This is a genomic window from Arthrobacter sp. NPDC057009, from assembly GCF_042673905.1.
In the GTDB taxonomy this organism is placed as follows: domain Bacteria; phylum Actinomycetota; class Actinomycetes; order Actinomycetales; family Micrococcaceae; genus Arthrobacter.
Map to the genome: position 1 here is coordinate 55979 of NZ_JBHUSB010000003.1, position 57671 is coordinate 113649.

A 57671-nucleotide genomic window follows, 5' to 3' on the forward strand; every position below is an offset into this window, starting at 1 on the left:
GGACTTCCTCCGCCGGAATCTGCCACCCGGACCTACCTATTGCTCTTGGTCCCGCTTTGGTTGTTGGCCTTGTCGGGTTTGGGCTTGTCGACAGCGCCGGGGCCCGGAACGGGCCGCTTGGACTGACCTTCGGCCATGACCTTGTTCTCTTGCTGCTGGACAGGATCCTCAGTCCCGGTCTGGGTGTCGGGCGGCGGGTTTACGACGACGACCGGAGCAGGTTCCAGGTTTCCTGCAGGAATGCCGTTCCGCGTGGGCGCGGGCTGGGGAGCGGCGGGAAGTGCTTCAACGGGTAACTTTGTGGAGGCTGTGATGAGTGTCTGCAGGTCGTTGCGGACCAGGCGGATGGCTGCGGTGATGTTCCGGTATTGTTCGAACGTCAAGCCGTTACGTGCGGCTTCGTCGGTCGCGTCTTTTTCGAGGCGGTCCAAGTGCGCAAGGGCGCTTTGCAGGTCCCCGTCGCTTATGGCTTGGCGCACCTGGTCAAGAAGGGACCGGAGCGCGGTTGAGGGCTCCAGGGCTGCCTGGAGCTGATCCAGATGGAAATCCAGAGGATTGTTTTGCACGGGCACTGCCTGTGGGGTGGGCGCTGCGGACCGATCCGGGCCAGCAGGCCCGAAGGTGGCGGACGTGGTTCCGGCCAGAATAACGGCCGCAATGGATGCGACGATCACCGTCCGCATATGCCTGCCAGGTTTGCGGCCCGCCCGCGAAGCAACATTTGGCGGACGTGAAGGAATGGGAGGACATGGCCTGCTCCGGACCTCCGGCAAGGGCGTGACGCTGACGGACGTCTGAGGAGCGACGGGAGTCTTACTGCCCGGTGCCAGCGCCAGTCGCTGCAGGGCAGTCGCGGCCTCGGCCGCAGAGGGGCGGTCGGTCGGGTATCTGGCGGTCATCGCGGTCAGCAGGGTCTTCCACTCCGGGCTGACACTGTCCGGTACGACGGGGTTCCTGTGGATTCTTGCCACGCCGGACTCGATCTGGCTTCCGGGAAACTCGACCGTACGGGTGAAGCACTCCAGCAGTACCAAACCCAGGGAGTAGATGTCGCTGGCGCCGTTCAATGGCTCACCGAGGGCCTGTTCCGGACTGAGGTACGCGGCAGTGCCGACGGTGCAGCCTGTCCTGGTCAGGTGCTCTTCGTCCATGACCCGCGCGATGCCAAAATCCGTGAGTTTGGCGCGCCACTGCTGTCCCGGCTCACCCGGGCGGGGGTTGTAGAGCAGCACGTTGCCGGGCTTGATGTCTCGGTGAATCACGCCGCGGCTGTGAACATAGTCCAAGGCGGAAGCCAGATCTGCTCCCAAAGCTGCGATGTCGGCCGGTGCCAGGCTGTCGGTCCGCAAGTTGCGGCGGAGGTCCGGGCCGGCCACGTACTCCATGGCCACGAAGCTGCGTTCCATCGCGGGGTCCGTGCCGGCATCGAACAACGTCACCAGGGACGGATGGACCATGGAGGCGAGAATCCGAATTTCGGCCTCCTGACGGGCCAGCAACTCCGGCTCGCCGCCTTCCTTGGAAAAGACCTTCAGGGCCACTTCACGGCCTAATGCTTCGTCGACCGCCCTGTACACCGCTGCCGCGGCGCCACGGCCGACCAGTTCCTGGAGACGGTAACGCTGGCACATAAGCTGCCCGGTCACGACCGGCCGCTGTCCCTCAGTCATGCGAACTCCCACAATGCGTCTCATTTGTCGTATCCGGCCTGCTGTCAGGTCGCGGAGTATTCGCTGGTCTTTACACCCCGCCCGGTAGAACGCGACGGGTAGTAAGACTGCTTAGTATTACATGCGCGGAGCTTCGTACGCCATGAATCAGCCCCGCTGATCTCGGATCGGAATTCGCCCTTTCCTGTTCCAGGAAATGGCGTCGGTTACACTTCGTAAGTGGACTTAGCATTTGAACTGACACCGGACCTTGCCGTTGCTTTCGTTACGCTTTTCGTGCTGGAAATAGTTCTGGGCGTGGACAACGTCATTTTCATCTCGATCCTGGCCAGCAAGCTGCCCTTGGAGCAGCAGGCTAAAGCCCGCAACCTCGGTCTGACCTTGGGGATGCTGATGCGGATCGTGCTGCTGTTCGCCGCATCCTGGATCATCAGCCTGACGAACGATCTGTTCGAACTGTTCGGGAAGGGCTTTTCAGGCAGGGACCTGATCCTGATTTTTGGCGGCCTGTTCCTGGTCTACAAGGCAGTCACCGAGATCCACGAAAAACTCGAAGGACGCGAGTCCCACGGCCCGGGCCGGCTCACCAGCGTGACGTTCGGTGCGGTGCTGACCCAGATCATCCTGCTGGACATGGTGTTTTCGTTCGACTCGGTGATCACCGCCGTCGGCATGGTCGATAACCTCCTGGTCATTGTCACCGCGGTCCTGCTCTCGTTCACCATCATGCTCTTCTCCTCGAAGTTCATCTTCTCCTTCGTGAACCGGCACCCCACCGTAAAGATGCTGGCCCTGGCCTTCCTGGTGCTGATCGGAACCTTCCTCATCGCCGACGGCTTCGAGGTCAAGATCGACAAAGCCCTGATCTACGGCCCCATGGCCTTCGCCATCATCGTCGAAGCCCTGAACCTGACCTACAAACGACGCCAGGAAAAACTTTCAGGCGAACCGATCGAACCGGTCCACCTCCGCCACGCCTACTCCAAAGCCGATGACCACGACGCCATCGCCGCCGCCACATCGACCGGGCCAGAAGCCGGGGAAGTCTGCCTCTCCCGCAAGCCCGTGAGCGGCCGGATTGTCGACGGCGACGGCCACCAGGAACCCGCCGGCCTGGGATAGGCCGAACCTGAGGGTCCCCTCTCCCTGCCGGCAGACCTCACAGGGCGCGGCACGAGCTGGCCCCCGGGGGCGTGGAGTCACGCCCAGGGGCGTCGGGAGCCGGAGCTGCAGCAAGCAATAATGAAGACGTCAGAAACTGTTGAGCGTGCGATGAGCTACCTAAGCTGCGCGGGGACCCTGCCGTCGTCCTCTGGCTCCAGGCTGCGGCGGGAAAACGCTTACTCCATTTGATGAGAGCTTTCTCTTCTCCTAGTAATGCATGAACTCCTGGCCCATGGGTACGTTTGCTGCAGCAACGTGTATTTGTGTTCCTCTGGTCCGGCGGTAGGAGTGACGCGTGCTCACCGACGTGTATTTCCAAGTGCAACCTGTTGATCTTCTGGCGGCGCGCCTTCAGATGGCGCTGTCGCTGGGATGGCACATCATCGTCGCTTGCTTCGGAGTCGGAATGCCGGCAATCACGTTGTCGGCCGAGTGGCGTGGTTACAAGACCGGCGACCTGAACTACCGGCTGCTGGCAAGGCGCTGGGCCAGGGTGATGGGTGTCCTCTTCGCGGTAGGAGCCGTATCGGGAACGATTCTTTCGTTTGAGATGGGCCTGCTCTGGCCGGGGCTGATGGGCGTTTACGGTGAGGTCATTGGTCTGCCGTTCACGCTTGAGGGCATAGCGTTCTTCATTGAGGCTATTTTTCTCGGCATTTACCTCTATGCGTGGGACCGCCTCCCGCCGCGTGTCCATATGCTTACCGGTATCCCGGTGATCGTGGCAGGGGTGGCCAGTGCTTTCTTTGTGGTCACAGCGAATGCGTGGATGCAGCAACCCACCGGCTTTGATGAGGAAAACGGGCGGATCATCGCGGTGGACCCGGTGGCGGCCATGTTCAGCCCGGCCACTCCGCCGCAGACCGTCCACATGATCCTGGCTGCCTTCATGGTTGCCGGGTTCGGAATGGCTTCGGTCTATGCCGTTGCCATGCTGCGCGGTCGGCGGGACAGGTACCACCGGCTGGGTTTTGCGGTGCCCTTTGCTGTGGCTGCGGCCATCACTCCTGTCCAGATCGGTGTTGGGGACTGGGCCGCCCACTTCGTGGCAAGCTACCAGCCAGTCAAGCTCGCCGCCATGGAGGGCATTTTCGAGACCCAGCGCAACGCCCCGCTCCACATCGGCGGGGTCGTCATCGACGGCGAGATGCAGTACGCCATTGAGATCCCCAGCGGCCTGTCGCTTTTGGCGCACTTTGATCCGAATGCCGAGGTAATGGGCCTGAACGAGGTACCCGAAGACGCCAGGCCGCCGGTGAACGTTGTCCACCTCGCTTTCCAGGCCATGGTGGGCGGCGGATTTGCCCTGTTGGCACTGTCCGTTTGGATGGCGGTCGCCTGGAAACGCCGGAAGGACCTCCCCCGGTCCAAGTGGTTCCTGCGGGCAGCGTCGGTCTCCGGATTGATCGCCGTCGTCTGCCTGGAGGCCGGCTGGGTAGTCACCGAAGTCGGCCGGCAGCCCTGGATCGTCTTTGGAGTTTTACGCACCTCCGAGGCGGTCAACCCGGCGCCGGGACTGTTCTACGGTTTCATTCTGGTCTCTGTGGTGTATCTCTTCCTCACGATCGCCACGGTCTATGTGCTGCGGCGGCTCGCCAAGGACAAGCCGGTCCCCCTGGCGCCACAGGAGTCAGACGTGACCGGCTACAAGATCATCTAGGAGGCCTGCCGTGCCGCTTGCTGAACTGCTGATGGCAGCGATGTGGATCTGTTTGACAGCGTATGCCCTGTTTGGAGGGGCGGACTTCGGCGGTGGCTTCTGGGACCTGGTCGCAGGCCGGGCGGAGAAGGGGCGTCCGCAGCGAAACCTGATCGAGCACTCGATCGGGCCGATCTGGGAGGCCAACCATGTCTGGCTGATTTTTGTGATCATCCTAACCTGGACCGTTGTACCGTCAGTGTTCGCTGCCGTCTCCTCCACCCTCTACATTCCCCTCACCCTCGTCGCGCTGGGCATCATCAGCCGCGGAGCCGCCTTTGCCTTCCGCAAAGTGAGCCAGGAGCTGTGGCAGCAGCGCCTGTTCGGCGGAGCCTTTGCATTGTCGTCGGTGCTGACACCCTTCTTCCTTGGAACGGTGGGCGGCGCCCTCGCCGCTGAGCGCGTGCCGCCGGGCATAGCGGCCGGTGACCCCGTGACAAGCTGGATAAACCCGACCTCGATCACCAGCGGCTTCCTGGCTGTGGCCACCACCGCCTACCTGGCTGCCGTGTACCTGACCCATGATGCTAGAAGGGAAGGGAACCCGGAGCTAACCGAGGCCTTCCGGCGGAAAGCCCTGACCGCAGGCGTCGTCACAGGCGCCCTGGCGGTGGTGGAGCTTGTAGTACTCGCAGCGGATGCACCCGGGCTGTTCCGGCAGCTGCTGACGCTGCCCGCACTGCCCTTTGCAACCCTGTCAGTAGCCGCCGGGTTCGCTTCACTAGTGTTGATGTGGCGTCGCAGGTTCCTGACCGTGCGCGTCTCAGCTGCCCTCGCCGTCACCGCCTTGCTATGGAGCTGGGGAATTGGACAATATCCCTTCGTACTTCCGGGCCTCACGCTGGCCGAGGCCGCAGCCACCGAAAATGTCCTTGCTGCCAACACAATTGCAGTGCTGCTCGCCGGAATTCTGGTGCTTCCATCACTTTGGTGGCTCTACGCCATCTTCCAACGCGACCAGTTTCCCCGGGCCAACGAACCCCACCAGTAGGGCCAGCGGTACTGAAGCCGGAAGCCGCTACTTCTCGCTGCTTTCGGAACGCCGGTAATGGCGGTTCCGTCAACCTGCCGGACACGAGCGGTAGCCCATCGCATATGTGCCACAGCCTGTGGCACATATGCCGGTCGGTAGGGGTGAGGCATGGTGTCCTGAGAAATCGATCTGCCAGCGGACGACGCGGACCTGCTGGAGGAGCTGAAGGCCCGGATCTCTGGTGCCAGGATCCAAGCCCAGAGGACTGGCAACATGCTGGTCATCGAGTTGTATTGGTCGCTGGACAGGGACATCATGCTGAGGTGATTTCCAGCTGAAGGGACCCTGCCGGCAATAGCTGGCAGCGTGCCGTCCGATATGGCCGGCCTCGGGTGCGCGGTGTCCGTGACGCCGTTCTGGTTCGGACGAAGGGGCGTTCGCCAACGTAGTCTGGATCAATAGGGAAGCTGTCCCCGAGGGCCATGGGCTTCGGTATGTAGTCGTCAATCGCCACGCCGATAGCCTTCCAGCCCGTTTAGGGGTCCGTCTGTTCCAGGAACATCTCGATCGCCGGGTGCTGGCGGACGATGGTCCGCAGCCCTGTCGCCATGTCGGTGTGCACCTTCGATCCCCGCGTCCCCGCGCACGGCGTCCAGAGTGCACTGGCTCGCTGGGGCGCCGGGGCCGGGTCGCTTATGTGTTTGTCGCTGTGCTGTTACGGCTGGTTGAGTTCCTCGCGCCAGCCGGCTTCCTTTTGGAGGAACTCGTTGTCGGAGAAGTCTTCAAAGTCGCTCATATCGGTCACACGCCGGACTTCGAGCTTGTTGCCCGGGCCCAGGGGGCAGCGGCTGGCCCAGTGGACAGCTTCTTCCTTGCTGGCGGTTTGGATGATCCAGAATCCGTTGAACAGTTCATGGGTTTCCCCGTACGGGCCGTCAGTAACAACGGGGTTGTCGCCCGAAAAATCGACAACAAAAGCTTCGCTCATGTCATCGGCGAGTCCTTCACCGGCGAGCAGCACCCCGGCGTTCATGAGCGATTCGTTGTAGGCGCCCATTGCATTGATGATCTGTTCGATGTCGGCCGTTTCGTAACCCTTTTTAGCCTCGTCCGTGGCGCGCATGATCAGCATGAACTTCACTGTTCTACTCCTTTGTACCGAGAACGCCTGATGCGTCCTTCTACTGTTGCGTCGAATGGGCAAGCACCGGACCGACAGGCCCAGGGAAATTCTTATTCACAGATGCCTGATCGCAAAGAAGCAACCCGCTTCTCAGTCGTTCGACTCGTCCGTAGGGGCGTTGCGGTCGGGCTGGTCTTCGTCTTCTGCAACCTGGTCGCGGTGGACACGCTGCGGGGCGCCCACCAAGTCGGCGGGTACAGGAGGATCCTTCTCATCACCAGCTGTCATGAGGCTCATCCTATGGGTAACGAAGGGCTTCGGTAGCCATCCACCAAGGCGCGCCCCTCCAAGCCTATGTGGAGAACTCGAGCAGTCGGGCGTGTTCTGTCGTTCATGCTCGAGTTCCCGCAGGCGGGGGATGTCGTTATCGGGCAAAATTTCAGCGGTTTACGCCGCGTCCAGCCGGACGACTGGCTTCCTGATGAGATCAGCCGTTTCGGAAACCAGTTCATGAACCAATTTCGTATCGAGGAAGTCATTCGTCGGAAACGCGGGCGCAAACTTCAGCCCCTACTCTGAATTACCGGGGTCAACCCGTCGGCATGAACGGAGGAGGGGACGTGACGGAAGAACAAGCAACCGGCACCGTACAGGACCTAACCGACCTCGCCGTCGGTGACATGATTGAAGCCTGGCACGAAGGACGGCGTTACAACCGTGGAAAGGTGCTGCAGACAATGCCGTCCATGGGGATGTTCTGGATTCTGGATACCGGCAGCGGCACCCGCAAGCTCGTTGATTTCGAATCCCTGCTCGTCCGCCGCCTCTCAGTGGAAGAACCCCGAACCAGCCCTTTCGTGGCGTAACTGCTGGGCCCCGGTGTTCGGCACCAACCTGAATACTGACAGACCCGCTAACTGCGCCCCATGCAGTAAGTTCCCCGCCATATTCGTTCGCCCATAATGGGTTTCGTCAACCGGTGATAAGGGATCCGGCGACCAGCGGATCAGGACGCCATGGCAGTTCGGGTTGCCCTCATCAGCCGCGTGTGGAGCCCGGGATGGGGACCGCCCTGGAGCGCTTTCTGCAGGCGCGGAAGGTGGAGTTCGATGTCCCTTGCGACGGCAGTGGCGGTGGTCCAGTTATCCAGCGCCAGGGCCAGCTCAAGTCCACCGCACAGCTGGTTCATGTGCAGAGCTCCGACCAACCAGGATTTCGTCTTCAATCGCAGTGAGGCATCCAACGCCAGATCCCTGTTGCGGGTGCCGCCGGCGGACCTGATTTGCTCAACGTACCGGGGGGAGCAAAGACCTATAGTCAGCGGTAGATGACTCTGCCGCCTCCAGGGACGCCTGTCCCGCAAGTATTTGGAGGTGCTGAATGTCCAGCGTCGGTCTGGCCCTGTTGTCCATATGTGTCCCCCTGCGCAATGTACAACTCGTTTCCCGCCCACGTCGGGTGTGGATCACGGCCCCAGATGCCAGAAGTCGAGTGATTTCTGTTGCCGTCAGCCTCTGTCCTGCTTTTGCAGGTCATAGCCAGAGTGCAGGGCTGGCATCAAGGATGCCGCAGCGAACGCGCAGGATGAGGTCAAGATGCTGCAAGCCAACCACTCAAGACATGCCGTCCGGGGGTCCATGGCATCGGGATAGTCGGCGGACAGCGGTGGCCGTCCTGAGACTTGCCGAGGCCGGACCGATCAGGCGAAGGCCGGGGACGCCCTCGCCGTTGCCAACCCACAGGCGTAGATTTAGTAGCCAGGTTGCAGTTTGGTTCGTGTTTTATGAGGAGCCAGAGTTGGCTGGGTGGAATGCAGACAATGCGGCTGGATCCATGGGCGAGGGGGCCATAACCCTCGTCGCGGGCTCGTCCTTTTGTATCTCCTTGCCGAACGGGGACATCGTTCCGAGCCACCCCCACGGGGTGTTTCACCGGGACACCCGGATCCTGTCACGTTGGTCCATCGCTATTAACGGGCAGCCAGTGGAACCGTTGGGAGCCTGGAACCCTTCGCCCTACCAGGGCACCTACATGGGCAGGGCAGCGCGGGCCGATGGCCGCGCGGACACTCCACTGACCGTGGAGCGCAAACGCGAACTGGGGTCCGGCATCGTCGAGGACATCACGATTCACAACTATTCGGTCCGCCCGGCCTCCTGTGAACTGGCACTTGCCGTGGATGCTGACTTCGCGGACCTTTTCGAAGTCAAGGACGGCCGGCCGCAACGGCAGTGGGAACGGACAAGGACTGCCAGGGCCGGGTTGCTGAGGATCGAAGCGGCGTGGCAGGAAACCAGGAAAGAGATCGTGGTGCGGATGCGCGACGCCGAAGCCACCTCCGACGGTCTCCTCCTGCGAATGGATGTCCCCGCGCGGGGCCACTGCAGTGTCCGGGCCACCGTCCTGCCGCTGACAGCGGAAACCGAAGTTGATACAGAACTGCCCACGCTCGTCCTCTCCGCCGAGATCATCGCAGCACAGCAGGGACGGCAACGGGCATGGGATGCACACGTCCCAATGACCAGTGTCGGGAATCCGACCGTCGAACGAAGCCTCGCACGCAGCCATGACGACATCGGAGCGCTGCGCCTGGTTGACCCCGACCACCCTGACCGGATGGTCATCGCCGCCGGAGCGCCCTGGTTCATGGCGCTTTTTGGCCGCGACTCACTCCTGACCTCCTTCATGTACCTTCCTGTCGACCCGACGTTGGCCTTGGGCGCCCTGCAAACACTGGCCGACCGGCAAGGACAGAAAATGGACCCGCTGACCGAAGAGCAACCGGGCCGGATCCTGCATGAGGTCCGGCTCGATGTCGGCACCGGCCTGGCCCTGGGAGGCCGGTCAGCCTACTACGGAACCGTGGACGCCACCCCGCTGTTCGTCACGCTGCTGGGCGAAGCCCGGCTCTGGGGACTCCCGGCCGACGACATAGCCGCACTCGTGCCCCACGCCGACCGCGCCCTGGACTGGATCCAAAACTACGGCGACCGGGACGGCGACGGGTTTGTCGAGTACGAACGCCTCAATGACCAGGGGCTCATCAACCAGGGCTGGAAAGACTCCTGGGACGGCATCAATTTTGCCGACGGCCGGCTCGCTGAGCCCCCAATCGCACTGTGCGAGGTGCAGGGCTACGTCTACAGCGCCCTCATGGCACGGGCCCGGATAGCGTACGACGACGGCGACAAGGCCCTCGCCCTCGATCTCCGGCACCGCGCCGGGCGGCTCAAAAAACAGTTCAACGAACAGTTCTGGTTACCAGACCGGGGCTATTACGCGGTCGCCCTGGACGGCGAGAAGAGACCGGTGGATGCCTGCGCCTCAAACATGGGCCACTGTTTGTGGTCAGGCATCGCCGACACCGACAAGGCCGCTTACGTTGCGCACCGGCTCCTTTCAGCGGAGATGTTCAGCGGCTGGGGGGTTCGCACCCTCGCCACGGACATGGGCGCCTACAACCCCGTCAGCTACCACAACGGCTCGGTCTGGCCGCACGACAACGCGCTCATCGCGGCAGGACTGATGAGGTACGGCTTCGTGAAGGAAGCCCAATTGATCGCGACAGCGCTGATGGACGCCGCCGAACACACCAACAACCGCCTGCCGGAACTGTTCTGCGGATTCAGCCGGTCCGATTGCCCCGTACCGGTCCCGTACCCCACCGCCTGCGCTCCCCAGGCCTGGGCATCAGCGACACCAGTGATGCTCGTACGCACCCTCTTGCGCTACGCCCCGCACATACCAGACGGGCTGTTCTGGATGCAGCCGGCATTGCCACTATCCTGGGGCACCCTTCACAGCGAGAACCTGCCACTAAAGGGCGGACGGGTCACCATCGACGTGACCGGAACCCGGGTGAACGGCGTGGACGGGCTGCCCTCCGGTGTGGTCTTCCGAAACGGGACCCGGCCGCTGGCCGAAGACTTCGCCGCATCCTAACCCGCCATTACCGGCACGGTGATGTGCACAGCCTTGTAGATGGCCTGGAAGGCACTTGGAGGCTTTACCGTGGTCGCATGGCCACATCATCACTTGACGCTCTCCCGAGGATTGGAACTCCCGCCACTCGCGCCTTGCATGCTGCCGGTTACATCACTCTCAGGGGACTTGCCGGGGCGTCCCGGGCGGACCTGGCAAAACTCCATGGAGTCGGACCCAAAGCGCTCCAGATCATCGAGACGGCACTGAAGGAACACGGCTTAGCCTTGAGGTAGACCTGAGCTATAGGTTCCCGACTCCCGAATCACACAACGTGCACCTTCCGCGGTCCGGGACGGCTGTCCGGGCGCCTCTCGTTTCCTGGGTGGTGGACGGCGCAGGCTTGCCGATAACGGACCTGGACCTGACGTCCCATTGCCCACCTCCTTATGGCCGTTACCAGCGGTAACGGCGGTGTGGAGAAAGGGCCACGAACGCCTTTCGACTGCCCCCGAAACGCGCTCCGGAATCACGCTCCCGTGACCGGATTCCTTGCCGATTAACGGTTGCACGAAGAACCGGAAACATCCCTCGTTTCAGGCCTGTGGCGCTCCTACGCTGGAGTCACCCCATCACTCACACCCGAAAGGTGTACCCCATATGAAAAAACTAAGTGCCTGGCTGACAGCCACCATTGTGGCTCTCGGACTGGGCCTGCTGGTCCCAGGGCCCGCCTCCGCAACCCCTTCCTACTGCGGACTGGTATGGAGCTCTCTCGCCAAATCCAACCAGGCCATGAGCGGCGCATCGGTAACCAACATACGCTCGGGACAGCACCCCTGCTTCGACCGGCTGGTCATCGACATCAAGGGAAAAGTAGCCGGCTACAACGTCCGCTACGTCTCAAAGGTCGTGCAGGAAGGATCCGGACATCCAATCAAATTGAGGGGCGGCGCCCTCCTGCAGGTTACCGCCAACTCACCCAGCTACGACAACGCAACTGGCAGGGCCACCTTCACGCCGGCCAATCGTTCCGAGGTCACCAACGTTTCGAAGTACCAGACATTCCGGCAGGTTGCCTGGGCAGGCAGCTACGAAGGCTACACCACCCTGGGCCTCGGCGTCCGCGCCCGGCTGCCCTTCAAGGTCCACGCCCTGCCCGGCCCCGGCAACGGAACCAAGCTCGTAATCGACGTCGCCCACCATTGGTGACACCAGATGTGACAGCCGCCAAAGTTTGATATCAAAAAGTCAGGCATGCCGGTGCCCTGCTTCCGACCGGAGGCGGGGCGCCGCTTTGCCCGCACCGTGCGGCCAGGCCTGATCCACCAAGTAGCATCTCCGACTGTCGGCGAGCCTTGGGACCCGGACAGGAACAGGTCACCCCGCATCCATGCGGACCGCCGTCGCAGAATTCCTGGGGCGGATGCGATAACGCCGGCGCCGGGCCGTGGCGGCAGGTCGGTGCCGGGCCGGTGATCAACTTTTGCCAGATGATCATCATGCTTACTATTGAAACGCATGAGGCGCATCGGTATGGGAGCCATCCGCTGGGGACGGCTGACCGGCGCCGGAATGGAGCTTGAACGTGAGCAACGAACAGGATCTGACCCCGCTGACCGATGAAGAACTGCTGGCGCAGAAAGGCACCGCCCTGCCTGACAAGGAAGTCGCCTCCGTGCTGGACCTGAATGCGGACCTCGACCTTGGCATTGACGCGGCAGCACCAATTGACCTTGCCGTGGCAGCCAACGCCAATGTCGCAGCCCCGATTGATGCCGCGGCCGCGGCCAATATTCTCTCGTTCGGCTCGGAGGCGCAGGCGCTCTCCGACCAGGGGGTCATCATTAATCAGGGCATCACCGCGGACGCTACCGCGGAATCGGCACAGGACAGCACAATCGACCAGGGCAATGACACTGTCGATGACGGAACCGCCACGGAGGAACCGGCCGCTGACGGGCTGCTTCCCGGCAGCGGAACAACGGACCTGGGTGCGCCGCCTACCGATCCGGCTGCTGCCTTGGACGGCGATCTGTTGAACGTCAATGTGGATCTTGCCGCAGATGCCGACATCGCCGCGCCGATCAACGGTGCGGTGGCGGCGAACGCAAACGTTGCTGCACCGATCGACGCAGCCGTGGCCGCGAACATCGGCTCGATCGACAGCAGCGCCACCGCTGTCTCCCAGCAGGACGCCATCATCAACCAAGGGATCGAGGGCGCAGCCACGGCGACCGCCGACCAGCAGTCCGACCTGCAGCAGTAAACCAGGATGGCTACCGCGCACGGCGGACCGTTCACCCAGAGCGGCCCGCCGTCTCCTGCCACGCCTCAGGGTCCTGCCGCCCGACCCGGAGGCGTTCCGGAATATCCCGTACGGGCCGAGGGCGTGCAGCTGCTGGGTGAGGCGAAGGACTCCGGCTACCTGGAACCGCCCTCCCTGGTCCGCAGGGCCGACGGTCAGGCCCTGCACCTGACCCGCTTGCTGTACCTGGTGATGGAGGCAGCGGACGGGACCCGCAGCATCGAGGACATCGCCGGCGACGTGACGCCGGCCTTTGGCCGGCTGGTCAGTGCCGAGAACGTGCGCGCTCTGATCCGGACGCAGCTGCTCCCCCTTGGCCTGCTGCGGCTCGCTGACGGATCCGAGCCGGAAGTGAAACGCGCCGATCCCCTGCTGGGAATGCGCCTGCGCTACACCGTCACCGATACGACGCGGACGGCCAGGATTACCAGGCCCTTCGCTGTCCTGTTCCACCCGCTCATCGCCGTTCCGGTGGTCGCTGCATTCCTGGCTGCATGCGGGTGGCTGCTGCTCAGTAAGGGACTTGCCTCGGCAACGCATAACGCCTTTGCCAACCCCGGGTTGCTCCTGCTCGTCTTCCTCGTGACCGTCCTGTCGGCGGGGTTCCACGAGTTCGGGCACGCCGCCGCCGCGATGAGGGGCGGTGCCACACCGGGAAGGATGGGCGCGGGCCTGTATCTGGTGTGGCCTGCGTTCTTCACGGACGTCACCGATTCCTACCGGCTGGGCCGTGGCGGACGGCTCCGCACAGATCTTGGCGGCCTCTACTTCAACGCGATCGTGGCCGTCATCATCATGGGCATCTGGTGGCTGACCAACGACGACGCGTGGCTGCTGGTGATCGCCACGCAAGTGCTGCAGATGGTGCGGCAGCTCCTGCCGCTGCTGAGGTTCGACGGCTACCACATCCTTACCGACGCCACCGGCGTGCCCGACCTGTTCCAGCACATCAAACCCACCCTCCTGGCGCTCCTGCCCTGGCGCCGGAACACCCCGGAAACCCGGGCGCTGAAGCCGTGGGCCCGTGCCCTGATCACGGTGTGGGTGCTGGTGACCGTCCCACTCCTGTTGCTGAGCCTGGTCCTGATCGTGCTTGCGTTGCCGCGGCTGCTCGCCACCGCGGGGGCCGCCGGGGCCGCACGCTACGCGCAGGCTACCGGCAGCCTGGCAGCCGGTGACTTCACCGGAGGTGCGGCGAACATGCTGGCGATGGTGGCTATCGCCCTGCCGGTCCTGGCAATCCTGTACATGCTGCTGCGGCTGGCCCGCCAACTGCTGCAGGCCATCCTGAAACGGACCAAAGGCAACACCCTCCGGCGCGGAACGGCCCTGGTGACTATCGCGGCAATTCTTGCCGGGCTCGCCTGGGCCTGGTGGCCTCGGCCGGAAACCTACCGCCCGGTTCAGCCATACGACCGCGGGACCCTGCTGGACGCCGTCCCCACCGCCCTGTCGGGGCCCGGTTCGGCGGGACTGGTGGAAGGCCGCCAAGGCGGGACCGTGGCCCTGTGGCCGGACGGGGCGGAACTGCCGACCCGGGAAAAACCGCAGCTGGCCCTGGTGCTGGTGCCCCGCCCGGACGCCGGAACGCCGCCGGACGAGGCGTCCCGAACAACCGTCGAAGACGGGAACCAGGTGGCGCCGTCATGGGTGTTTCCCTTCGACAAACCCCAAGCGCCCTACGGGGACGGCAACCAGGCGCTGGCGGTCAACACCACGGACGGGTCCGTCGTCTATGACATCGCCTTCGCCCTGGTCTGGGCGGACGACGGCACGCCCGTCGACACACGCAACGAGGCCTACGCCTTCGCCAACTGCACCGGCTGCGCAGCCGTTGCGGTGGGATTCCAGGTCGTGCTGGTAGTGGGGCAGGCGAACGTGGTTGTTCCCGAGAACCTGTCCGCGGCCGCGAACTACAACTGCGTATCCTGCCTCACCTATGCCCTTGCCAGCCAACTGGTGCTGACCCTTGACGGGCCGCTCAGCGCCGAGGGTGCAGCCAGGCTGCAGGCACTCTGGGAAGAGATCGCCGAGTTCGGACGCAACCTCCGCAACGTCCCGCTCACCGACATCCAAGCCCGGCTGTCTGCCTACAAGGAACAGATCACCGAGATCATCCGCACAGACCCCAGCACCGGAACACGGACCCCTGACACAACAGGCACCCAACCGACGTCACCAACCACCCCTTCGCAGACCCCGGACGGCGGGGAACCGCCCGCCCCTCCCGCGCCGGGGGACACCACGCCCGCCAGCCCTGTCCCGGCCGTTCCCGCACCCACGGTGCCGCCGGCACCGACGATATCCGGGACACCGGCGCCTACATCGACCACCACCCCGTCTCCGGGGCTCCCGCCAGCGGGCTAAGGCGCCGGCGCCGGAAACCGGAAGGGCTGGTCCTACTGATATCCGGGGCAGGGGACTTGCCTTGGTGATTTCAGCAGCGGCTGACGACCGGGACCGGCAGGCTAATTGGCACGGCGCCTGCCTTTCCAACGTCCCGGCGGACGCCTTCGGCGCCGGGACAGGCGACGGGCCAGGTCGATGGCGGCCCACAGACCGACGGCCACCGACAGGACGACAGAGCCGTAGACGAACAGCAGCCAGGCCAGGGTGCCCAGCGGAGGGCGGCTTCGGCTCAGCAACGAAAGACCGCCCAGCATCCCGACCGACCAGAAGAGAACCACTAACGCGAGTGCCGCCGCGGCCGGGAAGTACTGGCTCCGGACGACCCGGCGCAGGGATATCACCACCCATACTCCTTCAGCACGACCGTGGCGCTGCCATTTGCTGTAGGGCCGATGGAGAGGGGTCCACAGGTCATGCCGGGATCAGCCGTATGGAAACGAAGGGAACTTACTGATGAGGAAGCCATGGCGGCCCTTCCCGCTACTGGGATTGACGCCTACTGCTCGACTCCGTCACTTTAAGTCTCCTGACGTAGGTCATGTCAATAAGTCTGCTTTCTACCCCGAAGGCTCTCCGGCCCTGCCTGTCGCCCTGTCCGGACGGCAGCCGCGCCGGGGACGAAGTCCCTCGGCGGCCTCAGTGGGGCAGTGACCTCACCCTCCTGTTGGTCCTACCCAGGCGCTGAAGTCGCCCTTTCCTCCGCCGCCGCTATCGTCATCTTTGCCGCAGCGCAGGCAGCGCTTATAAAGGCTGCCGTCTTCGGTGTGTTCGACGTGCCACTCGTGCCGAATGTTCAGCTTGCACATCAGGGCCTTCAACATGACCTTCTCCGATCCGCGTAGTCAGCCGTCCTGGCATTTCAATGATGGCCCTGGTGGTGCCGCCGGAGAAGAAGGAACTGCTTGTACACCTGCCGGGCAGTCACTGCCCGGCCGCGAGTAGTGCCAGCAGCTAGTATGCAGGCGTGCCCAAACGGATGAGGTTCGCGGCGTTCAGGGGGAAGCAGTTCGAGGACGTGTACCTGCCCCACGTCACCGCCGTGAACAGCCTCGTTGAGTAGCTCCGGGAGGACGAGTCGCCGGCGGGGCGGGGCTGGGGCTCATATACATCGCTCCCCTTCACGGTGGTCAGAGGCAAAGACCCTGAAGTTCGCGCCGGGGAAGCGCGACGGGTTCCGGCCTTTGAGGAAGTCAGCGTGGAGCTTCGCAAAAGTCGCTAGGAGCCGGGCGCGCCGACCCCGGAAGATGGCGGCCCTGGTTGCAGGCTGGCGGCGGTGCATCAAGGGTACCGGCCTCGAGGGCTGGGCTCCTCTTCGAAAGCGTCGTCAGTGAGCCCGGTATCCCAAGAAACTCCACGGTCATTCCAAGAATGAATGCTGAAACTACTGGGGGCGGCGGCGGTCCACTAACCCACCCGGGGTCCTCGCTCCTCAACCAGTCCGCCGCTCGCCCCGCCAATGAGGGGATGGGCGTGACGAATGCCGCCGTTTCCCCTGATCGGAAGCCGCGCTCACAGCGGCAGGTTCCTGCGCTGATTCCCCGATGATCGGCCTAATGGGATACGACTACCCCCAGAAGGAACGGTTTTAGCATGCTGACGATCCGCCTCACAGTCTTCCGGTATTGACGATTGCGTTAAGTTACTAAGTACTCTTATTGTTTTTGGGAGTGTTAGGGGAAGGAAAATCATGATCGGTTTCATCGTTGCGGGTCTCGTGATCGGGGTACTGGCGCGGTTCATTAAGCCAGGCAGGCAGAATCTGAGCTTGGTCGCCACGCTGCTGCTTGGGCTGGCCGGTTCTGTCGTAGGAGGGGTTATCGCTAGCCTGCTGGGCACCGGGGACATCTTCGAACTGAACGTCCTTGGATTCATCGTTGCCGTCATCGCCGCCGTTCTTCTGATTGGCGTCGCGGAAGGGATCTCCGGCCGCAAGGGCGCCCGCCGATAACAAGATCACGACTGCCCCTGGCGGTTCAGCACCCCGGTGCCGGAGCTCCCGTCAGCTCAGGCACGGGTGCCCAAAACGGGACAGGGGCCTGCCGAGAACCGGGGGGAGGGGAGGCGCCTGGTGAAATCAGCGGCGGCTGACGACCCGGACCGGAACGCTATTTGGCGCGGCGCCTACCTTTCCAGCGTCCTGACGGACGCCTCCGACAGCAGGACAGGTGGCGAGCCAGGTCGATTGCAGCCACAGACCAAGGGCCGCCAACACGACGACAGAGGCGTAGACGAACAGCAGCCAGGCCAGGGCGCACAGCGGCGGGCGGCTTCTGCTCAGCAATGAAAGTCCGCCAGGATCCCGACTGACACGGAAGATAACCACCCGCGTAAGTGGGGCCCCGGAAAGTACTGGCTCCGGATACTGGCGCCGGCCTCCTGACGGGCTTGCACGGAGTTGGAGTCTCGCATAGCGGAGTAGTGGCCCTAGTCAATCATCACGAGCGATCTTTATTTCAGTCAGACGGAAAAGGTCAAGTTCATCCCCGTCGTTGTGAGCGGAGAGGACGTCAGATTCATCTCTCCTCCCTTGGCCCTGACGAACTTCTATGAGATTGGCGTTCCGGGCAACCGGAGCTTGGACATATTTCTTCGTCACCTTTCACGGTCAGCCAGCCTTGGTACCAGTGGAACTGGGTGAAGTCCCGGTTTTGAACGCTCCCGATTCTAGCGACCCACCTAGAGACGAAAATGACGAGCTGTTTTCATGTGCTCTCGACTTGGCATCCCGAGGTGCAGTACAAGAAGCAGAAGAGAAGATTTTCCCCCTACTTGATTCCGGAGTCCCCGCCATTGCATCAAGGGCAGCGCACGCCATTGGAAAGATCCGACTGCAGGATGAACAATATTCGGCATCTACTAGTGCGTTTAGACGAGCGCTGGAATAGAGCGACGACCCGAAATTCACTGAGTTAGTAGCGGAAGACCTGCGTGTTGCTCTAGCTGTTATGAACTCGCACTATGGCGAGGGAGGGCCAGTTGAAGCATCGCTGTTTTGCTTTACATACGATCAGTTATCGGCGTCACAGCGCGTAGAGAAGAAGCTGTGAAGCTCCAGTCGCGAGGGAACCAGGGTCTAGGATTTCGCATCGTCGATAACTCCAACGCAGACAAGTCATTCAATCGGACTTTTTGCGCAGTGCTGCCCAGGCTTGGAAACCGCCGACAAGGTCGGTCGCATGGATCAGCCCTAGCCGTTGCAGGGTGTGTGCAGCGAGGCTGGAGCTGTAGCCCTCATTGCAAACGACCACGATCCGCCGGGCGGGGTCGTCGGCGATCGCGAGCCGGTGGGGGCTGGAAGGGCCGAGCCGCCACTCGAGAACGTTTCGGTCAATGACGACCGCTCCCGGAAGATCACCGTCGCGGTCTCGCTGATCGACCGGCCGTGTGTCTACGACAAGGGCGCCCGCTGCCATCTCCCGCTCAAGATCCGACGCGTGAACACGCTCGAGCCCGCTGCGGCTCTCAATCAGTAATTCGTTGATCGTAAGAGTCCCGGGGGAACCGCTCTGATCTGAACTGCTTTGGCCGGTCGCGGCGCCGTCGTCTGAGAAATGACACTGCTTCACCGTTTTCCTCGCTTGCCTGCTGATTGCTCGGTCGTTTCCACTATGAAGCGAAATGATGGGCTATTTTGGTCGTCAATTTCAAGGCTATGGAGGGAGCCAGTTCAACGGAGATGCGATTGGAGGCGTTTGCGGAGGACGACTCAATCCGAGGTCCAGCACGGTGGTTGTTTTGAGGTGCGGGCTTGTTCGCCATGGATTTGTGGGAATGAAAGACAGGCGGCAGTGGCTCGCGTTTGTCTTGTGCCTGCTGATCCCTCTGACCGGCAGTGCGGGGTGCGCCTATGAATACCCCGAACCCGCGCATACCCCAACAACTGGCTCCGCGCCCGTTTACGCACCGGCAGCTGACCCGACGCCACGTACCAGCTACCGCGAAGCCCTACAGTGCTCCGGAGGTACTGGAGCGGGAAGCTGGGAACTACGCTGAGCTGGACCCGCTCCTTGAGTCAGTGCCGGGTCCAGTCCTCCTTGCCGATGTAGGGCCGTTGGACGGGCCTCTCAGGGGTCTTGGCGGCATCGAGAAGGTGCCTGCGGCCGGGCAGTACACGGTCACCGCCGCCTGTGTCGGCGCGTCCGCCGCGACGGTCGCCGTCGGACAGGAGAATCCAGGTGCCCCCTTCCGGCCGATGGAGCTCGCGCTGGATCGCGCCGTTGCCGCTGGGGCTTAGCCGCAAGGACGTAGTGCAACTGCACGAGGCCATGATGCGCCTCATTGCAGCGACCAGGGCTGTCCCGGTGCCGTAAACAGCAAGGAAAACAGCCTGCTCGAAGCTGGGGCGAGGGGCTGTCTTTTAGCTGTAGGGTGGGGCAGTGCAAGCATGGAAGGAATGCCGTAGCACTGTCCGGTCCGCGGGCGCGGAGCTGGCCGTGTTCGAATATGGGCCACCACCAGGAAACGGCGTTCCCAGTCTGCTTCTCGTGCACGGATACCCGGATGACCACCGGCTTTATCTTCCGGTCATCGCCGAACTGGCCGCAGCCCACCACATCATCACCTACGACACCCGCAACGCCGGGATGTCCTCAGTGCGGCACGCTCCTGATGACTTCACTCTCAACGCCCTGGTGAACGACGCAGCAACCGCTTCCCCGCCGGAGAGGTAACGGCCCCGGAGTCGGTACATTTGCCCGTTGCCGTAGTGGTTCCCCTCAAGGATCCCTTCCTCTCACCACACCTGAGGGAGGGGCTGGGGTCCTGGGTTAGTGACCTGACCGTCATTCACGTCGACGGCGGGCACTGGTGGCCTGCCACCCATCCCAGGAATTCGCGCACCTCCTGCGGGGTCGATGAAGCCCCAGAGGGCAGGCCCTCTCCTGCTCGGGGCGCCGCCTAAGACAGCACCGCCGGTGGGAAGGCGGCCCGCTTGGCCGCCTCTACTGCAAGGCGGGTGTCCTCGTCCACAAGATCGGCATTGATAGCAGTGGCTGCCTTAACTCCTGCCGAGGCTGCTGTTATCACTTCTGCCGTTGGGTCACAGATATTGCCGGCAGCCCACACGCCCGCAGCAGTCGTCAGACCATTGGGGTCCGCGCCCAAATGCCGGCCCTGCGCGGCGCAGTCTGCCTGCTGCAGTCCGAGCGACTGAAGCACCGGCGACTCGGTCCTGGCGGTGGGTTTCACGACGAGGTAGTCGCATGCGACCGACTGGCCGGATGCCACGCGCAGTCCCCTGAGGGTGTCCTGCGATATTTCCAACGCAGCCACGCGTCCTTTGACGACGCGGATTGACCGGGCCTCAAGCTGTTCACGGTCTCCGGAATCGAGGTCCTCCAGGAGGTGCTGAAAGAAAGTGACGTTGCCGCTCCACTGCCGGAAGAGCAGTGCCTCCTGCACCGCCGCGGGTTCCGTGGCAAGAATTCCTATGGCCCGATCGCGGATTTCCCAGCCGTGGCAGTACGGGCAATGCAGCACGTCGCGGCCCCATCGTTCCTTGATGCCAGTCACCTCCGGCAACTCATCCTCAAAGCCGGAAGCGATGAGCAGGCGCCGCGAACGGAGGCTCCGCCGGTCCTGCAGCTCAGTGATGAAAATGCCGGCTTCTTTGCGTGCCGCGACGGCCCGCCCCTGCAGGATCTCGCCACCGTATGCCCGTACTTCCGCACGGCCGGCCGCAAGAAGCTCCCCAGGCGGCAGGCCCTCGTGGGCCAGGAACCCGTGCACCTCCGGGGATCGGCCGTTCCTTGGCTCGCCGGCGTCGATGACCACAACGGAACGCAGTGCCCTGCAGAGAGTCACCGCTGCGCTCAGGCCGGCTGCACCCCCTCCGACAACCACAACGTCGTATATCTTTTTCGGTGCCATGCAGCTCCCCTAACGAGCTTCGCTACTTACGTTTCCGTACCCTCTGCATACCGCCACTAAAGAGGAGCATCATAAGCATACTTATCAATCCCTTGCTACTGGCGGCCTGACCCAGTCCTGTAGGCGTAGACAGAACGGTCTGTCTACGTGCATCGAGACGATGTATTATCCGTGTGTGCAGACCCCAGAGAGCCGGGCCGAGGAGCCCAAGCGCCTTGCGGCGGACGGGCCTCGGGAGAAGATTGTTGCCGTCGCCTATGAGCTGTTTGCCCGCCGCGGGATCCGCGATGTGGGTGTCGACGAGCTGATCCGTGCTTCAGGAGTGGCCAAGGCAACCTTCTACAGGCACTTCCCCTCCAAGGACGACGTCGTCCTGGCCTTCCTTGAGCAGTGGTACCTGGAACGGACGGCAGCCATCCAGGAGGCAATCGCCCGGCATGGGACCAGCGATGGGGCAGCCGTGCTGACCATCTTCGACGTCTTCGACGACTGGTTCCGCCAAGGCGCGGCGCAGGTCGGCTCGTTCCTGCACGTGATGATGGAAATGGGCCCCGAGCATCCCCTCGGCAAGGTGAGCATCGAGTACCTGGACAAGACGCGGCAGGAGATCGCAGAACTTGCAGAGTCCGCTGGCCTCGACAACCCCGACGACTTCGCCTGGTCCATCCACATCCTGCTCAAGGGAGCGATTGTTGCTGCGGCCGAAGGTGACCCCCACGCCGCTGCCCGCGCCAAGGCCATGGCCGCGCTGCTCATGGACAGCCGCCGGTCCTGACCGGAGGCGGCTTGAAGGACAGCAGGCCACCCGCCGTCGTAGCACACGGACACACGAAGCAATGTTTCGGCGACTCGCCCGTAACCTGTTTAGATGCCTCGTTTTGCTCTTGATATAGAATCCGTCGCCCGCCCTGCCCGTTCGCAGGAACTCCTGGACGCCGTGAACCACCGGGTCGTCATCGCCGACGGTGCGATGGGCACCATGCTGCAGGGCCGCGAGCTGTCGCTCGAGGTGGATTTCCAGGGCCTGGAAGGCTGCAACGAGATCCTCAACCACACCCGCCCGGACGTCATCGCCGACATCCACGACGCGTACTTCGCCACGGGCATCGACGCGGTGGAAACCAACACCTTCGGCGCCAACTGGTCCAACCTCTCCGACTACGGCATCGACGACCGCATCGCCGAACTCGCGCTGAAGGGCGCGAAGATCGCCCGCGAGCGTGCCGAGGCGGCAGAAGAAACGGACGGCCGGATGCGGTGGGTCCTTGGCTCGATGGGGCCGGGCACCAAGCTCCCCAGCCTCGGCCACACCAGCTACGACTACCTCAAGCAGACGTTCGCCCTGCAGGCCGAAGGCCTCATCGACGGGGGAGCGGACGCATTCCTCATCGAGACCAGCCAGGACCTCCTGCAGACCAAAGCCGCCGTCAACGGCTGCAAGCAGGCCATCGTGGCCCGCGGCATCCGCCTCCCGATCTTCGTCGAGGTGACCGTCGAAACAACCGGAACCATGCTGATGGGCTCCGAAATCGGCGCCGCGCTCACCGCGCTCGAACCGCTCGGCGTCGACGCCATCGGCCTGAACTGCGCCACCGGCCCCGACGAGATGAGCGAGCACCTTCGCCACCTCTCCAAGCAGTCCTCCGTCGCGATCGCCTGCATGCCCAACGCCGGCCTGCCGGTGCTCACCGCCGACGGCGCGCACTACCCGCTCTCGCCTGCCGAACTCGCCGCCTCCCACGAACAGTTCGTGCGGGAGTTCGGCCTGGGGCTCGTGGGCGGCTGCTGCGGTACGACGCCGGAGCACATGGCCGCCGTCGTCGAACGTCTTGCCCCCTTCCGCACCATAAGCAACGCGCCCGACGGCGGCACTGCCGCCGGCAGCGGGAACGGCACCGCCCGCGTCCCCACCGAGCAGGACCCGGGCATCGCTTCCCTGTACCAGCACGTGTCGTTCGACCAGGACGCCTCCTACCTGGCCATCGGTGAGCGCACCAACGCGAACGGTTCCAAGGCGTTCCGCCAGGCGATGCTTGAAGAGCGCTGGGACGACTGTGTGGATATCGCCCGCGAGCAGATCCGCGTCGGCGCGCACCTGCTCGATGTCTGCATTGACTACGTGGGGCGCGACGGCGTCGCCGACATCAAGGAGGTGGTCTCGCGCTTCGCGTCCGCCTCCACGCTCCCGCTCGTCATCGACTCCACCGAACCGCCCGTCCTGCAGGCCGGCCTCGAACTCATCGGCGGCCGCCCGGTGGTCAACTCCGTCAACTACGAGGACGGTGACGGCCCGGACAGCCGCTTCGCGCGCATCATGCCGCTCGTCAAGGAACACGGCACCGCCGTGATCGCCCTGACCATCGATGAGCACGGCCAGGCGCGCACCACAGACGGCAAGGTGGCCATCGCCTCGCGCCTCGTCGACGAACTGGTGGGCGAATGGGGGATGCGCGTTGAGGACATCATCGTCGACTGCCTGACCTTCCCCGTCGCCACCGGCCAGGAGGAGACGCGCCGGGACGGCATCGAAACGATCGAGGCGATCCGCCAGATCACTGCGAAGTACCCCGGCATCAACACCACGCTCGGCGTCTCCAACGTGTCCTTTGGCCTGAACCCTGCCGCCCGCATCGTCCTGAACTCCGTGTTCCTGCACGAGGCCGTGCAGGCAGGACTGACCAGCGGCATCATCGACGCCGCCAAGATCGTGCCGCTCGCCTCCCTGCCCGAAGAGCAGCGCCAAGTGGCCCTGGACCTCGTTTGGGACCGCCGCGAATACGACGCCGACGGCAACACCACCTACGACCCCCTGGCCCGCATGCTGGATCTCTTCGCCGGCGTCGACACCGCAGCCCTCAAGGACCAGCGCGCCGCGGAACTCGCCGCGCTGCCCACCGGTGAACGCCTGCAGCGGCGCATCATCGACGGCGAAGGCAAGGGCCTCGAAGAGGACCTCGACCTGGCCCGGAGCGAGGGCATGACCGCGCTCGGCATCATCAACGACCACCTGCTCGAAGGCATGAAGGTGGTGGGCGAACGCTTCGGCGCCGGCGAGATGCAGCTGCCGTTCGTGCTGCAGTCCGCCGAGGTGATGAAGAACGCGGTAGCCCTGCTCGAGCCGCACATGGAGAAGTCCGACTCCTCGGGCAAGGGCACTATGGTGATCGCCACCGTCCGCGGCGACGTGCATGACATCGGCAAAAACCTCGTGGACATCATCCTCACCAACAACGGCTACAACGTGGTCAACATCGGCATCAAGCAGGGCATCGCCGAGATCATCGCCGCCGCGGAGGAGCACGACGCCGACGTGATCGGTATGTCCGGGCTGCTGGTGAAATCCACGGTGGTGATGAAGGAGAACCTCGCGGAGTTGCAGTCCCGCGGCCTGGCGAAGAAGTGGCCGGTAATCCTCGGCGGGGCGGCCCTGACCCGCGCCTACGTGGAGCAGGACCTGGCGGAGCAGTTTGACGGCGTGGTCAGGTACGCCAAGGACGCCTTCGAAGGCCTGGGCCTCATGGAACCGCTGGTCCGCGTGGCCCGCGGCGAGTCGCCGGATGACGTCGGCCTTCCGCCGCTGAAGAAGCGCATCCACCGCGGGGGCGCGAAGCTCACCGTGACCGAGCCGGAGGCGATGCCCGGCCGTTCCGACGTGGCATCCGACAACCCTGTGCCTGCGCCGCCGTTCTGGGGTACGCGCATCGTGCGCGGTGTTGCGCTCCACGACTTCGCGGCCTTCCTGGATGAGCGTGCCACCTTTATGGGGCAGTGGGGGCTGAAGCCCGGCCGCGGCGAGGGCGGCGCCACCTATGAGGAACTGGTGGAACGCGAGGGCCGGCCGCGCCTGCGGTACTGGCTGGACCGCATCCTTGCCGAGGGAATGCTCGACGCGTCCGTCGCGTACGGCTACTTCCCGGTGGTTTCCGAAGGGGAACAGGTGGTGGTGCTGCACCACGCGGAGGATCCCGACGGCGTGCTCGGCACCCCGGGCCTGCTCGCCACCGACGGTGGGTCAGGAGGACCGATCGGTACCGAGCGGCTGCGTTTCGACTTCCCGCGCCAGCGCCGCGACAAGCACCTGTGCCTCGCCGACTTCGTGCGCTCGCGCGAATCAGGGCAGATCGACGTCCTGCCGGTGCAGCTGGTCACCGCCGGTGCCAAGATCGACGAGGTGCTTGCGGAAATGTTCGCCGGGAACCACTACCGCGACTACTACGAGCTCAACGGGCTGGTCATGCAGCTCACCGAGGCGCTCGCGGAGTTCTGGCACGCGCGTGTGCGCTCGGAGCTCGGTTTCGCCGCCGAGGAACCGAAGGAGAAGGCAGGACTGTTCAAGCTCGACTACCGCGGTGCACGCTTCTCGCTCGGATACCCCGCGTGCCCCGAGATGGAGGACCGCCGCAAGGTGGTGGAGCTGCTGCGTCCCGAGCGCATGGGTGTGATCCTGAGCGATGAGCTGATGCTCCAGCCCGAACAGTCCACCGACGCGTTCGTTTTCCACCACCCGGAGGCGAAGTACTTCAAGGTGTAAGGCGAAGCCGGTCTTTGGCCTAGATGGACAGGGTCTGCGTGGCTTGAGCCCGCATGGCCTGCCCGCTTCCGCCGGAGACCGGCTTTACCCGCCGCAGCGCGGCAAGGATCGCCCGCCCCACCACACAGATTCCGATGATCGTGGTGACGGCGCGCAGCGTGTCCCAGCCGGCCGTGGAGGTCAGGAGCGAGTAGAGCAGGAAGCTGCTGAGGTTGGTGCCCAGCGGAGCGCCAGGGACGTAGGAGATGCCCGTGCCGGCGCCGACGGCGAAGGGCCAGAACCACAGGTTCGTCAGCAGGCCGAACAGGTAGGACGCCAGGGCCCCGTAGCCGCACAGCATCCACAGCTCCGCTTTGCCGCGCACCCGGCGGGGGAGCAGGCCGGCCCCGGCGCCCACCCACGCGCAGGCGAAGATCTGGAACGGCGTCCACGGTCCGATACCGCCCCACAGCGCACTCGAGACGGCGATGGTGGCGGCACCGAGGAGCAGGCCGAAACGGGCACCGAAGGCGCGGCCGGCCAGGATCAGCAGAATAAAGACTGCCTCAACGCCCCCGACGCCGGTGCTCGCCACCCGCACCACCGAACCGACGGCGGCCAGCACGCCGAGCAACGCGACAGTGTGCGCGGAGCGCACCGAGCCGTCGAGGGACACCACGACGGCGACGGCGGCAAGGGGCGCTATTGCCAGCGCCGCGTAGGGTGTGGCGGCGGCAGCATCCTCCGGGAGGGCCGTCGCGAGCAGCGGCCAGCAGAACGTGGCCAGAGCCAGGAGGTTTGCTGCCGCAAGTACCGCAACTTCGACAGCCCGTGGCATCCGGATCCGGCGGGTTTTTGCCCTTCCCTGCATATCCATTGGTTGGGGAGAGACCCAAGGTGTCCGTGCAGCGCCGGCCGCTCCTGTGCCAGCCGGGGAGGTGGCCGTCAGCGCCGTAGCTGCTTCCGGGGGAGCATGGAGAGGCGGTTCGACGGCGCCGGGTAGGACAGCGCTGGGCGACACTGATGAGGGGGTGACGCCGTCGTGCATCGGCAGGATCCGGGCGCCGAGGCCATGGGCGAAATCAACATCGTGCGTGGCAATCAGGACCGCCGCACCGGCATCCGCTGCGGCCCGCAGCGCCGCCGAGACTGCGGTGCGCGCCGCAGGATCGAGGCCGCGCGTCGGCTCATCGATCAGGAGCACCTGGGGATCGTCCATGGTCTGCAGCGCGATGGCAAGGATCCTGCGCTCGCCGGCGGAGAGGTCCCGGGGATGCTCGTGCCCGATGGGCATCCGGGCATTTCCCCGCAGCCGGGCAAGGCGTGATTCCGCAGGCACAGGGTTTGAACGCCCCGGGCTTGAACGCCGCGAGTCACGCGCGTGGCGCCGCTCTGCCGCCCGGAGCTCCGCCGCTACGGTGTCCCTGGTGAAGAGGTCGTCAGAGGCGTCCGGAACGAGGGCCACGCGCCCGCCGCCGGCTGCGCCTTCAACGCGCGTCCCCTCAAGCGTGCCTTCACCCAGGGCAAGCGCCACAAGGAGCGATGACTTACCGGCTCCGTTCGGCCCCACCAGGGCCACGACTTCCCCGCGGTGGAGGGTGAAGGATGCGTCGCGCACCAGCGGCTTTCCCCCGCGCTGCACTTCGAGTTTCGTCGCCGTCAGTACGGGTGCGTGCTCCGCCGGGTTTTCCGCTGCTTGCCCGGGCGTTGGATGGGGAACGGCCGTGGCTGGAGCGGTCGGTGCGACGCCGGGAACCAGGGTGCCGTCGTCGATGGTCCACCAGGAGTCGGCGATAGGTACGAGCGGCTTCGCCCGGTGCTCCGCCACGATGACGCAGACGCCCGCCTCTCGGGCGAGGGCGTTGAGCACGGCGATGACGCGGCCGCGAGCTGCGGCGTCAAGGTCGGCCAGGGGCTCGTCAACCAGGAGCAGGGCCGGGTGCTCCACAACCGCGGCGGCGATGGCCACGAGCATCGCTTCACCCGCCGAAAGCGTGCTGATGTTCCGGTCCAGCAGGGCCGACACCCCGATACGCTCCGCGACCTCCGATACCCGTGCCTTGGCGGCGGCTGATGCCACGCCGCGCAGTTCGAGGGCGAGGGCGATTTCGTCGCGGACCCGGGTGGTGGCGAAGGCGGCGCGCGGATTCTGCAGTACGACGCCGATGAGGCGGGCGGTGTCCCGCGGCGGCGTCGCGGCCCGGTCCGTTCCGGCGATGCACAGCGTGCCGGAAATGCCGCCGCCGTCAACGTGTGAGAGGAGGCCCGCGATGCCCCGCAGGATCGTGGACTTGCCGGAGCCGGTCGGCCCGGTAATCACCGTGACGGACCCGCTCGACGGTGTGAAATTGGGGACGCGGACCCGCGCGTCACCAATGCTGAATTGTGCGTCCCGGACGAGCAGCGGTGCTTCATCGCCGCGGCCGGCCTGAAGGCCGGACTGGAGCGGTGCCCGGCTCCCGAAGCCCCGCAGCTCCAGGGCTGCGGCGACCCGGCTGGCGTGCTCGAGGGTGCGCTCGAGCACGGGAACAAGCGCGCGGGGTCCGAAGCGTTCGCCCCGCAGCCGGAAAGCCAGGCGCACGGAGCCCACGGCGTCGGAGAGCGCGGGGAGCGCTGCCCAGGCCACCACAAGCATCCGGGCCATGCCCTGCATGGGGCCGCCGCGGGCCAGGACGACGAAGCCACGGGCCACGTCCACGCAGGCGTTGAGGAGGCCGAAGCCGAAGATCAAGCCGGCAATCGGCAGGGCGGACAGGACCGCCTCCTCCAGGCCCTGGGCCGTAACCGGCCCGAAGAGGACCACATGGGCATACGGGGCAGGCAACGGGATCGCCGGTATGTCGAACAGAACCGGCTCACCAATGCCCGCCCCGTTGAAAAGGATGCGGTAGATGACCCGCGCCGCGATGAAAACGACGGCGAGAGCCGCCCCTGCCCGTAACGGCGCGGGTCGAAAGGTCACGCCGTCGGTGCGGCCGGTGCGCCGTCGACCGTGTACAGCAGCTCCAGGCTCTGTCCCGGGCTGACCTTCAGGGTGGCGAGGCCTTCCTGCGCGTATGCCCAGGGGCCGGATTCCGGCTTAACCCACAGGGACCAGTAGGCGAAGGCGGCAGGCATCTTCTTGCATTCCTCGCGGTACGTGCCGCCCTTGTGGGTGATGTCCAAGTCCGCGGCGGGCACGCCGTTCACCCGGCACACCAGTTCCTTGGGGTATTGGTCGGTGCCCTCGGTCTTCACCTTTGCCGCATCGAGCACCTTGGAGGCGAGAGTCGGCGCGTCCACGGGCACGCAGACGGATGTGTCGGCGGCAGCCTGCTTCAGGGCGCCCGAGTCGACGATCACCTTCACCCCGGCGCAGGGATCGGTGGCCGCGCTGGATTCAGAGGCGGCGCTGGTGGAAGCCGCTGCTGTGGAAGTCGTTTCAGAAGCGGTTGGCTGGGTGGCGGCCGGCGAGGAGCAGGCGGCGAGGCTAAACAGGAGACCTGCGGCGGCGAGGGAGCTCGCGGCGGCGGTGCGAATCTTAGTCAGTGTCACTTGTTAAGGGTAGGACGTTGCCTGCCCGGAACCGGATGCCTTCGCGTTGTGTGACGTTACTTTGGCCCTCTTGACCGAAGTGAGCGCATGTGCCACATTGAACGCAATGTTCATATTATGAACGCCCCCCGTGTGCATGATGACCGTCATGCATGATGAAAGGAAGCACATGACGAACGCACAAGTAAAAGTCCTCCGTTCGCTGGAGAACCTGTCCCTCGGCGACCTGGTCCTCAAGCCAACAGCCATCAACGGCACCGAGCCGAAGGACGCGGCCGTCAACGCCCTCACCGTCAACGCCAGCAGCGTGGACCTCGGATTCTGGGAGTGCTCGCCGGGCAGCTTCAAAACCGCCCGCCAGGGCGTCAACGAGGTCATCCTGGTGCTGGAGGGCAAGGGAACCCTCGTCTCCGACGCCGGCGAGCGGGTGGACCACAAGGCGGGCGACATGGTCCTGATCCCGAACGGCTGGAGCGGGGTCTGGGACATCCACGAGCACTTCAAGAAGCAGTACGTCACCATCGCCGTCTAGTTTGGGCCGGGGAGCCCCAGGTCGGCATCAGTGGTCCTTCGGGCCGTTCCCCGGTTGAGCGCCAAATGCCCGCCCAGGAAACCGGCGCCCGCCAGGACTGCATTCCCCGCGAGCCCAAGCCCCGCACCGAGGCCATGCCGGCCGCGCAGCCGCGCGACCAGGGACCCGAGGAACAGGAAGATGGCGACGTCGGTCCCGAGACCGTGTACTGCCCCGATCCGGCGCTCGGCGCCGGTCATCTCCGCCCAGTCCCCGGCACCCGCGAGAGAGGTTGGCCCGGACGCTACCAGGCCGGCCCCCACCAGAAGCGTGGCCCCGGACCGGGCCTGGGTTCCTCCTGCCAGGTCGAGAATGGAGGCGGCGGTCCAGCACCCAATTGTCACGTCAGTCAGTGGGGGATGGGCTGAGTGGCCGAGGACGCCGGTGTGGAACGGGCTGCGCCGTGCCCAGGCCGGTATCGGGCCGTAGAGGAGCTCCTGGACGGTAGCCAGCTTTTCCGAGACAGGGCTCGAGCCCACCGCCCGGGCCACGCGCTGCGGCAATGACAACTCATTCACGGGTCACACGCTACGCCCTCGGCTCAGCTCTGGACAGGGTGCCACCTCTGGACAGGATCAGTGCCCGGCAACTGCCAGCCGTCCTGACCCTTTCTTAACCAAGAACGACGGCGACACGCCGGATCTACCGGTGTGTCGCCGTCGTTCCCCAACCGCCCCCTAACCTCGCAAGCTCGGCCAGGGAACCCTGCGGTCGTGGGCCCAGCTTCAAAGAAGGTCAGGACGGCCCCGCAAAGCGGGTTAGCCGCGGAGGCGCTCCATGCCGGGGTCGAACAGCGGCTCGGCGCTGACTGTGGCGGCGACGCGGCGGCCGAAGTACTCGATCTCCACGGCGTCGCCCTCGGAGACAGCGGCAGGCAGCCAGGCGTAGGCGATCGGCTTGCGGATCGAGTAGCCGTACGCCGCGCTGGTGACGTAACCGGACGCTACGCCGCCCACAAACACCGGTTCCTTGCCCAGCACAATGGAGGTGCCGTCGTCGACCGTCAGGCAGCGCAGCACCTTGTCCGCGGGCTGTTCCTTGAGGGCCTTCAGGGCCTCCGCCCCCACGAAGCCTTCCTTGTCCTTCGCCACGGAGAAGCCGAGGCCGGACTGGTAGGGGTGGTGCTCGGTGGTCACGTCTGTGCCCCAGAGGCGGTAGCCCTTCTCCAGGCGCAGGCTGTTGAAGGCACCGCGGCCGGCGGCGATGATGCCGTGCTCCTGGCCGGCTTCAAACAGCAGGTCCCAGAGCTTGAGGCCGTACTCGGCGGTGGTGTAGAGCTCCCAGCCGAGTTCGCCCACGTAGGACAGGCGCATGGCCGTGACCGGGATGCCGCCCACGTTGATTTCCTTGGTGCGGAAGTACTTCAGGCCATCGTTGGTGAGGTCGTCGGCGCTGACCTTGCCGATGACCTCGCGGGCCAGCGGGCCCCACAGGCCGATGCAGCAGGTGCTGCCGGTGATGTCGGTGACGTGCGCCCACTTGGCCGGATCGGCGGCCGACTGCTTGCGGGCCTCAACGCGCAGGTAGTCGAAGTCCACGTTGCTGTTCACGCCGAGCTGGAAGTCTTCCTCCCCGAGGCGGGCGACGGTGACGTCACTGCGGATGCCGCCGTCGTGCTCCAGCAGCAGGCAGTAGGTGACGGCGCCGGGCTTCTTGGCGATGTTGCCGGTGCTCAGCCGGTGCAGCAGCTCCTGGGCGCCGGGGCCGTTGACTGCCAGCCGCTTCAGCGGCGTCATGTCGTAAAGCGCGACGGCGGTGCGCGTCTTCCACGCTTCGGCTGCGGAAATGGGGGAGGAGAACATGGCGGCCCAGGGTTCGCGTTCCGGTGCCTGCCACTCTTCCGGCAGTTCGTCCAGCAGGGGACGGTTGGCCTCGAACCAGTGCGGGCGCTCCCAGGCGGCCGACTCGAGGAAGAAGGCGCCGAGTTCCTTCTGCCGGACGTTGAACGGGCTGACGCGCAGGTCCCGCGGGGATTCCTTAGGCTGCAGCGGGTGCATGACGTCGTAGATCTCCACGAAGTTCTGCTGTGAGGTCTCGCTGACGTAGTCGTCGCTGGTCTGGACCTTCTCGAAGCGGGTGAGCTCGGTGCCGTGGAGGTCGGTGCGGGACCGGCCCTCGGTGAGCAGCTCGGCCACAGCCTTGGCCACACCGGCGGAGTGCGTCACCCACACGGCCTCGGCAACGAAGAAGCCGGCGAGCTCCGGGGCTTCGCCGATAAGCGGGCCGCCGTCGGGCGTGAAGGAGAAGATGCCGTTGAAGCCGTCCTGGATCGCGGCGCTGCGCAGTGCCGGCAGCAGGTCCTGGCTGTCCTCCCACGCGGGCACGAAGTCTTCAAGGGTGAAGTCCAGGCGGGAGGGCATGCGGTGGTCGGACATTTCCTCGGCCGCCACCTTCGGCAGTGCGGACATGTCCACGGGCATGGGGCGGTGGGCGTAGCTGCCGATGCCGATGCGGTCGCCCCATTCGCGGTAGTACAGGTCCCTGTCCTGGTAGCGGAGGATGGGCTTGCTGGCGCCCTTGGGAAGCTCGTTGACGCCCTCGAGTTCGGGAAGGGGGGTGCTGACGACGTACTGGTGGGCCAGCGGCAGCAGCGGCACCTCCAGGCCCACCATTTTGCCAAGCTCACGGCCCCAGAAACCTGCGCAGGAGACCACGATGTCGGCGGGAATCACGCCGGAGGAGGTCTCGACGCCGGTGACCTTGCCGCCCCACTGCGAAATGCCGGTGACGGTGGTGGAACCGAGGTAGGTCACGCCCCGCTCGCGGGAGCGCTCGATCAGCAGCTGCACGGCACGGGCAGCCAGGGCCAGGCCGTCGGTGGGGATGAGCAGGCCGCCCAGGACCTCACGGCCGCCGGTGAGCTTGCCGGTGTTCAGCAGCGGGTAGATCTTTTCGCATTCGTCGGCGTCGACGATCCGGCTTTCGACGCCCCAGGAGGTCATCACACCCATCTTGCGCTTGAGGTCGGCCAGGCGCTCGGGAGTGGTTGCCAGCTCCAGGCCCCCCACCTGGTTGAAGCAGGACTCGCCGTCCTTGCTCAGCGCGAGCAGCTTGTTGACGGTGTAGGTGGCGAATTCCGTCATGGTCTTGGACGGGTTGTTCTGGAACACCAGGCCGGGGGCGTGCGACGTTGAACCGCCGGCCAGTTCCAGCGGACCCTGCTCGACGACGGTGATGTCCGTCCAGCCGCGGCTGGACAGCTCGTCCGCGAGGTTGGTGCCGACGATGCCGGCGCCGATGATGACGACGCGTGGTGATGCGCTCATGGTGTGTGTTTCTCCTGGATCGCGTTAGCGGAAAATTAACGGAATACGACGGTGCGGGTGTTGTTGAGCAGGACGCGGTGCTGGCAGTGCCACTTCACCGCGCGGGAGAGCGCCTGGGTTTCGGCGTCCCGGCCGACTGTCACCAGCGCGTCCGGGTCGAGGGCGTGGTCCACGCGGAAGACTTCCTGCTCGATGATGGGACCTTCATCGAGGTCGGCGGTGACGTAGTGGGCCGTGGCGCCCACCATCTTCACGCCGCGGTCGTAGGCCTGGTGGTACGGCTTCGCACCCTTGAAGCCGGGCAGGAACGAGTGGTGGATGTTGATGGCCCGTCCGCGCAGCTTCTTGCACAGGTCGTCTGACAGCACCTGCATGTAGCGGGCCAGCACCACGAGGTCGGCGTCGTATTCGGCCACAAGGTCCAGCAGGCGGGCCTCGGCCTCGGGCTTGGTGGCTGCCGTTACGGGCACGTGGATGAAGGTCAGCCCGGCCGCTTCGGCCATGGGCCGCAGGTCCTCATGGTTGGAAACCACGACGGCGATCTCCGCACCCAGGCTGCCGGCCCGCCACCGGAAGATGAGGTCGTTCAGGCAGTGGCCGAACTTCGACACCATGACCAGCAGCCGCTGCGGGCGTCCGTCGTGGATGCTGAAGTCCATGCCGAACTCGCCGGCGATGGCTGCGAACTCGGCGGTCAGGCTCTCGGCCGTCTGCTGGCCCGGTTCACCGAGCCTGGCGAAAGGACCCTGGTCGCCGGCGATGCCGCTCTGCGTGAAGGCGGTCCGCAGGTAGAGGTTGCCGCTGACGTGGTCGTCGAACTGCTGGTGCTCCACGATGTCGAAGCCGCGGTCCGCCAGGAAGGTTGTGATGGCGCGGACGATGCCCGGCCGTTCCGGGCAGGCCAGGGTGAGGACAAATTCCGCAGCGCGGGCTTTTGCCGGAGTGCCGCTGTTGGCGGCGGTGGTGGAGGCGACTGCGGGGGCGCCTTCAAGGACTGTGGACAAGATTTTCTCCTAGGGTGTAGCAGACTGGGCTGCGGTTGGGGCGGTGGCAGGGGCATCGGTGGCCCGGCCACTGCAGGGGGCGTCATCTGGGCAATGCGGGGTGCATTCGTGTTTGGTGACGAGGTCGAAGTGGACACCGCCGTGTTGCTGGACGCCTGAACGGATGGCCCGTTCGACGACACTTGTGGCCAGCCTGCTCCGCAGGGCCAGCGGATCACGCCGCAGGTCCCGGGCCAGGGCAAGGCACAGGAGCAGCATGACCAGGACAAAGGGCAGGGCGGCGACGATGGTGATGCGCTGCAGCCCCGATAGTGCCTCGGACGGTTCATCTCCGCCGGCCAGCAGCATCACCGCGGCCACGCCGCCGGTCAGCAGGCCCCAGAAGATGACCAGTCCGCGGCGGGGTTCACTGGAGCCGTTGGAGCTCAGCGACGCCATGATGATGGAGGCCGAGTCCGCTCCGGTGACGAAGAAGATGGCCACCAGGACCATGGCCAGGACGATGACGGCGGTGGTGGACCACGCCGGCATGCTGAGGTTCGTGACCAGGTCGAAGAGGGCGCCGTCAAAGTCAATCGACGGGGATCCGCCGGCCATGGACACCAGGCCGTCGGCGGGGTTCTCCGTCCGGTCGGCCTGCTGCTGGATTCCGAAGGCGGTGCCGCCGAAGATCCCGAACCAGATCACACTGACGATGCTGGGAACCAGCAGCACTCCGGTGACGAACTGCCGGATGGTCCGTCCCCGGCTGATCCGGGCGATGAACATCCCGACGAACGGCGTCCAGGACACCCACCAGGCCCAGTAGAAGATGGTCCAGCCGGACAGCCAGCTGCGCAGCGCCTCGTCACCCACGGCTTCGGTCCGGGAGGACATGACCGCCAAGTCCCTGGCGTAGTCACCCAGCGCGGCCGGAACCAGGTTGAGGATGAACAGCGTGGGGCCGGCAACGAAGACGACGACGGCCAGGACGACCGCGAGGACCATGTTGATGTTGGACAGCCACTGGATGCCCCGGCTGATGCCGGAGACAGCGGAGGCCACAAAGCACGACGTGAGTACGGCCACGATCACCACGAGCACCGGCGTGCCGATTTCCCCCACCCAGCCGTTGGAGGTGAAGCCGCTGCCGATCTGAAGCGCACCCAGGCCCAGCGACGCGGCCGTGCCGAACAGCGTGGCGAAAATCGCCAGAATGTTGATGAACTTGCCCACCGGCCCCTCGACCATGCGAATGCCGAAGAGCGACGTGAACGCCGCGGAAATCAGCTGCTTGCGGCCCAACCGGTAGGTGCCGTACGCCATCGCGATTCCCACCACGGCGTACATGGCCCAGGGGTGCAGCGTCCAGTGGAAGATGGACGTGGCCATGGCGGTCTGGACCGCTTCCGGGGTGCGCCCGTCAACAGTTCCGGGCGGCGGCGCAATGTAGTGGTAGAGCGGCTCTGCCACGCCGTAGAACATCAGCCCGATGCCCATCCCGGCGGCGAACATCATGGCCACCCAGGAAACGGTGCGGAACTCCGGCTTCTCGCCGTCCTTGCCCAGCGGGATGTTACCGAACTTGCCCAGGGCCAGCCACAGGACAAAGACCACGAACAGCGAAGCCAGGACCATGAACAGCCAGCCGGTGTATTCCATCACCCAGCCGAGGACGCTTTGCGACGTGGCCGCAAGGCTGTCCCGGCCCAGGAAACCCCAGAGCACGAAGGCGACGGCGAACGCCCCGGTAATCCCGAACGTCACCTTGTCGAGGGTGAGGTGGCGGTTACGGCGCGCCGTCACTGCCTGCTCGGTTTTGCTCTGCCGGAGTTCCTGAAGGATCTGGACGTGCTCGTCCAGTTCCGGCAGGCTCACGTCGCCGCTGCTCCGGGTGCCGCTGTTCAGGGCCATGAAAGTCCTTTGCTCCGATTAAGGGGATCGCTTAAAGGGCTCGCTTAAATGTGGCCGTTGACCGTCAGGCCCGGGGGAAGGTTGGGCTCGTCCTCGGACTCGATGACCATGATGTCGCCGTCAACAACCTGGACTTCGTGCACGCGGACGGGGAGTTTGGCCGGCGGTGCGTCAACCTGTCCGGTCCGGAGATTGAACTTGGAGGCGTGCAGCGGGCACTCGACCTCGCAGCCTTCCACCCAGCCGTCGGTCAGCGACGCGTCCTGGTGGGTGCAGGTGTCGTCAATCGCGAAAAGCTCGCCCTCCTCGGTGTGGAAGACGGCGATGGGCGGCGCGGTGTTCAGGCGCAGGGCTTCCCCTGGTGCCAGTTCGCTGAGCGGGCATGCCTTGTGCATGGGGGGCCTCTTTTCTCGTGTGGAACGTATATATGTGGTGCTGACGGGTTGTTCCGTATAGTTCAACAGCCGTCGTAATATGCAACAGAGTGCTTTCCGTCACAGCATTTTGTCAAGGGCAGGGGGTCCGGTTACGCGCCCGTTCTTTAATGAGTCATTTGCCCCTTGACAGTGACGGTGGCATGGATCACTCTGTTGCATATAGCGATTGTTGTTGCGCTAAAAGCAATAGAAAGAGGGGTGTACATATGCAGACGCTTGCGATCGTGGGAGCCTCCCTGGCCGGTCTTTCCGCCGCGCGGGCAGCCCGCGCCCAAGGCTTTACCGGACGGCTAGTCATCATCGGCGATGAAGAGCACCGTCCGTACGACAGGCCGCCGCTCTCCAAGGACTTCCTGCTCGGGTCCATCACGGCGGAGGACCTGTCCCTGGAGACCGAAACTGACGACCTCGATGCCGAGTGGCTGCTGGGCGTTGGAGCAGTCTCCCTGGACGCGTCGTCGAAGATCATTGGCCTGTCCAACGGCAAGGTGGTCCAGGCCGACGGCATCGTCATCGCCACCGGCGCACGCGCCCGTCAGCTGCCGGCCCTGGCAGGTCTGAGCAACGTCTTCTCATTGCGCACCCTCGCTGATGCGCAGAGCCTGGCGCCTGAACTGGTGCCGGGCAGCAAGATGGCCGTCATCGGTGCCGGCTTCGTTGGCGCCGAGGTTGCCTCTTCCGCAGCTTCCCGCGGGATGGACGTCACCCTGGTGGACACCAAGCCCGTGCCGTTCGCCGCCCAGCTGGGCATGGAAATGGGCTCTGTGGTGGGCGGACTGCACACCACCAAGGGTGTCCGGCTCATCTCGTCGGCAGTCATTGAAGACTTCTACTCGGGTGAAGGGAACGTGACCGGCCTCCGGCTGGCCGACGGCACCTACATCGCCGCCGACGTCCTGGTGGTGGGCATCGGCGCGGAGCCGAACGTTGAATGGCTCGCCAATTCCGGTGTTGAGGTCGACGGCGGCGTGCTGTGCGATGCGATGGGACGCACCAATGTTCCGGGCATCGTCGCCGTCGGTGACTGCGCCGCCTGGTTCGACGCCGCTGTCGACAGGCACCGCCGGGTGGAGCACTGGACCGGCGCCCTGGAGCGGGCCGCCCTGGCGGTGCAGGCCCTGTTCGACGACGAGGCCCCGGCCCAGCCGCTGAAGCCGCCGTATTTCTGGTCGGACCAGCATGGGGTGAAGATCCAGTTCGCCGGGCACTCCGCCGGCTACGACCGCCTCGAGGTCGAGGCGGGGGATGCTGCCGAGCACAGCCTGCTGGCCGTCTACTACCGCGAAGACGTTCCCGTCGCCGTTCTGGGCATGAACCAGCCGCGGCTGTTCACCAAGTGGCGCAGGAGCCTCGCGCCGTCGGCACCCAAGCCGGCAGCCGCCGTCGTGCCCTCAGCTTTGGCGCCGGCGGGCGAACCCGCCCTTGCCGGTGCCGCCGCGGGGCTCTAGCCCCAACCCTTTCTTTGTAATTCGTGTTGTTTGTGTTGTTTTGTTAGGAGAACAAATTGTCTGTTGAGGTATCCACCCCGAGCCTGATCCCCACGCTGGGCGGCCACCTGTACACGGATCCGGCGATCTTCCGGGCCGAGCAGGAGCGTATTTTCGAGCAGATGTGGTTCTGTGCGATCCGGTCCTCTGACCTGGGGAAGCCCGGGGCATGGCAGACGGTGCAGATTGGCCGCGAAAGCGTGCTGATCTCGCGCACCCGCAAGGGCGAGATCCGCGCCTTCTACAACGTCTGCCGGCACCGCGGCGTGAAGCTGTGCATGGAGGAAAAGGGCGAAGCTGCCCGCAACTTCCAGTGCCCGTACCACGCCTGGACCTATGACTTCGAGGGCAAGCTCATCGCGGCCCCGAACCTGACCAAGATGCCGGATATCGACCGCGACGAGTACGGCCTGTCCAAGGTCCACATCCGCGAATACCTGGGCTACGTGTGGGTCTGCCTGGCCGAGGAGCCGCCGTCCTTCGAAGAGGAAGTCATGGGCGCGATCGAGGAGCGCCTCGGCAACGTCCACGCCATCGACGGCTACGACGTGGCCAACCTGTCCGTGGGCCGCCGCATCCGCTACGACGTGAAGGCCAACTGGAAGCTCATCATCGAGAACTTCATGGAGTGCTACCACTGCGCCACCATCCACCCGGAGCTGACCGAGGTCCTGCCCGAGTTCGCCGACGGTCTGGCCGCGCAGTACTTCGTGGGCCACGGCGCCGAGTTCGGTGAGGACATCAAGGGCTTTACCGTGGACGGCTCCGAGGGCCTGGACGTCATCCCGGGCGTGGCCGAGGACCAGGACCGCCGCTACTACGCGATCACGATCAAGCCGACCGTGTTCGTGAACCTGGTTCCGGACCACGTGATCATCCACCGCATGTTCCCGATGTCCGCAGACCACACCATCGTTGAATGCGACTGGCTGTACCTGCCCTCCGTGGTGGAGTCCGGCAAGGACGTCAGCGCCTCCGTTGAGCTGTTCCACCGCGTGAACATGCAGGACTTCGACGCGTGCGAGCGTTGCCAGCCGGGCATGGCCTCCAAGTCCTACGCCAAGGGCGGCGTGCTCGTCCCCAGCGAACACCACATCGGCGCTTTCCACGACTGGGTACAGGAAAAGGTCGGCGACGTCCCGCTGTCCGGCGAAGCCCTGCTGGGCCTCACCCCGGACACCCCGCCGCTGGAAGAGCGCGCGGAAACCATGCAGCAGAAAGAGACCGCAACCCCGGCCTCCTAAAGCTCTAGCCCACTGACTGAGCCTGCCGAAACCACAAGTTTCGGCAGGCTCAGTCGTTTAAGCCGGCGGGTTCTACCGGTGCGTGTAGCCCATCTTTCCGCTGATGACCAGGCCGGCATCCTTCAGGCCCTGGATCAGTCCCGGAGTGTTTTCCGGGTCGAAACGGAAGGCAGGGCCGGAGATGCTGACGGACCCGATAACTGTTCCGAAGTGGTTGTAGATGGGGACGGCAACGGCGGTCAGGCCGATCTCGAGCTCCTCGTGGACAATGGCGTAGCCATCATGCGACACGTCGAGGAGCTGCTTTTCCAGGGTGTCCCGGTCCGTGATGGTCCGCGGCGTGCGTGCAGGCAGGCCGGTCTTCTGGAGGATGCGTGAGCGTTCTTCAACCGGCAAGGCCGCCAGCATCACCTTGCCGCTGGAGGTGGCGTGCAGGGGCGTGAGGCTGCCCACCCAGTCGGATGTCGCCAGCGTCGACGGGCCCATGGCCTGGTCCACGTTCACGGCGTAGTTGGAGCGCAGCACGGCGAGGTTGACGGTCTCCTTGTACTGGTCGGCGAGGCTTTCCAGAATGGGGCGTGCCTCGTGGACCAGGCTCAGCCTGCCGGGAATGGAGCTGGCCAGGCGCAGGATGCCAAAGCCCAGCTGGTACTTGCCGCGGTCGCTGTTCTGCCGCACGATCTCCCGGGACACCAGCGAGCCGATCAGCCGCGAGACGGTGGACTTGTGGACCCCCATCTCTTCGGCGATTTCACTGACGCCTGCATGCCCGTCCCGGGCCAGGATTTCCAGGATCTGGAGGGCGCGGTCGACGGACTGGACGCCTCCGCCCTGGGCGTCCGGATCCCGTTCGGTCCATTGTTCGTCTCTTGCAGCCATCAGAAGGTGCTCCCGGTTCGTTGCCGTGTCCAGCGGTCAGGCGCTCCGCTTTTCCGCCTGGTTCACACTTCCGATCCTAGACTGAGACGGATCCCCGGCGTCATTTTCCGCACAGGACGCTGATGGCCCGGCTCCACCGGCTCTTAACGCAGGGAACCCCGCCGCGGTGGTGAGCGGGTCACTGTGCCGTGGCGGGGTTCCGTGGTGCTTAGCCGTGGTGGTTAGCCGATTTTGTTGGCGGCTTCGGCGTCGGAGAGGGGTGCTGCGCCGAGGTTGGCGCGGAGTTTGGCGCCGAGTTCGGCGTCGACGTTGGTCCAGTACTGGATGGCGCGTTCCTTGATGCCGGGGCTCTTCACGCCGCCCACGGCACCGGTGATGGTGTCCAGGAAGCGGGCCTTTTCGGCGTCGTTGTAGACCTCGCGGTACAGGGTGCCGGCCTGGCCGAAGTCGCTGTCCTGGGCGTGCAGGGAGTGCGCGGCGTGGGTGAGTTCGCCGTCGTTTTCCCAGCCGCCGGCCGGGGACTGCGGTTCCACGGCTGCCGGGCCGCCGACGGTGTTCGGGGCGTAGACCGGCACCGTGGGGGCGTTGAACAGGTAGCGTCCGGCGCCGTCCTGGCTGTAGTTGTTGACCGGGCTCTTGGGCTGGTTCACCGGGATCTGGGCGTGGTTGGTGCCCACCCGGTAGCGGTGCGCGTCGGCGTAGGAGAAGATCCGGGCCTGGAGCATCTTGTCCGGGGACGCGGCGATGCCGGGCACGAAGTTCGACGGGGCGAAGGTGGCCTGTTCGATCTGCGCGAAGTAGTTTTCCGGGTTCCGGTTCAGTTCCATGGTGCCGACCTTGATCAGCGGGTAGTCCGCGTGCGGCCAGACCTTGGTCAGGTCGAACGGGTTGAACCGGTAGGTCTTGGCGTCCTCGTAGGGCATGACCTGCACGTGCAGGTCCCAGGAGGGCAGGTTCCCGGCTTCGATGTTTTCGTGCAGGTCGCGGATGTAGAAGTCCGCGTCCGAGCCGGCCAGGGCCTCGGCCTCTTCGCCGGTGATGTTCTTCACGCCCTGGTTGGAGTGGAAGTGGTACTTGACCCAGAACCGTTCGCCTTCGGCGTTGATCCACTGGTAGGTGTGCGAGCCGTAGCCCTGCATTTCGCGCCAGGACGCGGGCAGGCCGCGGTCACCCATCAGCCAGGTGACCTGGTGGGCGGATTCGGGGGACAGGGTCCAGAAGTCCCACTGCATGTCCGCGTCGCGCAGGTGCGTGCCGGGCAGGCGCTTCTGGGAGTGGATGAAGTCCGGGAACTTGATCCCGTCGCGGATGAAGAACACCGGGGTGTTGTTGCCCACGAGGTCGTAGTTGCCCTCAGAAGTGTAGAACTTCACCGCGAAACCGCGCGGGTCCCGCCAGGTGTCCGGGGAGCCGTTCTCGCCGGCGACGGAGGAGAAACGGATCAGCATCTCGGTCTCGACACCGGGCTGCAGGAACGCGGCCTTGGTGTACTTGGAGATGTCCTCGATGGTCCTGAACGTGCCGAACGCGCCGCCGCCCTTGGCGTGGACCACACGCTCCGGGACCCGCTCACGGTTGAACTGCGCGAGCTTTTCCACCAGGTAGTGGTCCGTGAGGATGATCGCACCGTCAGCACCGACAGACTTCGAATGCGAATCCGAACTGACAGGCGCACCCGACTGCGTGGTCGACACAGCAGGCGCAGAGATGTTCAAAGTCATCTTTCTCCTAATTACTTGATTACTTGCCATTTACGTTTGCAGGAAGCTTTCGGTGTGGGTGCGGACCCGCCAGCGCCGGTGCCAGCCGCTCCTGGCCCACGTACGCGTTCAGGCTCTTGCCCCGGCTGAAGCCCACGAGGGTTACACCGGTATCGGCCGCGAGGTCGGCTGCCAGGCTTGACGGCGCACTGACCGCTGCCAGGACCGGGATGCCGGCGAGTGCGGCCTTCTGGACGAGCTCGAACGACGCCCGGCCCGAGACCTGCAGGACCGTGCCTCGCAACGGGAGGAGCCCTTCGCGCAGTGCCCATCCGATCACCTTGTCCACGGCGTTGTGCCGGCCCACATCCTCACGGAGGCACAGCAGCTCAGCTGTACCGCCGTCGTCGATCCTGAACAGCCCTGCCGCGTGGACGCCGCCGGTCTTGTCGAACAGCGCCTGGGCTTCGCGCAGCTGTTCCGGCAGGCGCGCAAGCACGTCGACCGGCACGCGCAGCCGGTCCCCGTGCACGTCGTGGTTGAGGGTCTTGCGGACGGCCTCGATGGACGTGCTTCCACAGATCCCGCAGGAGCTGGAGGTGTAAACATGCCGCCCGGTGTCCGGAAGGACCAAGCCGGGACGGAACTGTGCTTCCACCACGTTGAAGGTCTGCCGGCCGGTTTCGTCCTCGCCGGCGCAGAAGCGGAGCGACACAAGGTCCTCCTGGCTGCGGATGATGCCTTCGGAGACGAGGAATCCGGCCACGAGGTCAAAGTCGTCGCCGGGGGTCCGCATCGTCACGGCAAAGGAGAGGTTTCCGAAGCGGATCTCCAGCGGTTCCTCGGCCGCCAGCACGTCCTCGCGCACGCGGACAGGGAATTCCATGGCGGCTTCGGAGCCGTCGAGCAGGTAGCGGTGCACCTTGCGGCGCTGGGTCAGGCGTGCCACTCCCTATTCCCCCCAGACCAAATCGCCGGGCAGCCGCGGCTGCAGCGGCGGGCACCAGGGGAGGGAAAAGGCCGGAACCGGCTCACCCAGCTGGGCGCCCCGGGACGGGACCACCATGACGCCGTCGGCGCTGGCGAGTCCGCGCATCATGCCGGGACCCGTGAAGTCGGCGGGAACCGCCAGGCCGTTGACCCAGCGGAACGGCAGAAGCCGGGTGGATGCCCGGTGGGCGTCAACGGTCGTGCCGCACAGCACCCGGCTGACGCCGGGCAGCGGCTGGTGGCCGAGGGCGGCCAGCAGGGGACCGCCAACGGTGAAGAGGGCCATCAGGGCGGCGAGCGGGTTGCCGGGAAGTCCGACGACGAAGCGGCCGTTGGGCAGTTTGCCCAGAGCCGCGGGATGGCCGGGCCGCATGGCGATGCCGTCAATGAGGAGCCGGCCGCCGAGCGCCGCTACGGCATTACGGAAATGGTCCGCGCCTGAGCGTCCTGTGCCGCCTGTGGTCACGACGACGTCGGGCCACTCGCCCATCGGGGCTTCGGACGCACCCAGGGCGGTGAGCCATTCCTCGTAGGAGTCCCCGATCCTGACCAGCGGCCCCGGCACACCTCCGAGCATCTGGATGACAGTGCTGAGCTGCGGTCCGAAGGCGTCCCTGACCTGTCCCGGCTCCGGGATCCTGGCCGTGACCACTTCCGAGCCGGTGACCAGCATCTTGACCAGCGGCTTGCGGCGCACCACCAGGTCGTCGAAGCCGGAGACGGCGGCCAGTGCGATGTGCGCAGGGTTCAGGGCCGTCCCGGCAGGGATCAGGACCTCGCCGGCCGCCGCTTCCTCGCCTGACTTGCGGATGTGCTGGCCCGGGCGGGGCTCGCCGGGGGTTGCCGCGTCGCCGAGCATCAGCAGGGCCCGGCCGGCTGAGGTGGTGAGCCTTCCGCTCTCGACGCGGAGCACCGCCTGTGTGCCCGGAGGGATGACGCCGCCTGTGACCACCGGGCTGGCCTCTCCGCTGTGGAGCGGCCGTCCCGGTTCCGTCAACGTCCAGGGGCCCTCACCGCTGACCGTCCAGCCGTCCATGGCGGATGAGGCGTAGTGGGGCAGCTCCTGAAGTGCGACGACGTCGGCCGCCAGCGTCCTTCCGCTCGCCTCGGCGAGCGGGACACGTTCCGGGCCCAGGGGGCCGGCACACTCGAAAGCCACACTGCGTGCCTCGGCCCAGGTGTGCTCTCGGTGAGTGGTGTGGTTGCTGTGAGCGATCTGCTCCGTGTGAGTGGCCCGCCCGGTGGCCCTGTCCGGCCTCTCGATGGCTTGAAGGGCTGGAGCTGTCACTGGTCGTTCCCTCGTTGGTGAAAATGCTTGCTGAAACGGGCGGCCGCCTGGCGGCGCGGCGCGGGCCAAGTTTGCGCAACGGGAAAGCCCGCCGCTGCTGTTCGTTTCCCGAAAGCGGTGCTTCGGCGCTTACCTCCCCAGGTATTTCAGGCCTCCGAAACACCGTTCACGGGAAACGAAACTGATTTATGCCCTCGACGCGGGCCCGGGCTCTGCGCCCTTGGCGGCCGCCCTGATATTCCAAATATATCTCACAGATATATCAGTGGGAAGGGGTAGAAGCCCCTGATTTTCCGCTGATTCAATTTGTGCCGGTTCCCGCCTTCTGGGGCTGGCTCTCGGGCGAGGTGTTTGGTGCCTAGGGAGCTTCACCCATGACGACGTCGCCGTTCTCCCGGCAGAACATGCGGCGGCCGCCCCCGTAGGTGCGGACCAGCCACAGGATGCCGCCGTCCTTGGTCAGATCATCGATCCAGCCGCTGTGGTGGTACCCGTACGACTCCAGAACGGTGACGAAATCGCCTCGCGTGAGCGTGGTCCAGTCCGCCACGACCTCGGCACCGGTGGACGGCGCCGAGGTACTGGGTGCCATGACTGCCGCGGTCATGGCGTGAGGACCGGCGTCCGGGCGCGGAGCTGGTCGCGCGCCGCCTCGGCGGTGTGGAGGAGCAGCAGCGCCGTGGTGACTGAGCCGACACCGCCGGGGACCGGCGTCAGTGCGGCGGCGACCGTACGGACGCTGGCTTCGTCGACGTCGCCGACGAGTGAGCCATCGGAAAGCACGTTCGTTCCCACGTCGATGACCACTGAATGTTCCGAAACGTCAGTTCCGGTGAGCAGCCCGGTGCGGCCGGCAGCCACAACCACCACGTCGGCAGCTTTGGTGTACTTCCCGAGGGGGCCGGACTTCGAGTGGCAGACGGTTGTGGTGGCGTCCTTCTGCAGCAGCAGCAGGGACAGCGGCTTGCCAACCACTGTGGAACGCCCGACCACCACCACGTTGCGGCCAGCCACCGGAATTTCGAAGTGGTCCAGGATTTCCACCACGGCGCGCGCCGTGGCCGGAGCGAAGGCACGTTCCCCGACGGCGAGAAGCCCCAGGCTCTGCGGGTTGGCGCCGTCGATGTCCTTTTCCGGGGAAATGTACTTGACCAGTTCCTGGGTCCTGACGCCCGGGGGCAGGGGAGTCTGCAGGATGATGCCGTTGACGGAAGGCTCGGCGCTGAGGTCCTTCAGAACTGTGATGAGCACCTGCTCGGTCGCGTCATGTCCGACGTCGATAATCCTGCAGTTGATGCCGGCCGCTTCCGCAGCGCGCTCGATGGAGCGCACGTACCAGTGCGTGGAGCTGTCCTCCGTCGCAACGACGACGGCCAGGGTTGGGCAGGAGCCCTCTTCGGCCAGTGCTTTGGCTTCAGTCTGGGCCTGCTGCTGGATCAGTTTGGCGAGAGGCTTGCCGGAGAGCAGTGAGGCCGTCATCGGAGGATCCTTTCCCGTACCTGGCGTGAGAGCGAGTCAGCTGCCAGCACAAGTTTTTCTTCGAGTCCGTCAGTTTGTTCAGCCAGTGCGGCGCGCGCCTGGGCATCCTTGATGGCGACGACGTTGATGTCGATGTTGACCCGGGCCGTGGTTGCGGCTGCCCTGGCCGCGTCGGCTGCCGCGGCGATGTCGCTGATGACATTGGGGTTGGCAATATCCAGCAGTTCTGCTGCGAGGTCCACGACGGCGGCCGACAGCCTGATCAGCTGTGCGGGCGGCTGGGCGGCCTGTTCCAGCGCGGCGTCGATGGCGGCTGCCCGCGCCGCACGCTCGGTGTCGCTTTCGGCGGGCAGCTTGTAGGAGGCGATCACGCCCTTGAAGACGGCTTCGTCGGCGTCGGCAAGGCCGAGCGTTTCCCCGACGAGCTGGTCGGCGGCGGCAATGATCCTGGACGTCGTCTCGGCGTGCTGCTCATATTTGCCGCCGGTGCTGAACCTTGCCACCATCGCCACCAGGGCCGCACCCTGCGCCGCGTGGAGCGCCGCGGCCGCGCCGCCGCCGGGGGTGGGCTGCCGGGCGGCAAGCCGGGCCAGGTAGTCATTAATTGTTTCTGAACCGATCATTTGTTCATTCCTGGTAGAAGCTAAAACGGAAAGGGGGCTGCACGCAGCCCGGCTCCCGTTGCGAGGATGAGCCGGGCTGCGTGCCCCCCAGTGGGCCCTGCGGGCTGGTTAGCCGCGGAGCCGGGTCATTTTCGGGTCGTACAGCGGCTCTTCCGAAACGGTGGCCGCGATACGACGTCCGAAGTATTCGATCTCGACGGAGTCGCCCACCGAGACGGCGCCCGGCAGGTAGGCGTAGGCAATCGGCTTGGCCACGGTGTATCCGTAGGCGGCGCTGGTCACGTAGCCAACCGCCTGCTCCTTGTAGAAGACAGGTTCCTTGCCGAGGACGATGGACCGGCCGTCGTCGATGGTCAGGCAGCGCAGCCGGCGGGCCGAGCCCTCCTCGGTCCGGCCTTCGAGCGCGCCCTTGCCGATGAAGCTCTCCTTGGCCATCTTCACGGCGAAGCCAAGGCCTGCCTCGAAGGGGTCGTGCTCCGTGGTCATGTCCGTACCCCAGGAGCGGTAGCCCTTCTCGAGCCGCAGCGAGCTGAACGCTGCCCGTCCGGCGGCGATTACTCCGAAGGGCTGTCCCGCCTGCCAGAGCGCATCCCACAGCCGCTGTCCGTTGTCGGCGCTCGTGTAGAGCTCCCAGCCGAGCTCTCCGACGTAGGACAGGCGCATGGCCGTAACGGGGACCCCGCCGATGACGACGTTCTTGGACCGGAAGTACTTCAGGCCGTCGTTGGAGAAGTCATCGTTGCTGACCTTGCCGACCAGGTCGCGTGCCAAGGGACCCCAGAGGCCGATGCAGCACGTGCCGCCCGTGGTGTCGCGCACCTGGACCCAGTCAGAGGCGGAGCCGCTCTGCGTCTGGTGCCGGGCCGCCCTCGTGAAGTAGGCGGTGTCGATGTTGCCGTTGGCGCCGAGCTGAAAGGTGTCCTCGCTCAGGCGGGCCACCGTGATGTCGCTTCGGACGCCGCCGGCGTGGTCGAGCAGCAGGGTGTAGGTGACCGCACCCGGCTTCTTGGCCAGGTCCGCCGTCGTCAGTTCCTGCAGGAGCTTGAGGGCGCCCGGGCCGGAAACCTCGAGGCGCTTGAGCGGGGTCATGTCGTACATGGCCACGGCCGTGCGGGTCTTCCACGCTTCGGCGGCGGCGATCGGGGAGCTGAACATTCCGGACCAGGCGTCACGGGCCGGCGGCAGCCATTCGGCCGGCATCTCCTTGAGGAGGGCGGCGTTGGACTCGAACCAGTACGGCCGCTCCCAGCCGCCGGACTCCAGGAAGAACGCGCCGAGCTCCCTGTGCCGGGCGTGGAACGGGCTGACGCGAAGGTTGCGCGGGGACAGCTTGGGCTGGAGTGGGTGCAGCACGTCGTAGATTTCCACGAAGTTCTGCTGCGAGGTTTCGCTGACGTACTCGGGGGTGAGCTGGACGTCCTCGAAGCGGGTGATGTCGCACTCGCCCAGGTCGGTTTCGGACTTGCCCGTGGTGAGCAGCTCCGCCATGGCCTTGGCCACGCCGGCGGAGTGCGTCACCCACACGGCCTCGGCGACGTAGAAGCCGTCGAGCTCCTTGGACTCGCCAAGGAGCGGCCCGCCGTCGGGGGTGAAGGAGAAGATCCCGTTGAAGCCGTCCTCGATTTCGCTTTCCGCCAGTGCGGGCAGGAGCTGCTTCGTGGCCTCCCAGGCCGGCAGGAAGTCCTCCAGGGTGAAGTCCAGGCGGGAGGGCATGTTGTGTTCGCTGACCGTCTCCGGGGCGTACGTGCCCAGGGCGTCGACGTCGACCGGCATGGGGCGGTGGGCGTAGGAGCCGATGCCGTAGCGCTCGCCGTGTTCGCGGTAGTAGAGGTCCTGGTCCTGGTGGCGCAGGATAGGCAGCTGGGCGCCGTTGGGCAGTTCGTTCTTGCCCTTCTGGGCCGGCACCGGGGTGGTCTTGACGTACTGGTGGGCCAGCGGGAGCAGCGGAACGGACATGCCGATCATGGCACCGATCTTTGCACCCCAGAACCCGGCGCAGGAGATGACGATGTCGGCCGGCACTACGCCTTCGGCGGTCTCGACGCCGGTGACCCGGCCGCCGGACTGCTCGATTCCCGTCACGGTGGTGGAGCCGCGGTACTTGACGCCCGCCGCCTCGGTGCGCTTGATCAGCAGCTGCACGGCGCGCGCCGCGCTGGCCAGGCCGTCGCTGGGAACGTGCAGGCCGCCCAGGATGTTCTCGTCATCCAGGAGCGGGTAGAGCTCCTTGCATTCGGTGGCGGAGAGGATCCGTCCGTCGATGCCCCACGAGGCGGCGTAGCCCAGCTTGCGCTTGAGGTCAGCGAGGCGGGTTTCCGTGGTGGCGACTTCCAGGCCGCCCACCTGGTTGAAGCAGCTGACGCCGTCCTCGGTCAGGGACAGCAGCTTTTCCACCGTGTACTTGGCGAAGGATGCCATGGTCTTGGAGGGGTTGGTCTGGAAGACCAGGCCCGGAGCGTGCGAGGTGGAGCCGCCGGGCATGTTCAGTGGCCCCTGGTCCAGGACCGTGATGTTGTTCCAGCCCCGCGCGACCAGTTCGTCGGCGAGGTTTGTTCCGACGATGCCGGCTCCGATGATGACAATACGTGGCGTGGATGCCATGTGCTTTCTCCTGCTGAATAGTTTGGTGGGCTGCTGCGGCCTGTTGCCGGCTGCTTAGCGGAAGACGATGGTGCTGGCCTGGTCAATCAGCACGCGGTGCTCGCAGTGCCAACGGACGGCGCGGGCAAGTGCCAGGGCTTCCGCGTCCTGCCCGACCGTGGAGAGCGTGCCTGGTCCGAAGCTGTGGTCCACGCGGATGACTTCCTGCTCGATGATCGGGCCCTCGTCGAGGTCTGCCGTGACGTAGTGGGCGGTGGCGCCCACCAGCTTGACGCCGCGGTCGTAGGCCTGGTGGTAGGGGCGTGCTCCCTTGAACCCCGGCAGGAACGAGTGGTGGATGTTGATGGCCCTGCCCTCGAGGGACCGGCACAGGTCATCGGAAAGCACCTGCATGTACCGGGCCAGGACGACGAGGTCGATGTTGTACTGGTCGACGAGTTCGAGCAGGCGCCGCTCGGCGTCCGCCTTGGTCTCCGGAGTCACGGGGATGTGCACGAAAGGAAGGCCTGCGGCCTCGGCCATGGCCCGGTGCGTCTCGTGGTTGGAAACCACCAGGGCCAGCTCGCCGCCGAGGCTGCCGCCGCGCCAGCGGAAAATCAGGTCGTTGAGGCAGTGCCCGAACTTGGACACCATGACCAGAACGCGCTGCTTGGTCTCGTCGTGGACGCTGAACTTCATGTCAAAGCGTTCCGCGATGGGCCGGAACTCGTCTTCGAGCTTCTGCAGCTCGTACCCGGTTGCGCCGGAGAAGGCCGTGCGCAGGTGCAGGGTCTGGCGGAGGCCGTCGTCGAACTGCTGGTGCTCTTCGATGTTGAACCCGCGCTCGAACAGGAAGGTGGTCACGGCCTGGACGATGCCGGCACGCTGTGCGCACGACAGTGTGAGCACGAACTTGCCGGTCTTGGTTTCTGCAGCGGCTTCCGTCTGCGGCGCCGGGCTGCTTTTAGTGGCTGTATCCACAACGGTCATCTCTAATCCTTTAGATATATGGTTGATCACCTTATTGATATATCAGGGCTGATGGCCAGCGTATACTGGTGTGCGGATGAGGTCAATAGTCGAATGTTGGCCCATAGGAGAGGCGGAGCGGTGGCGTTTGAAGCTTTGGCGACGACGGAGGCCGGAGGCTCGAGGTCGCTGGCCGATGTGGCCTATGAACGGATACGTGACAGGCTGCTGACCCTGGAGATCCGGCCCGGAGATCCGCTCTATGACGAGGGGATCGCCAAGGAGCTCGGCGTGGGGCGCACCCCCGTCCGGGAGGCGCTGAAACGGCTTGAAGTGGACCGGCTCGTGGTGACGTATCCACGGCGCGGCACGTTCGCAACGCGCGTGGAGGTCACCGACCTCGCCTTTATCTCGGAAATCCGTGCGCAGCTCGAGCCTCTGGCGGCTGCCCGGGCTGCGCGTGTGGCCACCCCGGCCGTGCGGGACCGCCTCCGCCTCATCGTGGAGGAAGTGAAGGCCTTCGATGTTGACAGCGCATCCGTCGTGGAGACCCTGCGCCTGGATGCCAGGGTGCACCAGGGAATCTACGCCGCCGCGGCAAACCCGCACCTGGAAGACGCCCTGATCCGCTATGACAACCTGGCAACGCGCATCTGGTGCATGGTGCTCGACCGCCTGCCGAACCTTTCCGGGCACGTGCACGAGCACGTTGACCTGCTGGAAGCGGTGATCGACGGCGACGAGGCCCGGGCGGCAGAGATGGCCCGCGCCCACGTGGACGGCTTTGAAAAGGCCGTGCGCACCGCCCTGTTTGCTGCCTGACCAGCCAGCCCTGTCCGCACCTGAATGCCGCCCATAAAGCAGTGTCCCCGTCGTTCTCACGACGGGGACACTGCTTTATGCTCGCGTGGGCCTAGCGCCACGCCTGCTGGGAAGCGACGAGCTCGTGCGCCTCCTCTACCGTGTCCACGCTCGGCATGGAGCCCGGCAGCGGCCGGCGGGCGGATTCACGCAGGAAGTAGATGGCAATCGCCCCAATGACCGACGTCGCCATCAGGTAGTACGCGGGGGCCATGTCGTCGCCCGTGGCCTCGATCAGGGCCTGGATGAGGAACGGGGTTGTTCCGCCGAAAATGGCCACCGAGAAGTTGTAGGCGATGCCCATGCTGCTGTAGCGGACCGAAGTGGGGAACAGTGCAGGCAGCGCCGAGGCGAGGTTGGCCACGTAGAACGTCACGGGGAAGGCGACCAGGGCGAGGCCGGCCAGCGTGGACCAGGTCTCGCCGATGCCGATCAGGGTGAAGGCGGGGACGGCGAACAGGATTGTGCTTCCGGCGCCGATCCACAGCACGGGACGCCTTCCGATGCGGTCCGAAAGCTTGCCGGTGAGCGGGATGCACAGCGCCATGACCACCAGCACCGGAATGGTCAGCAGGGTTCCGTGCACGGGGTCGTAGCCCTTGGATTCCGTCAGGTAGGTCGGCATGTAGGACGTCAGCGCATATCCGACGGTGTTGGCGGCGCCGGCGAGGATCATCGCCAGCACGATCGGGCGCCAGTATGCAGCGATGATGCCCACGGGGCCCTTGGCAACAGCCGCATCGCCGGAGGCGGCTTCGACGGCGGCCGACTCCTGCGCGTTCAGGGCTGCCTGGAACTGGGGGGACTCTTCGATCCTGTTCCGGAAATAGATGGCCACCAGGCCCAGCGGCCCGGCCACCAGGAACGGCAGCCGCCAGCCCCATTCCTCCATCGCGGCTTCGCCGAGGGTGATCTGCAGGACTGAGACGGTGGCAGCGCCCAGGGCGAAGCCGATGTAGGAACCCATGTCCAGGAAGCTGGCAAAGTACCCGCGCCGCTTGTCGGGCGCGTATTCACACAGGAACGTGGTGGCGCCGGCGTATTCCCCGCCGGTGGAGAAGCCCTGCACGAGCTTCAGGAGCACCAGCAGCGCGGCGGCCCAGACGCCGATCTGTGCGTAGCCGGGCAGCAGGCCGACGGCGAAGGTGCTGGCCGCCATCAGCATCAGTGTGGCCGCGAGGACTTTCTGCCGCCCCACCTTGTCGCCAAGCCAGCCAAACACGACGCCGCCGATCGGGCGGGCGATGAAGGTGGCCGCGAACGTGCCGAGCAGGAACAGCGTCTGGACGGTCCTGTCTGCCTCCGGCAGGAACACCGGGCCCATGGTGGTGATCAGGTAGCCGAACACGCCGACGTCGTACCACTCCATGGTGTTGCCCACCACTGTGCCGCCGAGGGCCTTCTTGAGCATCCGCTGGTCCACGACGTTTACGTCGGACGCCGTGAGCCGGCGGGAGGCCTGTCTATCCTTACTGCTTGGCTCGGTTGTGACATCACCTTTGATTGTCATAAGGGGTTCCTTACTGGGTATTGACGGGACGGACGTGCAGCGAGCTGCGGCCCCGCGGACAGGTTCGGCTGGTCCTCGGACTCCAGGGTTGGGGAAGCCGCCGTCCGGGACTATGACTTTCTATATGGGACCGGCACTGCGGCCGGGGGCGGGTCAAGGGATCCAGTGCGAAGAATGGGCCCGCCTGCTTGCAGCTAACGCCGCCGGGAGAGCGGACTCGTAGGCTGGCAGGGCGTGGGCAAGAAGCACCTTGTTCGTCAGGAGGTGCGTGAGCACGTGTGATCCTCTCGTGTTCCGCATGAATCAACAGGGTTCGGTTTATGCAACAGAGTGCGTCAGCTCACAGTCATTGTCAAGAACATGACTTTCGACGGCGCGGCCATCTGAAGGGTGAATTTCGCACCACCTGCCCGTTTGGGTAGGCGCTACCGCCCGATCGTGACATTGCGCGCGTCCGGGACCGCGGGGGACGATGGAAGGCAGCATGTTCGGATGAGATCGGCACCGCAGGGGGCGGTGCCTCGGGTGGTCCGAGATCGCTTCTGCCCCTGCCGGCCGGTGCCCTCAGTCCCGGCCCGGCAACAGCTTTTCCCCCAAAGGAGTTCCGTGTCTTCGAATCCGATTCGTGTAGCTATTGTCGGTGTGGGTAACTGTGCCGCTTCGCTGGTTCAGGGTGTCCATTACTACCGGGATGCTGACCCGCGGGCCACGATTCCGGGTCTGATGCATGTGGAGTTCGGCAGGTACCACGTCCGTGATGTGCAGTTTGTGGCCGCGTTTGATGTGGACGGCAAGAAGGTCGGGCATGACCTGGCGGATGCGATCCTGGCCAGTGAGAACAACACGATCAAGCTGGCGGAGGTCCCGCCGACCGGTGTCACGGTGCAGCGCGGCCACACCCTGGACGGCCTGGGCCGGTACTACCTTGAGACCATTGAGCAGTCCACCGAGGAGCCTGTTGACGTGGTCCAGGCGCTGAAGGACGCGCAGGTGGATGTCATGGTGTGCTACCTGCCGGTGGGGTCGCAGGAGGCTGCGGAGTTCTATGCGCAGTGCGCGATTGATGCCGGGGTGGCGTTCGTGAACGCTTTGCCGGTGTTCATTGCGGGCACCAAGGAGTGGGCGGATAAGTTCACCGCAGCCGGTGTCCCGATCGTGGGTGATGACATCAAGAGCCAGATCGGGGCCACCATCACGCACCGCGTCATGGCGAAGCTGTTCGAGGACCGGGGTGTCACCCTGGACCGGACGTACCAGCTGAACGTGGGCGGGAACATGGACTTCAAGAACATGCTGGAGCGTGACCGGCTGGAGTCGAAGAAGATTTCCAAGACCCAGGCCGTGACCTCGAACGTCGAGGCCGAGCTGTCGGCCAAGGATGTGCACATCGGTCCGTCCGATTATGTGCAGTGGCTTGATGACCGGAAGTGGGCGTTTGTGCGCCTGGAGGGCCGGAACTTCGGTGACGCGCCGGTGTCTTTGGAGTACAAGCTGGAGGTGTGGGACTCGCCGAACTCGGCCGGTGTGATCATTGATGCGATCCGTGCGGCGAAGATCGGCCTGGACCGGGGCATCGGCGGTCCGCTGGTCTCGGCGTCGAGCTACTTCATGAAGTCCCCGCCGGAGCAGTTCAACGACGACCTCGCCCGCGAAAAGGTCGAGGCCTTTATCCGCGGCGACCTCGACCGCTAAGACCCTTCCCGACGCTCTATCACTTCCTGCAGGTTTCAGGCCGACGCCCTACCACTCCCTGCAGGTTTTGACACGATGCTCTCTCACCTCCGGGCGGGGGAGCATCTACCGGTGACTTACGCCGCCACGCCTTGTAAGGTCGGGGCACCAGCTTCGAGATGAAGCCTCAACGGGTACCCAGCAAGGAGAGAGATCATGGCCGGCGACGATGAAATGCAGATCCTGAGTGCGTGGTACGAGCAGCTGGCGAGGGCGTTGCAGATCCCGTCCCTCGACGTCGATCAGGAGCTGTTGCTGGATCTGGCGAGGAAGTCCGCCGATTCAGTGATTCATGCTGCGGCACCCGTGACAGCGTTCATGGTGGGATACGTGGCGGGGCAGGAAACCGCACCCGAGAAGGCCGGTTCCGAGGCCTCCAGGAACGCGACAGCCCGGGCCGCAGAAATCGCATTCGAGCTGTGCCGGAACTGGACGGACGGCAGGACCGGCGGGGCGGCGTCGCAATAGTCGGTCGGTCCCGTCAGTCAGTGGGTGGCATTAGTCAGTCGGTCTCAGGGCCGGAACAGAAAAAGCACCCGTGGTAGTCGCAGTCATCCAGTGCGCGGTCTTCGCCACGTTCGATTTCTACATCCGCCATTGTGGACGCTGTTAGGGCCATGTGGGTGCCTTTCTAATTAAGACGCGTTGGGACGCGCCCGTCGGTAGGGAGAGGGTCAGCCGCCCGCGAAGGGCGGGAGGACGTCCAGTACGTCTTCCGGGCCGAGTGCTATCGAACGGTCGCGGACAGCGACTTCGTTCCGGAGAAAGCTGCTCCTGGTCAGGAGCCTGTTCAGCTCCGGTGTGCCGGCCGGTGGCCGGGGCCGGTTTGCCGCGACGATTTCGGACAGGAGGTCGTCCAGTGTTGAGCCGGGGGCGAGGCGGTAATGTTCCTCCGTGGTGCCGGCAGCGGCCGCCGCAGCGGCAAAGTAACGTACCAGTACTGCCAAGTCAGCCTCCGATGGCGCTCATAGTGCGGTCCGGCTGGACGAAGTCGTCTGCATCCAGCCCTGTCTGTTCCCTGCCGTGCGCCTTCGGTTTGGCCCACATGGCATCCTCCCAGCGGCGCGCCAGTTCGTCGTCGGACGCACCTGCCCGCAGGAGGCCCAGAAGGTCGAACTCCTGGCGGGAGAAGAGGCAGCTCATGATCGTGCCCTCGGCCGTGATTCGGGTTCGCCGGCAGTCCGAGCAGAACGGCTCCGTGACGGAGGCGATGATTCCCACCGTGCCCAGCACGGGGCCGGCGGTTCCTTCGGTGAGCGGGTTCCGGCGCTGAACGCGGAAGCGTTCGGCGGGTGCGCCGTCGCGCTCCCCGGGATCGCGGGAGAGCACGAACTCGGTGGCCAGAAGCTCCCGGATTTCCGCTGCGGTGATCATCTCTCGCCGGGACCAGCCGTGGTCGGCGTCGAGCGGCATTTGTTCGATGAACCGCAGCTCATGGCCGCTCCCAAGGGCCCATGCCAGCAGCCCTGCTGCTTCGCCGTCGTTGATGCCCCGCATGAGCACGGCGTTGATCTTGACCGGGCCGAGGCCCGCGGCCGAGGCTGCCTGGACGCCGGCCAGCACGCGGTTCAGGTAGGGGCGCCGGGTGATCTTGGCGAAGGTTTCTTCGTGCAGGGAATCAAGGGAGACATTGATCCGCGTGAGGCCCGCGTCCTTCAGTGCCTGCGCTTTCCTGTCCAGCCCCACCGCATTGGTTGTCATGGAAATGGGAAGATCCGGATGGCGGCCGCGGAGTGCCCTGACGATCTCCACGAGGTCGCCCCGGACCAGCGGTTCACCGCCTGTCAGGCGAAGTTCCCTGACGCCCAGATGCCCGACGCCGATCCCCACGATCCGTACGATCTCTGCAGCGGTAATTACGGCCGGCTGGGGGAGCCACTCCAGGCCTTCGGCAGGCATGCAGTACGTGCAGCGCAGGTTGCATTTGTCCGTCACCGACAGCCGCATGTCAGTGGCACGCCGGCCGAAACGGTCGAACAGTCCCGAGGGCTGTCCGGCCGGCCGCTGCGGCGGTGCCTGCAGGAGGCTGGTTCTGGGGACTTCCTTGCGCAGGACAGGCAAGCCCAGCTGGACGGTCATGAGTTTGAGGTTCCCTTTCCGGGGTGGCGTTTTTGGATGAGTGTGAAAGCGGCCGGATCCCGGTGATACCGGGGTCCGGCCGCTCTTTTTTCAGTGTTTTCCGTGCCTAGTGGTGCTTGTCCCCGCTGGGATCAAGCTCACCCTTGGCGCACCGTTCATCGCATTCGTGCTTGGTCACAAGATCGAACTGGACGCCTCCGTGCTTTTCCACCCCGCTCCGGATGGAGCGCTCGACGACGGATGTAACCAGCCGGCTCCGCAGTGACAGCGGGTCCCTGCGCAGGTCCCTCGTGAGGGCAAAGCACATCAGGAACATCACGATGACGAAGGGCAGCGCGGACACGATGGTTATCCGCTGCAGTCCGGAGAGCGCCTCGGCGGGCTTGTCACCGCCGGCGAGCAGCATCACTGCGGCGACGGCGCCGGTGAGGGTGCCCCAGAAGATAACGACGCCGCGGCGCGGTTCTTCAGCACCGTCGGAGCTGAGCGAGCCCATCACGATGGAGGCTGCGTCGGCGCCCGTGACGAAGAAGATGGCCACCAGGACCATCGCCAGGACGGACACCGCGGCGGCGATGACCGTGGGCAGGGACAGGTTGTGCAGCAGGTCGAACAGGGCACCGTCGAAGGAAATCGAGGGAGTCCCGTCCACGATCGTGGCCAGGCCGTCGCCGGCATCCGGGGTGGCATCTGCCGCGGACTGGATGTTGACGGCGGCACCGCCGAAGACGCCGAACCAGATCACGCTGACGATGCTGGGGACCAGCAGGACGCCGGTGACGAACTGGCGGATGGTGCGGCCGCGGCTGATGCGGGCGATGAACAGGCCTACGAAGGGGGTCCAGGAAACCCACCAGGCCCAGTAGAAGATGGTCCAGCCGGACATCCACGTGCGCAAGGCGTCGTCGCCGACGGCCTCGGTCCGGGAAGCCATCTCGGCCAGGTCCCGAGCATAGTCGCCGACTGCAGCCGGGATCAGGTTCAGGATGAAGAGCGTGGGCCCGGCAACGAACACGATGACGGCCAGGACCGCAGCCAGGACCATGTTGATGTTGGACAGCCACTGGATGCCGCGGCTGATTCCGGAGACCGCCGAGGCCACGAAGCAGGCTGTGAGCACGGCAACGATCACCACGAGCACGGGGGTGGCGAGCTGGCCGCCGATCCAGCCGTTGGAGGCCATGCCGCTGCCGATCTGCAGGGCTCCGAGTCCGAGCGATGCTGCCGTTCCGAACAGCGTGGCGAAGATGGCCAGCATGTTGATGAGCTTGCCGAGGGGGCCGTCCACGCGCTTGATGCCGAACAGGGACGTGAAGATGCTGGAAACGAGCTGCTTCCGGCCCAGGCGGTAGGTGCCGTAGGCCATGGCAACGCCCACCACCGCATACATGGCCCACGGGTGCAGGGTCCAGTGGAAGATTGAGGTTGCCATCGCGGTCTGGATGGCCGCGGGCGTCTGGCCGTCAACCGTGCCCGGCGGCGGGGAGATGTAGTGGTAAAGCGGTTCGGCCACGCCGTAGAACATCAGGCCGATGCCCATGCCTGCGGCGAACATCATGGAGACCCACGAGACCATGGAGTACTCGGGCTTTTCCGCGTCTTTGCCCAGCGGAATGTTTCCGAAGCGGCTCAGCGCCAGCCACAGCACGTAGACCACGAACAGGGAGGAGAGGGCGACGAACAGCCAGCCGGTGTTTTTCATGACCCAGTCCAGGACCACTTGGGACGTGGAGGCCAGGTTCTCCCTGCCGGCAAATCCCCAGATAACAAAGGCGAGCGTGAGCAGTCCGGCGACGCCGAAGACTACCTTGTCGATGCCTCCCTTGCGGAACAGCTGGCTGCTGCGGCGTGCTTCTTCATGTTCTGATTCGGTTTCCCGGAGGGCCTGAAGGATTTGCAGG

The 57671-nt window shown here is 65.3% G+C and carries 47 protein-coding genes (1 of these 47 cut by a window edge); 20 read left to right on the forward strand and 27 right to left on the reverse strand.

Annotation, left to right across the window (positions count from 1 at the left end; all coding sequences use genetic code 11):
* Positions 1–32: 32 nt before the first annotated feature.
* Entirely contained in the window at positions 33–1670 is a 1638-nt protein-coding gene (locus ACFTR6_RS04805) for a serine/threonine-protein kinase (protein ID WP_377957063.1), read from the reverse strand.
* Between the two features lie 219 nt (positions 1671–1889).
* Between ACFTR6_RS04805 and ACFTR6_RS04810 the strand changes: the two genes are divergently transcribed.
* From ACFTR6_RS04810 to ACFTR6_RS04820, 3 genes are all read left to right on the forward strand, one after another.
* Positions 1890–2792, forward strand: a complete 903-nt coding sequence (locus tag ACFTR6_RS04810; RefSeq protein ID WP_377957064.1) for a TerC family protein — start codon at positions 1890–1892, stop codon at positions 2790–2792.
* Between the two features lie 337 nt (positions 2793–3129).
* Positions 3130–4494 carry a cytochrome ubiquinol oxidase subunit I gene (locus ACFTR6_RS04815; protein ID WP_377957065.1) on the forward strand — a complete coding sequence of 455 codons (1365 nt, stop codon included), beginning with the start codon at positions 3130–3132 and terminating at the stop codon, positions 4492–4494.
* Between the two features lie 10 nt (positions 4495–4504).
* Positions 4505–5524 (forward strand): cytochrome d ubiquinol oxidase subunit II, encoded by a 1020-nt coding sequence (locus tag ACFTR6_RS04820; RefSeq protein WP_087872883.1) that lies wholly within the window; start codon positions 4505–4507, stop codon positions 5522–5524.
* Positions 5525–6221: 697 nt separating this feature from the next.
* Here the strand turns inward: ACFTR6_RS04820 and ACFTR6_RS04825 are convergent.
* Both ACFTR6_RS04825 and ACFTR6_RS04830 read right to left on the reverse strand, forming a co-directional pair.
* On the reverse strand, positions 6222–6647 hold the full coding sequence (locus ACFTR6_RS04825) for a YciI family protein (protein ID WP_377957066.1): 426 nt from the start codon (positions 6645–6647) through the stop codon (positions 6222–6224).
* A gap of 132 nt (positions 6648–6779) precedes the next feature.
* Positions 6780–6917 (reverse strand): hypothetical protein, encoded by a 138-nt coding sequence (locus ACFTR6_RS04830; RefSeq protein WP_377957067.1) that lies wholly within the window; start codon positions 6915–6917, stop codon positions 6780–6782.
* A 105-nt stretch (positions 6918–7022) separates the two neighbouring features.
* Between ACFTR6_RS04830 and ACFTR6_RS04835 the strand changes: the two genes are divergently transcribed.
* Both ACFTR6_RS04835 and ACFTR6_RS04840 read left to right on the forward strand, forming a co-directional pair.
* Positions 7023–7208 (forward strand): hypothetical protein, encoded by a 186-nt coding sequence (locus ACFTR6_RS04835; RefSeq protein ID WP_377957068.1) that lies wholly within the window; start codon positions 7023–7025, stop codon positions 7206–7208.
* Positions 7209–7249: 41 nt separating this feature from the next.
* On the forward strand, positions 7250–7495 hold the full coding sequence (locus ACFTR6_RS04840; protein WP_377957069.1) for a hypothetical protein: 246 nt from the start codon (positions 7250–7252) through the stop codon (positions 7493–7495).
* Between the two features lie 140 nt (positions 7496–7635).
* Here ACFTR6_RS04840 and ACFTR6_RS04845 read toward each other — a convergent pair whose 3' ends face one another.
* A complete protein-coding gene (locus tag ACFTR6_RS04845) occupies positions 7636–7818 on the reverse strand; it encodes a hypothetical protein (RefSeq protein ID WP_377957070.1) in 183 nt (60 codons plus the stop codon).
* A 608-nt stretch (positions 7819–8426) separates the two neighbouring features.
* Between ACFTR6_RS04845 and ACFTR6_RS04850 the strand changes: the two genes are divergently transcribed.
* The 4 genes from ACFTR6_RS04850 to ACFTR6_RS04865 all read left to right on the forward strand — a co-directional run bounded on the left by ACFTR6_RS04850 (position 8427) and on the right by ACFTR6_RS04865 (position 15225).
* Positions 8427–10571 carry a glycogen debranching N-terminal domain-containing protein gene (locus ACFTR6_RS04850; RefSeq protein ID WP_377957071.1) on the forward strand — a complete coding sequence of 715 codons (2145 nt, stop codon included), beginning with the start codon at positions 8427–8429 and terminating at the stop codon, positions 10569–10571.
* 639 nt (positions 10572–11210) lie between these two features.
* Positions 11211–11762 (forward strand): hypothetical protein, encoded by a 552-nt coding sequence (locus ACFTR6_RS04855; RefSeq protein WP_377957072.1) that lies wholly within the window; start codon positions 11211–11213, stop codon positions 11760–11762.
* Between the two features lie 376 nt (positions 11763–12138).
* The gene (locus tag ACFTR6_RS04860) at positions 12139–12819 is read left to right on the forward strand and encodes a peptidoglycan-binding protein (protein WP_377957073.1); all 681 of its coding nucleotides are present in this window, start codon (positions 12139–12141) and stop codon (positions 12817–12819) included.
* Positions 12820–12825: 6 nt separating this feature from the next.
* Entirely contained in the window at positions 12826–15225 is a 2400-nt protein-coding gene (locus ACFTR6_RS04865) for a hypothetical protein (protein WP_377957074.1), read from the forward strand.
* A 101-nt stretch (positions 15226–15326) separates the two neighbouring features.
* Here ACFTR6_RS04865 and ACFTR6_RS04870 read toward each other — a convergent pair whose 3' ends face one another.
* Positions 15327–15611: a hypothetical protein gene (locus tag ACFTR6_RS04870; RefSeq protein WP_377957075.1), complete on the reverse strand. Its 285-nt coding sequence runs from the start codon at positions 15609–15611 to the stop codon at positions 15327–15329.
* Between the two features lie 1343 nt (positions 15612–16954).
* On the opposite strand from ACFTR6_RS04870, the gene ACFTR6_RS04875 reads away from it, so the two are divergent.
* Complete coding sequence (locus ACFTR6_RS04875; RefSeq protein WP_076799917.1) at positions 16955–17215, forward strand: GlsB/YeaQ/YmgE family stress response membrane protein; 261 nt, start codon at positions 16955–16957, stop codon at positions 17213–17215.
* Between the two features lie 1168 nt (positions 17216–18383).
* On the opposite strand, the gene ACFTR6_RS04880 is transcribed toward ACFTR6_RS04875, so the two are convergent.
* Positions 18384–18833, reverse strand: a complete 450-nt coding sequence (locus ACFTR6_RS04880; protein ID WP_083706295.1) for a rhodanese-like domain-containing protein — start codon at positions 18831–18833, stop codon at positions 18384–18386.
* Between the two features lie 281 nt (positions 18834–19114).
* Here ACFTR6_RS04880 and ACFTR6_RS04885 point away from each other — a divergent pair, with 281 nt between their 5' ends.
* Together ACFTR6_RS04885 and ACFTR6_RS04890 are read left to right on the forward strand one after the other, a co-directional pair.
* A complete protein-coding gene (locus ACFTR6_RS04885) occupies positions 19115–19501 on the forward strand; it encodes a hypothetical protein (protein ID WP_377957076.1) in 387 nt (128 codons plus the stop codon).
* A 142-nt stretch (positions 19502–19643) separates the two neighbouring features.
* The gene (locus ACFTR6_RS04890) at positions 19644–19937 is read left to right on the forward strand and encodes an alpha/beta fold hydrolase (RefSeq protein WP_377957077.1); all 294 of its coding nucleotides are present in this window, start codon (positions 19644–19646) and stop codon (positions 19935–19937) included.
* A 226-nt stretch (positions 19938–20163) separates the two neighbouring features.
* On the opposite strand, the gene ACFTR6_RS04895 is transcribed toward ACFTR6_RS04890, so the two are convergent.
* On the reverse strand, positions 20164–21135 hold the full coding sequence (locus tag ACFTR6_RS04895; RefSeq protein WP_377957078.1) for an NAD(P)/FAD-dependent oxidoreductase: 972 nt from the start codon (positions 21133–21135) through the stop codon (positions 20164–20166).
* A gap of 175 nt (positions 21136–21310) precedes the next feature.
* Between ACFTR6_RS04895 and ACFTR6_RS04900 the strand changes: the two genes are divergently transcribed.
* Both ACFTR6_RS04900 and metH read left to right on the forward strand, forming a co-directional pair.
* On the forward strand, positions 21311–21910 hold the full coding sequence (locus tag ACFTR6_RS04900) for a TetR/AcrR family transcriptional regulator (RefSeq protein WP_377957079.1): 600 nt from the start codon (positions 21311–21313) through the stop codon (positions 21908–21910).
* Positions 21911–22003: 93 nt separating this feature from the next.
* On the forward strand, positions 22004–25666 hold the full coding sequence (gene metH / locus ACFTR6_RS04905) for a methionine synthase (RefSeq protein ID WP_377957080.1): 3663 nt from the start codon (positions 22004–22006) through the stop codon (positions 25664–25666).
* A 19-nt stretch (positions 25667–25685) separates the two neighbouring features.
* On the opposite strand, the gene ACFTR6_RS04910 is transcribed toward metH, so the two are convergent.
* Together ACFTR6_RS04910 and ACFTR6_RS04915 are read right to left on the reverse strand one after the other, a co-directional pair.
* Entirely contained in the window at positions 25686–28607 is a 2922-nt protein-coding gene (locus ACFTR6_RS04910) for an ATP-binding cassette domain-containing protein (RefSeq protein ID WP_377957081.1), read from the reverse strand.
* The gene (locus ACFTR6_RS04915) at positions 28604–29179 is read right to left on the reverse strand and encodes a hypothetical protein (protein WP_377957082.1); all 576 of its coding nucleotides are present in this window, start codon (positions 29177–29179) and stop codon (positions 28604–28606) included. Before ACFTR6_RS04915 ends, ACFTR6_RS04910 begins: the two co-directional genes overlap by 4 nt.
* Positions 29180–29348: 169 nt before the next feature.
* Here ACFTR6_RS04915 and ACFTR6_RS04920 point away from each other — a divergent pair, with 169 nt between their 5' ends.
* Positions 29349–29711: a cupin domain-containing protein gene (locus ACFTR6_RS04920; RefSeq protein ID WP_377957083.1), complete on the forward strand. Its 363-nt coding sequence runs from the start codon at positions 29349–29351 to the stop codon at positions 29709–29711.
* Here ACFTR6_RS04920 and ACFTR6_RS04925 read toward each other — a convergent pair.
* The 5 genes from ACFTR6_RS04925 to ACFTR6_RS04945 all read right to left on the reverse strand — a co-directional run bounded on the left by ACFTR6_RS04925 (position 29708) and on the right by ACFTR6_RS04945 (position 36308).
* Positions 29708–30268: a DUF2231 domain-containing protein gene (locus ACFTR6_RS04925; RefSeq protein WP_377957084.1), complete on the reverse strand. Its 561-nt coding sequence runs from the start codon at positions 30266–30268 to the stop codon at positions 29708–29710. The two genes, ACFTR6_RS04920 and ACFTR6_RS04925, sit on opposite strands and share 4 nt — an antisense overlap.
* Before the next feature lie 240 nt (positions 30269–30508).
* Positions 30509–33016 (reverse strand): FAD-dependent oxidoreductase, encoded by a 2508-nt coding sequence (locus ACFTR6_RS04930; RefSeq protein ID WP_377957085.1) that lies wholly within the window; start codon positions 33014–33016, stop codon positions 30509–30511.
* Positions 33017–33051: 35 nt separating this feature from the next.
* Complete coding sequence (gene purU, locus ACFTR6_RS04935; RefSeq protein WP_377957086.1) at positions 33052–34020, reverse strand: formyltetrahydrofolate deformylase; 969 nt, start codon at positions 34018–34020, stop codon at positions 33052–33054.
* Positions 34021–34029: 9 nt separating this feature from the next.
* Positions 34030–35913, reverse strand: a complete 1884-nt coding sequence (locus ACFTR6_RS04940; RefSeq protein WP_377957087.1) for a BCCT family transporter — start codon at positions 35911–35913, stop codon at positions 34030–34032.
* Between the two features lie 44 nt (positions 35914–35957).
* Positions 35958–36308 (reverse strand): bifunctional 3-phenylpropionate/cinnamic acid dioxygenase ferredoxin subunit, encoded by a 351-nt coding sequence (locus tag ACFTR6_RS04945; RefSeq protein ID WP_076799938.1) that lies wholly within the window; start codon positions 36306–36308, stop codon positions 35958–35960.
* A 248-nt stretch (positions 36309–36556) separates the two neighbouring features.
* Between ACFTR6_RS04945 and ACFTR6_RS04950 the strand changes: the two genes are divergently transcribed.
* Both ACFTR6_RS04950 and ACFTR6_RS04955 read left to right on the forward strand, forming a co-directional pair.
* A complete protein-coding gene (locus ACFTR6_RS04950; protein ID WP_377957088.1) occupies positions 36557–37798 on the forward strand; it encodes an NAD(P)/FAD-dependent oxidoreductase in 1242 nt (413 codons plus the stop codon).
* A gap of 56 nt (positions 37799–37854) precedes the next feature.
* Positions 37855–39081, forward strand: coding sequence for an aromatic ring-hydroxylating dioxygenase subunit alpha (locus tag ACFTR6_RS04955; RefSeq protein ID WP_076799941.1), 1227 nt, complete (start codon positions 37855–37857; stop codon positions 39079–39081).
* A gap of 72 nt (positions 39082–39153) precedes the next feature.
* Here ACFTR6_RS04955 and ACFTR6_RS04960 read toward each other — a convergent pair whose 3' ends face one another.
* The 9 genes from ACFTR6_RS04960 to purU (ACFTR6_RS05000) all read right to left on the reverse strand — a co-directional run bounded on the left by ACFTR6_RS04960 (position 39154) and on the right by purU (ACFTR6_RS05000) (position 49610).
* Positions 39154–39960, reverse strand: coding sequence for an IclR family transcriptional regulator (locus ACFTR6_RS04960; protein ID WP_377957089.1), 807 nt, complete (start codon positions 39958–39960; stop codon positions 39154–39156).
* 221 nt (positions 39961–40181) lie between these two features.
* Positions 40182–41681, reverse strand: a complete 1500-nt coding sequence (locus tag ACFTR6_RS04965; RefSeq protein WP_377957090.1) for a catalase — start codon at positions 41679–41681, stop codon at positions 40182–40184.
* A 19-nt stretch (positions 41682–41700) separates the two neighbouring features.
* Positions 41701–42609 (reverse strand): formate dehydrogenase accessory sulfurtransferase FdhD, encoded by a 909-nt coding sequence (fdhD, locus tag ACFTR6_RS04970; RefSeq protein ID WP_377957091.1) that lies wholly within the window; start codon positions 42607–42609, stop codon positions 41701–41703.
* Between the two features lie 3 nt (positions 42610–42612).
* Positions 42613–43938, reverse strand: coding sequence for a molybdopterin molybdotransferase MoeA (locus ACFTR6_RS04975; protein ID WP_377957092.1), 1326 nt, complete (start codon positions 43936–43938; stop codon positions 42613–42615).
* Positions 43939–44296: 358 nt separating this feature from the next.
* Positions 44297–44545: a hypothetical protein gene (locus ACFTR6_RS04980; protein WP_377957093.1), complete on the reverse strand. Its 249-nt coding sequence runs from the start codon at positions 44543–44545 to the stop codon at positions 44297–44299.
* Positions 44542–45417: a bifunctional 5,10-methylenetetrahydrofolate dehydrogenase/5,10-methenyltetrahydrofolate cyclohydrolase gene (locus ACFTR6_RS04985; protein ID WP_076799948.1), complete on the reverse strand. Its 876-nt coding sequence runs from the start codon at positions 45415–45417 to the stop codon at positions 44542–44544. Before ACFTR6_RS04985 ends, ACFTR6_RS04980 begins: the two co-directional genes overlap by 4 nt.
* The gene (locus ACFTR6_RS04990) at positions 45414–46040 is read right to left on the reverse strand and encodes a cyclodeaminase/cyclohydrolase family protein (protein WP_377957094.1); all 627 of its coding nucleotides are present in this window, start codon (positions 46038–46040) and stop codon (positions 45414–45416) included. Before ACFTR6_RS04990 ends, ACFTR6_RS04985 begins: the two co-directional genes overlap by 4 nt.
* 108 nt (positions 46041–46148) lie before the next feature.
* A complete protein-coding gene (locus ACFTR6_RS04995) occupies positions 46149–48641 on the reverse strand; it encodes an FAD-dependent oxidoreductase (protein WP_377957095.1) in 2493 nt (830 codons plus the stop codon).
* 54 nt (positions 48642–48695) lie between these two features.
* Entirely contained in the window at positions 48696–49610 is a 915-nt protein-coding gene (gene purU / locus ACFTR6_RS05000; RefSeq protein ID WP_377957096.1) for a formyltetrahydrofolate deformylase, read from the reverse strand.
* A gap of 120 nt (positions 49611–49730) precedes the next feature.
* Here purU (ACFTR6_RS05000) and ACFTR6_RS05005 point away from each other — a divergent pair, with 120 nt between their 5' ends.
* Positions 49731–50411, forward strand: a complete 681-nt coding sequence (locus ACFTR6_RS05005; RefSeq protein WP_087874018.1) for a GntR family transcriptional regulator — start codon at positions 49731–49733, stop codon at positions 50409–50411.
* A 91-nt stretch (positions 50412–50502) separates the two neighbouring features.
* On the opposite strand, the gene ACFTR6_RS05010 is transcribed toward ACFTR6_RS05005, so the two are convergent.
* Positions 50503–51960 carry an MFS transporter gene (locus ACFTR6_RS05010; RefSeq protein ID WP_087874017.1) on the reverse strand — a complete coding sequence of 486 codons (1458 nt, stop codon included), beginning with the start codon at positions 51958–51960 and terminating at the stop codon, positions 50503–50505.
* Positions 51961–52566: 606 nt separating this feature from the next.
* Between ACFTR6_RS05010 and ACFTR6_RS05015 the strand changes: the two genes are divergently transcribed.
* Both ACFTR6_RS05015 and ACFTR6_RS05020 read left to right on the forward strand, forming a co-directional pair.
* Positions 52567–53652, forward strand: a complete 1086-nt coding sequence (locus tag ACFTR6_RS05015) for an inositol-3-phosphate synthase (RefSeq protein WP_076799957.1) — start codon at positions 52567–52569, stop codon at positions 53650–53652.
* Between the two features lie 195 nt (positions 53653–53847).
* Entirely contained in the window at positions 53848–54159 is a 312-nt protein-coding gene (locus tag ACFTR6_RS05020; RefSeq protein ID WP_076799958.1) for a DUF6457 domain-containing protein, read from the forward strand.
* A 206-nt stretch (positions 54160–54365) separates the two neighbouring features.
* Here the strand turns inward: ACFTR6_RS05020 and ACFTR6_RS05025 are convergent, their stop codons facing one another.
* The 3 genes from ACFTR6_RS05025 to ACFTR6_RS05035 form a co-directional block, all read right to left on the reverse strand.
* Positions 54366–54638: a MoaD/ThiS family protein gene (locus ACFTR6_RS05025; RefSeq protein WP_377957097.1), complete on the reverse strand. Its 273-nt coding sequence runs from the start codon at positions 54636–54638 to the stop codon at positions 54366–54368.
* Between the two features lies 1 nt (position 54639).
* Positions 54640–55770 (reverse strand): GTP 3',8-cyclase MoaA, encoded by a 1131-nt coding sequence (moaA, locus tag ACFTR6_RS05030; protein ID WP_377957098.1) that lies wholly within the window; start codon positions 55768–55770, stop codon positions 54640–54642.
* A gap of 106 nt (positions 55771–55876) precedes the next feature.
* A protein-coding gene (locus tag ACFTR6_RS05035; RefSeq protein WP_076799962.1) for a BCCT family transporter crosses the window boundary here: on the reverse strand, positions 55877–57671 show its 3' portion. 104 nt of this gene lie beyond the right edge of the window; only the last 1795 of its 1899 coding nucleotides appear in the window; its start codon lies off the right edge, out of view; its stop codon occupies positions 55877–55879.

What these genes read in the sequence shown, in the direction of transcription:
- ACFTR6_RS04865 (WP_377957074.1), top strand. Translation starts at nt 12,826, where the DNA reads ATGGCTACCGCGCACGGCGGACCGTTCACCCAGAGCGGCCCGCCGTCT.
- ACFTR6_RS04835 (WP_377957068.1), top strand. Translation starts at nt 7,023, where the DNA reads ATGCTCGAGTTCCCGCAGGCGGGGGATGTCGTTATCGGGCAAAATTTC.
- ACFTR6_RS04980 (WP_377957093.1), bottom strand. Translation starts at nt 44,545, where the DNA reads ATGACCGCGGCAGTCATGGCACCCAGTACCTCGGCGCCGTCCACCGGT.
- ACFTR6_RS04885 (WP_377957076.1), top strand. Translation starts at nt 19,115, where the DNA reads ATGAATACCCCGAACCCGCGCATACCCCAACAACTGGCTCCGCGCCCG.
- purU (WP_377957096.1), bottom strand. Translation starts at nt 49,610, where the DNA reads ATGACCGTTGTGGATACAGCCACTAAAAGCAGCCCGGCGCCGCAGACG.
- ACFTR6_RS04945 (WP_076799938.1), bottom strand. Translation starts at nt 36,308, where the DNA reads ATGCACAAGGCATGCCCGCTCAGCGAACTGGCACCAGGGGAAGCCCTG.
- ACFTR6_RS04875 (WP_076799917.1), top strand. Translation starts at nt 16,955, where the DNA reads ATGATCGGTTTCATCGTTGCGGGTCTCGTGATCGGGGTACTGGCGCGG.
- ACFTR6_RS04950 (WP_377957088.1), top strand. Translation starts at nt 36,557, where the DNA reads ATGCAGACGCTTGCGATCGTGGGAGCCTCCCTGGCCGGTCTTTCCGCC.
- ACFTR6_RS04960 (WP_377957089.1), bottom strand. Translation starts at nt 39,960, where the DNA reads ATGGCTGCAAGAGACGAACAATGGACCGAACGGGATCCGGACGCCCAG.
- ACFTR6_RS04920 (WP_377957083.1), top strand. Translation starts at nt 29,349, where the DNA reads ATGACGAACGCACAAGTAAAAGTCCTCCGTTCGCTGGAGAACCTGTCC.
- ACFTR6_RS05020 (WP_076799958.1), top strand. Translation starts at nt 53,848, where the DNA reads ATGGCCGGCGACGATGAAATGCAGATCCTGAGTGCGTGGTACGAGCAG.
- ACFTR6_RS05010 (WP_087874017.1), bottom strand. Translation starts at nt 51,960, where the DNA reads ATGACAATCAAAGGTGATGTCACAACCGAGCCAAGCAGTAAGGATAGA.
- ACFTR6_RS04895 (WP_377957078.1), bottom strand. Translation starts at nt 21,135, where the DNA reads ATGGCACCGAAAAAGATATACGACGTTGTGGTTGTCGGAGGGGGTGCA.
- ACFTR6_RS04845 (WP_377957070.1), bottom strand. Translation starts at nt 7,818, where the DNA reads ATGAACCAGCTGTGCGGTGGACTTGAGCTGGCCCTGGCGCTGGATAAC.
- ACFTR6_RS04830 (WP_377957067.1), bottom strand. Translation starts at nt 6,917, where the DNA reads ATGACAGCTGGTGATGAGAAGGATCCTCCTGTACCCGCCGACTTGGTG.
- ACFTR6_RS04805 (WP_377957063.1), bottom strand. Translation starts at nt 1,670, where the DNA reads ATGACTGAGGGACAGCGGCCGGTCGTGACCGGGCAGCTTATGTGCCAG.
- metH (WP_377957080.1), top strand. Translation starts at nt 22,004, where the DNA reads ATGCCTCGTTTTGCTCTTGATATAGAATCCGTCGCCCGCCCTGCCCGT.
- ACFTR6_RS04965 (WP_377957090.1), bottom strand. Translation starts at nt 41,681, where the DNA reads ATGACTTTGAACATCTCTGCGCCTGCTGTGTCGACCACGCAGTCGGGT.
- ACFTR6_RS04930 (WP_377957085.1), bottom strand. Translation starts at nt 33,016, where the DNA reads ATGAGCGCATCACCACGCGTCGTCATCATCGGCGCCGGCATCGTCGGC.
- ACFTR6_RS04855 (WP_377957072.1), top strand. Translation starts at nt 11,211, where the DNA reads ATGAAAAAACTAAGTGCCTGGCTGACAGCCACCATTGTGGCTCTCGGA.
- ACFTR6_RS04985 (WP_076799948.1), bottom strand. Translation starts at nt 45,417, where the DNA reads ATGACGGCCTCACTGCTCTCCGGCAAGCCTCTCGCCAAACTGATCCAG.
- ACFTR6_RS04940 (WP_377957087.1), bottom strand. Translation starts at nt 35,913, where the DNA reads ATGGCCCTGAACAGCGGCACCCGGAGCAGCGGCGACGTGAGCCTGCCG.
- ACFTR6_RS04990 (WP_377957094.1), bottom strand. Translation starts at nt 46,040, where the DNA reads ATGATCGGTTCAGAAACAATTAATGACTACCTGGCCCGGCTTGCCGCC.
- ACFTR6_RS04995 (WP_377957095.1), bottom strand. Translation starts at nt 48,641, where the DNA reads ATGGCATCCACGCCACGTATTGTCATCATCGGAGCCGGCATCGTCGGA.
- moaA (WP_377957098.1), bottom strand. Translation starts at nt 55,770, where the DNA reads ATGACCGTCCAGCTGGGCTTGCCTGTCCTGCGCAAGGAAGTCCCCAGA.